This window comes from Domibacillus tundrae (assembly GCF_000970675.1).
Lineage (GTDB): Bacteria > Bacillota > Bacilli > Bacillales > Domibacillaceae > Domibacillus > Domibacillus tundrae.
The window spans coordinates 227,512-283,845 of the sequence record NZ_LAJA01000007.1 but is presented as its reverse complement, the minus strand read 5'-3'; the positions used below and the strand labels follow the sequence as shown (position 1 = coordinate 283,845).

The window sequence follows — 56,334 nt, the reverse complement described above, 5'->3', positions numbered from 1 at the left end:
GCTGGATAATGCTCCAACATTTATACTTCTTATCTTCTAAAAAAGAAGGTTCCCCGGCGGAACCTTCTTTTTTTAATCAATTTAGCAGTTCTTGCCTTCTTTACCAGTTTAAAAAGAATTTTTCATGCCGTTTCCTTTGCGTAAAAAACGGGAATCTTTTAAAATAAAATCAAAGGTCAAAAAAGGTCAAGGAGGTTTTTGATAGTGAATATGGAAAAAATGACATATACGATGCAGGAAGCGCTTGCAGCTGCGCAGCAAAGCGCGGTAGAACGAAACCATTCGGATGTTGATACCGTACACATGATGACAGCGCTTGTGTCGAAAGAAGACGGGCTGTTTTGCCGTATCTTTGAACGAGCAGGACTTTCAAAAGCGGTACTGCTTAAATTTGTCCAAGGAGAAATCCAATCTAAGCCCGCTGTATTAGGCAATGTCCAATACGGCGCTTATTTATCAGGCGGTTTAAACACGTGGTTTCAAAAAGCGGCAGACGTGCAAAAAAAGTGGGAAGATGCTTATTTATCCGTTGAACACATGGCTGCTTCCATCTTTTCAGCCGGCAATAAAATAGTGGAAATGACGAAAAAAGAAAATGTGACAGAAAAAGCAATCTTAGAAGCCATTCATGAAATAAGGGGGAACGAGAAAGTGACAACACAAAACCCGGAATCAGGCTATGAAGCACTGGCAAAATACGGACGTAATTTAGTGGAAGAAGTACGGACGGGCAAAATTGACCCGGTGATTGGACGTGATGATGAAATCCGTCATGTCATTCGTATTTTGTCACGGAAAACAAAAAACAACCCGGTGCTGATCGGCGAGCCAGGCACAGGAAAAACGGCGATTGTTGAAGGACTTGCTTGGCGGATTGTCCGAAAAGACGTCCCAGATGGATTAAAAGACAAAACGATTTTTTCACTTGATATGAGTTCGCTCATCGCCGGCGCAAAATTCCGCGGTGAGTTTGAAGAACGGCTTAAAGCAGTCTTAAACGAAGTGAAAAAAAGTGATGGCCGTATTTTATTATTTATCGATGAAATCCATACAATTGTCGGCGCAGGCAAAACGGAAGGGTCAATGGACGCTGGCAATATGCTGAAGCCGATGCTTGCGCGCGGTGAGCTGCACTGTATCGGGGCAACAACGCTTGACGAACACCGCCAGTACATTGAAAAAGATCCGGCTTTAGAACGCCGCTTTCAGCCGGTGCTCGTATCAGAACCAACGATTGAAGATGCGATTTCGATTTTGCGCGGCTTAAAAGAACGGTTTGAAATTCATCATGGCGTGAACATTCATGACCGGGCGCTGGTTGCGGCAGCGACCCTTTCCAACCGGTATATTACGGACCGGTTTTTGCCGGATAAAGCGATTGATCTTGTTGATGAAGCATGTGCGATGATCCGGACGGAAATTGATTCGATGCCAGCGGAGCTTGATGCGGTGATGCGCCGGGTCATGCAGCTGGAAATTGAAGAAGCGGCACTCCGGAAAGAAAAAGACCGCGAAAGCGCAGCACGTCTCGAACAAATTCAAAAAGAGCTGGCGGATTTAAAAGAGCAGGCTGATGCAATGAAAGCGCAGTGGATGAGCGAAAAAGACGCAATTATGAATGTGAAAGATAAGCGGGAAGAGCTGGATCGCCTTCGCCGCGAACTGGAAGATGCAGAAAGCCGTTACGATTTGAATCGGGCGGCAGAACTGCGCCACGGACAAATTCCAGCAGTTGAAAAAGAGCTGTCGGGACTCGAATCAACTGCTTCGGCTGAAAAAGATGACCGGCTTCTTCGTGAAGAAGTAACAGAAGAAGAAATTGCGTCAATCGTTGCCAGCTGGACTGGTATTCCGGTCACGAAACTCGTAGAAGGTGAGCGCGAAAAGCTGCTCCGGTTGGAAGAAATTTTGCACGAGCGGGTCATCGGGCAGGATGAAGCGGTGTCCCTCGTGAGTGACGCGGTGCTCCGGGCGCGTGCAGGCATTAAAGATCCAAATCGTCCGATCGGTTCATTTTTATTCCTCGGTCCGACCGGTGTCGGGAAAACGGAGCTCGCCAAAACGCTCGCTGACGTGTTGTTTGACAGCGAAGAGCAAATAATCCGTCTTGACATGTCGGAATACATGGAAAAGCATTCGGTTTCACGCCTCGTCGGCGCACCTCCGGGATATGTCGGCTACGAAGAAGGCGGACAGCTGACTGAAGCGATCCGGCGCCGTCCATATTCGGTCGTGCTGCTTGATGAAGTGGAAAAAGCGCATCCGGATGTGTTTAATATTTTGCTTCAAATGCTTGATGACGGACGCATTACCGATTCACAGGGCCGGAGGATTGACTGCAAAAACACCGTTGTCATTATGACATCGAACATCGGATCGTCCTTTTTGCTTGAATCAGGCGGAGAAGGGGAAATCCCGGAAGAAGCGAAAAACAATGTAATGGCACAGCTGCACGGCCATTTCCGGCCGGAATTTTTAAACCGAGTCGATGACATTATCCTCTTTAAGCCGCTGACCCGCGAAAATTTAAAGGGTATCGCAGGAAAAGTGTTAGAAGGCCTGGCGCTTCGCTTGCTTGACCGGGGTGTCACGCTTCACGTTACCGATGCGGCAAAAGAAAAAATCGCTGAAGAAGGATATGATCCGGTCTTTGGCGCCCGACCGCTTAAACGGTTTATTCAGCGGCAAATTGAAACGCCGACTGCCCGTGCGATTATCGCTGGCAGTATTTTACCGGGATCAGAAGCGGTCGTTGGTGTGGAAAATGGAGAGCTGGTTGTTCGATAAGTGGACATAACCGCCTGTTGATGGACATAAAATCGAATAAGTGGACATAAAAATGACGCTTCCTATAAAAGGGAGCGCCATTTTTTCTTATTCGTCCAATAAACTTTCTTTTTTGCCAAGGTTGTATGCTTCTTGCATAACGTTCATAAACAAACCGAAAAATGGCTCAGCCATCGCCGGTGAAAATTCAATACCGGCTTCTTTCATTTTTTCTTGTGCTTCAGGCAAATATTTCATCGCAATTTGCATAAATTCCATGTTTTTTTCCATCATAAAAAACTCCTTCTCAGCTGCAACTGGTTCTTATCTCTATTTTAGTGTATCTGCAAAAATCGTCAAGAAAAAGCAAAACTTTTTTATGCCGGTGTGTTGATAATATGCTAATATTATGGTCAGAGTACATAAAAACAACTAAAGGAGGTTTCCTTGTGCAATATCTTATGACCTTTATCTGGACACTCATTTTATCTGAAATGGTTGTATACGTTGTGTCTTCCATGAACGGGGCAGCATTTCACGCTGAAACAGGCGTTTTGATTTCAATTGTTGCAACTATTTTGTTGTTCGTATTAACAGCGTTAATCCCGAATGATCCAATTGAAAAGCATTAAAATGAAAGCGAGTTCCCACTAAGTGGAATTCGCTTTTTCCTATAAGATCTAAGAAAGTATATGTTTTTGGACATTGTCCGGCTACAGGCGGCCAGTCTCTCAGAGGCCCACACGATGTGGGTCATAAAAGCGTTGCAGCAGGAAGCTGCGTTCTTAGCTTTTGTTCCAATAAGCCGTCACAGTTGTGTGGCAAAGAGCGCCACCCTGCTGTTCCAACTTATGTCTGCCGGGCCTGAACGGCCGCCTTGCGCTTTTCCGATTTAGAAGTTGCATTTAGGGCTGTTTTTCAGTAAAATTAGTACCAAGTCATAATAATTGATATTACAAATGTGTGCGAAGGAAGGTGCGTTTTTTGAACGCTGGAATATGGGGAATGGGACGGTACCTCCCAGATCAGGTCGTAACCAATGCGGATCTGGAAAAAAAGATGGACACATCCGATGAATGGATACGTACCCGCACAGGCATTGAAGAGCGCCGCATTGCTGAAGATGGCATAGGGACCGTTTATATGGCTGCAAGAGCAGCGGAAAAAGCGATTCAAAACGCAGGCATTGGACCGGAAGAAATCGATTTAATTATTACCGCAACGGTCACGCCGGATCACAGCTTCCCATCGGTCTCCTGTGAAATTCAGCATGAAATCGGTGCGGTCAATGCGGCAGCAATGGACGTTAGTGCCGCATGCGCCGGGTTTATGTATGGCATTATTACGGGAAAACAGTTTGTGGAAACAGGCGCGTACAAGCACGTGTTAGTCATAGGAGCAGAAAAGCTGTCCAAAGTGATTGACTGGAATGACCGGAACACAGCCGTTTTATTTGGGGACGGAGCTGGTGCTGCCATTCTCGGACCAGTATCAGACGGACGCGGCATTCTTTCATTTGAACTTGGCGCCGATGGACGCGGCGGCAAGCATTTATATCAAGATGAACATGTAAAAATGAACGGACGTGAAGTATTTAAATTTGCGGTTCGCCAAATGGGTGAATCCTCGATTAATGTGATTGAAAAAGCGGGTTTAAAAAAGGAAGACATTGATTTTCTTATGGCGCATCAGGCGAATATCCGCATTATGGAGTCAGCAAGAGAACGCCTGGGTCTTCCTCCGGAAAAAATGTCAGTGACCGTGAACAAGTTTGGCAATACATCATCCGCATCGATTCCGCTCACGATGGTGGAAGAAATTGAAAATGGGAATGTAAAAGAGGATGATGTGATTGTGATGGTCGGTTTTGGCGGAGGATTAACATGGGGCGCCATTGCGATGAAGTGGGGACGCTAAACGGAAACTAACAAAGAGGTGGAAAACGTGGAAAAGCGAAGAGTAGTGATTACCGGTCTTGGCATTGTTTCACCGGTTGGAAATACAGTAGAAGAAGCATGGAATAGTGTCACAACAGGAAAAAGCGGCATTAAGCCAATGACACGTTTAAATCCGGACGATTACCCGGCTAAAGTAGCGGCCGAAATTCGTGACTTTGACCCAGAGCAATTTGTGGAAAAAAAAGAAGCGCGCAAAATGGATCGCTTTACGCAATATGCGGTAGCGGCAGCGAAAATGGCTGTAGCAGACGCAAAACTTGAGATTACAGAAGAAAATGCACCGCGCGTTGGCGTCTGGGTCGGGTCAGGCATCGGCGGGATGGAAACATTTGAAAGCCAGTACAAAATATTTTTAGAGCGCGGCTATCGTCGTGTCAGCCCGTTTTTTGTTCCAATGATGATTCCGGACATGGCGGCGGGCCAGGTGTCGATTTACCTTGGCGCAAAAGGGGTAAACTCGTGTACAGTAACTGCTTGTGCGACTGGAACCAATTCGATTGGTGACGCGTTCAAAGTGATTCAGCGCGGCGACGCCGATGCGATGATTTCGGGCGGAACAGAAGCGCCGATTACACAAATGTCAGTAGCAGGCTTTTGTGCCAACACAGCGCTGTCTAACAATCCAGATCCGGCAACGGCAAGCCGTCCGTTTGATGCCGGCCGTGACGGTTTTGTCATCGGTGAAGGAGCGGGTATTGTTGTATTGGAAGAATTGGAGCATGCGAAGGCGCGCGGCGCGCATATTTATGCGGAAATTGTCGGCTACGGCTCGACTGGAGATGCTCATCACATTACAGCACCGGCACCGGATGGTGAAGGTGGCGCCCGCGCGATGAAAATGGCCATTGATGATGCGGGACTTGCTCCATCAGATATTGACTATATTAATGCGCACGGAACGAGCACACCATACAATGATAAATTTGAAACAGCAGCGATTAAAACGGTATTTGGCGATCATGCTGGGAAGCTCGCCATCAGTTCGACCAAATCAATGACGGGTCATTTACTTGGCGCGGCAGGCGGCGTTGAGGCGATTTTTACGGCCCTGGCGATTCAAAACGATATTATTCCGCCAACGATTAATCTGCATAATCCTGATCCGGAATGTGACCTGGATTATGTGCCAAACGAAGCGCGTAAAGCGGACATTCGTGCAGCGATGAGCAACTCGCTTGGATTCGGCGGCCATAACGCAACGATTGTACTCAAACAATACAACGATTAAAAAAAACAGGCTGCGGCCTGTTTTTTTTCGCGCTTGTCCGGCATATACATAACGGACAAGCTGCGGGGGCGTGATCGAATGAGATTCATTCTTTTCTTAACCGGCTTTGGCCTGGCAGTGGCGGGTGGAATTAGTTTTATTATCTATGTTAACTTGCTTGCAGCAGGCATGACATGGCCAGATTATTTTTCATTTACGATGCGCCGGCCGGAATGTTATTTATTTTTCATCGGCTGGCTGCTCATGTTTTTCGGTTTTATTGAATAAAGTAACAAAAACGTGTCGATAATGAACCCATAAAACGGTAATCAAGGAGGAATTTGATGCTGTACCTTCATGACGTGTGGGTGAACTGGTTCGAAGGAGAAGAAAATGGCTGCAGTGTGTGCCCGTATCACGAATGGCGAAAAGACGACGGGATGATGCTGCTTGACCAGGTGCCGGTCCTCATTTTGCGTAAAAACGCAATGGATTTTTTTGAACAGACGCTTTGTGAATTGCCAAAAGAGTTGCTGAAAAAAGTAGAAAGCAAAGCTTTTATCCGAAAAGGAAGCAAGCGGGAAATGATGGAGTATTGTTTTATTGCATCAGACGGTGACAGGACGATGGCGGTTGATACGAACGGCTACCGGGTACCGGTGAAAAAAAGCCGAATTATGCCGCAGCATGAGTTAATTGTACGGGAAATGGCCGATTGTCACCCGGCGGAACCATTTTTCTTTCCAGAAATGACTCGAAAAACGCACAGTTTAGCAGAACCAGCGCCAGAATGGCTGGCTGGGTTGACGCGAAAAGAACGCCAATTAAAGCAGCTTCTTCTTCTGGCAGTGGACCAATTGATTGAATCAGATCACGAGCCAGCATTAAAATATTGGCTGACGGAGTGGAAGCCGGCAAAATACGAAGTCATCCGGCAAATGGATTGGGAAACAGCAGTGAAAATGTTTAGTGAAACCGTTATTGTCGGCTGGAGTCCTGCTCATGAACAATTGTGCGCACAAATGATTAAAGGGCGTCCGTTTTTCGAAAAAATGTATGAACAGGAAATGAGCATTGCCACATAAATAATCGTTTAAATGGGGATGTTCAACCTCAGCAAAAAATAATCACATTTCGAGCAGGATATTCACACTTATCCGAAAAAAACCGTTCCGGCATGATCCGGAACGGTTTTTTTATTTGCGCTTGCGGCCGAGGCCCATAGCGTTTTCCATTTTCTTTAATGTTTTGCCTGCCGTGCGACGGGCTTTTTCGGCACCTTCATCTAAAATTCGGTCAAGTTCTTCAGAATCAATCAGCTCATGGTACCGTTCCTGAATAGGGCTAAGATGCTTAACAACCACGTCTGCCACCGCCTGCTTAAAATCCCCATACCCTTTTCCCTCAAATTGCTTTTCAAGATCTGCGATGGAGATACCTTCAAGGGCTGAATAAATGGACAGAAGATTAGAGACGCCCGGCTTGTTTTCCTTGTCGTATTTGACGACACCGTCGGAATCAGTCACCGCACTTTTGATTTTTTTCTCGATTTGTTTCGAATCGTCCAAAAGAGTAATAAAAGCCTTTTGATTTGGATCAGATTTGCTCATTTTTTTCGTTGGTTCCTGCAGCGACATGACACGCGCGCCTTCTTTTGGAATTCGCACTTCCGGAATAGTGAAAATATCGTTGTACTTTTTATTAAATCGTTCGGCTAAATCACGTGTTAATTCAAGATGCTGTTTTTGGTCCTCGCCGACCGGTACAATGTCTGTTCCATATAAAAGAATATCTGCTGCCATTAACGGAGGATACGTCAATAATCCAGCTGAAACAGCTTCTTTGCCGGCTGACTTGTCTTTAAATTGCGTCATGCGTTCCAATTCACCAATGTACGCCACGCATTGAAGCATCCATCCGGCCTGCGCGTGTGCCGGCACTTCAGATTGAATAAATAAGGTCGCTTTTGAAGGATCAAGACCCACCGCTACATAAAGCGCTGCCAGACTGCGGATGTTTTTACGCAGCTCCATCCGGTCCTGCTGAACCGTAATCGCGTGCTCATCGACAATGCAAAAAAAGCAATTGTAGTCTTCTTGAAGCTCTACAAACTGTCTCAAGGCACCGATGTAATTTCCTAATGTTATCGTACCGCTCGGCTGAATGCCGGAAAAAATCGTTTTCACCATAGGTCAAATCACTTCGTTTCGTCTTTTTATGTGTTTGTTTAATTATAAAGAAAACAAAATGAATATTCAAGATGACAGAATGTATGAGAGAAGCAGTGTGAACAAAACGGCTGAGCCGCCTGTTAGAAGCAGCGGCTTCGTCCAGCGTTCAGGCTTGCGGGCAGCATATTCTTCATGCAGCTCGCTGGTTTGATCCAGGTCATCAAACTGCGCAGTATACGCACCTTCATTAGATGATTTGCGAAGTCGTTTAAATCCATAAGCCACACCATTAAAAAAGCCTTTTTCCAATACAAACAAGGCAACACCCGCAACAAGGAATAATAAGCCAATCATAAACAAGGAATCAATCATTGCTCGAACAGAATCGGACTGCAGCAAGCTGAATCCAGCAGAACTAATAAAAAGAAAGGAAAACAATAAAAAAATTTTTTTCTTCATGTGTGTGGTCCGCCTTCCATAAAGGGTAAAATGAGCATAACGAATATCATATGCATTTTTCAACAAAAACTGCTTATTTTATTGGACGTATTATACAACAAACATTATTTTTATAAAGTTGTGTAGTCTGAAATTACTATACATTTTACAATTAAATTTAAAAAAGGAAATTTTAAAAAACCATTAACAAAGGGTTTTTTCTTTTATATGTAGTATTAAAACTATGTAATGATTGTATAGGAAATGAAAATAAGTTATTGCAATAAAGTGAAACAGCATTATATAATGTTAACAAATCTTCTGAATTATTAAGAAGGTCGAAAATAAAATAGAAGGAGGCATAATCAATGCAAAAGAAAAAATTGTCGATTTTCCTTGTTTTGATGCTTACAGTAAGCGCCATTCTCGCAGCGTGCGGCGGCGGTTCATCTAATTCTAGCGATAGTGGTCAGACATCAGACAATGGTGGAGGAGAAAACAACGTCCTTAATTTGACTGAAACGCAGGATATCCCGTCGATGGACTCGTCACTGGCAACAGATGTGGTATCATTTGATACGCTGAATAGCGTAATGGAAGGGCTTTATCGTCTTGGTGAAGATGACGAAGCAGTAGAAGGCATGGCAGAAGGTGAGCCTCAAATCAGTGAAGATGGCAAAACGTGGACAATTAAGCTGCGTGATGCGAACTGGTCAAACGGAGAGCCTGTCACAGCGAACGATTTCGTTTTTGCTTGGCGCAAAACGTTGAACCCGGATACAGCAGCAGAGTATGCGTACATCATGTATGATTTGAAAAATGCAGCCGCTGTAAACGCAGGTGAAATGGCGCCTGAAGAGCTTGGCGTAAAAGCTTTAGATGAGAAAACACTCGAAATTCAATTAGAAAACCCGGTTCCTTATTTCAAAGAGCTTCTCACATTTGCGACATTCTATCCGCAAAACGAAGCGTATGTAACGGAACAAGGCGATCAATTCGGTCTTGAAGCAAACACTGTTTTGTACAACGGACCGTTTACAATGACAGAGTGGAAGCATGAAGATCAATTTGTTTTGCAAAAGAACCCTGAGTATTGGGATGCTGAAAACGTTCAGCTAGAAACCGTTAATACGAAGATCGTGAAAGATACGCAAACAGATGTAAACCTTTATGAAAGCGGCGAATTAGACAGCGTGAAATTGTCTGCGGAATTTGTGGACAAGTATAAAGAAGAAGAAGGCTTCCATACTGTGAAAGAAGCATCCGTATTCTTCCTTCGCTTGAACCAGTCATCAAATGAGGTACTGAAAAATGCAGACGCACGGAAAGCGATCGCAATGGGCTTTGATAAAACAGGTATTACAGATTCGTTGTTAAACAATGGTTCGGTACCAGCGAATTACCTCGTTCCATCTGAATTTGTTCAAGGTCCGGACGGAAAAGACTTCCGTGAAACAGCAGGATCTTACCTGGAAACCGATCAGGCAGTAGCAGCTGAGCACTGGGCAAAAGCGAAAGAAGCACTTGGCCAGGATACAGTGGAGCTTGAGTTGTTAAGCTATGATGACGATGTATCAAAGAAAATAACTGAATATTTAAAAGAACAGCTTGAAACGAACCTTGAAGGCTTAAAGGTTAACATTAAGCTGCAGCCGTTCAAGCAAAAGCTTGACCTAGAATCATCCATGAACTACGAAGCGTCTCTTGCAGGCTGGGGTCCGGATTATCCAGATCCGATGACATTCATCGACATGTTTGTTACAGACGGTGCGCATAACCAATCTGGTTATTCAAACCCGCAAGTAGACAAGCTCGTTCAAGATGCGAAAACAACGCTTCTAACAGATGAGCAGGCTCGTTGGGATGCACTTGTTGAAGCAGAAAAACTCATGCTTGAAGATGCAGCGTTTGCGCCTGTATATCAGCGCGCACGTGCGTATTTGACAAAACCGGCAGTGGAAGGCGTTCTTTATCATAAGTTTGGAGCGAACTTCTCGCTTAAATGGACGTCTGTCACACGCTAAATAAAGCAAAGGAGGGTACGGCCAGCCGGCCTGCTCTCCTTTTCCCTGTTAAAAAAATGACGCAAAGGAGGGACAAGTCATGGTGAAATACACATTAAAAAGACTATTTTATATGGTGCTGACATTGTTCATTATCGCAACCATTACCTTCTTCTTAATGAAACTCCTCCCTGGCTCGCCACTTACGAATCAAGAACGTTTATCTCCGGAACAGCAGGAACTTATCTTGGACAAATATGGACTGAATGATCCTCTTCCTATTCAATATGTAAACTATATGACGAATTTGCTGAAAGGGGACCTGGGCCTGTCGTTTCAATATGACAACCGACCGGTTGCGCAAATGATTGCGGAACGAATCGGACCGTCAGCGGAGCTTGGTTTTCAAGCGATTGTCTTCGGGACAATTGTTGGCATTATTTTAGGTTTGATTGCTGCATTAAAGCACAACACCATTTGGGACTACACGGCGACAACGATAGCGGTACTCGGTATTTCCGTTCCGTCCTTTGTTTTTGCCGGTCTTCTTCAATATTACTTCGGCGTTGAGTGGCAGTGGTTCCCGGTTGCTTCATGGGAAGGGTTTGAATACACAATCCTGCCGACGCTGTCCTTGTCCGTTTTTGTTATTGCGACTGTCGCAAGGTACATGCGCTCGGAGCTTCTTGAAGTATTAAACTCAGACTACATTATGCTTGCGCGGGCAAAAGGTGTCAGTGCACCGGTTATTATGGTCAAGCATGCGCTGCGGAATGCACTCATTCCGATCATTACGCTGCTCGGCCCGCTCGCTGTCAACATTATGACAGGCTCGCTTGTTATCGAACGGATTTTTGCGATTCCAGGAATCGGAGAGCAGTTTGTCCGTTCCATTAACACAAATGATTATACGGTCATTATGGGAATTACTTTGTTTTACAGTGTGTTGTTTATTGCTGTTGTATTTATTGTCGATATTTTATACGGCATTATTGATCCGCGTATTCGTGTAAGTGGAGGTGACCGGAAATGAGCCAAAAGCTTGATCCGAAATTATTTGATATTCAAGGATCGCGTACACATGAAGCAGAGCAAATGGGCCGTCCGAGCTTGAATTTTTGGCATGATGCCTGGATTCGTCTCAGAAGCAACAAAGGCGCGATTGTCGGGTTGATCCTGATCTTGATCATTCTGTTCATGGCGATTTTTGGGCCGTCCATGAGTGACTATACGTACAAAGAACAAAACATTGCCCATGCAAAACTTCCGCCAAAGATTGCCGCTCTTGAAAACATTCACTGGCTGCCGTTTGACGGCCGTGATAAAGACGGCTTCGATCTGTACGAATCAAAAGGGGTAGAGCAATACTACTGGTTTGGGACCGATGACCTTGGACGGGATTTATGGACACGTGCCTGGTATGGAACGCGTATTTCCATTTATATTGGGGTTCTTGCCGCAGCGATTGATTTTATAATCGGAATTGCGTACGGCGGTATTTCCGGATTTTACGGCGGCCGCGTGGATAACGTCATGCAGCGGATTATTGAGATCCTCATGGGTATTCCTCATTTGATTGTCGTGATTTTATTTATTCTTGTGTTTGAACCCGGCATCTTCTCCATTACGATGGCGATGGTGATCACCGGCTGGGTAAGCATGGCCCGCATTGTCCGCGGCCAGTTTCTGAAGCTGAAAAATCAAGAGTTCGTCCTCGCTTCAAGAACACTTGGTGCATCAGGAAGCCGGCTGATTTGGAAGCATTTAATGCCGAACGTCATGGGCCCGATTATTGTCACAACGATGTTTACGATCCCGAGTGCGATTTTTACCGAAGCGTTCTTAAGCTTTATCGGCCTTGGTATTGCGCCGCCGGAAGCTTCACTTGGCTCACTTGTAAACGACGGATTTAAGTCGATGCAGCTGTATCCGCATATGCTGCTTATCCCATCCATTATTATCAGCTTGCTGATTTTAAGCTTTAACCTGCTGGCGGATGGCCTTCGTGACGCGTTAGATCCACAAATGAAAAAGTAACAAGAAAGGAGGACGTTTGAATGGAAAAGGTATTAGATGTAAAAGACTTGCACGTATCGTTTGATTTGCACGCCGGTGAAGTGCAGGCGGTAAGAGGAGTCGATTTTCATTTAGAAAAAGGAGAAACGCTTGCGATTGTCGGGGAATCCGGCTCGGGCAAATCGGTCACAACAAAAGCGCTTATGAGGCTGATTCCAAACCCGCCTGGCCGTATTAAGCAAGGGCAGATTTTGTTTGACGGCCGGGATCTTGCCCATCTGTCTGAAAGGGAAATGGAAAAAATTCGCGGGAAAGAAATGTCGATGATTTTTCAAGATCCGATGACATCCTTGAATCCAACGATGAAAATTGGCAAGCAAATTATGGAGCCGCTTATGAAGCACCAAAAGCTGAGCAAGCAGGAAGCCCACAAGCGGGCAGCTGAACTGTTAGTGCTGGTCGGCCTGCAAAACCCGGAGATGCGCATGAAGCAGTTCCCGCACCAGTTTTCCGGCGGCCAGCGCCAGCGGATCGTGATTGCGATCGCGCTTGCTTGCAACCCGAAAGTGTTGATCGCGGATGAACCGACAACGGCTCTTGATGTCACGATTCAAGCGCAGATTTTAGAATTAATGAAGGAATTGCAAAAAAAGATCGATACAGCGATTATTTTTATTACCCATGACCTTGGGGTGGTCGCAAATGTGGCCGATCGTGTAGCCGTTATGTATGGCGGGCAAATTGTTGAAACAGGCACAGTAGATGAAATCTTCTATGACCCAAGACATCCATATACATGGGGACTGCTTTCCTCCATGCCGAGTCCAGACACCGACCACGAGGCAGAGCTTCGCGCAATTCCCGGAACACCGCCAGACTTGATTAATCCGCCAAAAGGCGACGCGTTTGCCCTCAGAAGCGAATATGCAATGGCCATTGATTTTGAACAGGAGCCGCCCCTATACAAGGTATCGGACACGCATTTTGTAAAATCGTGGCTGCTGCATGAACAGGCACCGCATGTAGAACCACCTGAAATTGTAAAGCTGCAGCGCCGCTCGATGCCGGGGAATTATGAAAAGCCAGTACTGGCCGGGGAGGGAGTAGACAATGGATAAACTTCTCGAAATTAAAGGGTTAAAGCAATATTTTAATGAAGGAAAGCCAAATATGGTCAAAGCAGTTGACGATGTTTCCTTTGATATTTACAAAGGGGAAACGCTTGGTCTTGTCGGGGAATCCGGCTGCGGGAAATCTACCACCGGGCGGACAATGATCCGGTTGTACGACGCAACTGACGGCCAGGTGCTGTTTAACGGAGAAAATGTGCACGGGAAAAAGTCGCGAAAAGAATTAATGCAGTTTAACCGCAAAATGCAAATGATTTTCCAGGATCCTTACGCTTCGCTAAATCCACGCATGAAAGTCGCGGATATTATCGCAGAAGGCATTGATATACACGGATTAGCCAAGTCCAAAGAAGAGCGGATGAAAAAAGTATACGAACTGCTTGAGACAGTTGGTTTAAACCAGGAACACGCAAGCCGGTATCCGCATGAATTCTCCGGTGGACAGCGTCAGCGTCTTGGCATCGCCCGTGCACTAGCGGTGGAGCCAGACTTTATCATCGCCGATGAGCCGATTTCGGCATTGGATGTGTCGATTCAGGCACAGGTCGTTAACCTGATGAAAAAGCTGCAAAAAGAAAAAGGCTTAACGTATTTGTTTATCGCTCATGATTTATCGATGGTTAAATACATTTCCGATCGGATTGGTGTTATGTATTTTGGCAAGCTTGTTGAACTTGCACCGAGTGACGTGTTGTACAAAAATCCGCTTCATCCGTATACGAAGTCGCTTCTGTCGGCGATTCCGCTGCCAGACCCGGATTATGAACGCAGCCGCACACGTAAAGTTTACTCTCCAGATGTGCACGGGTACAGTGCAGACGATGTAGTGGAAATGCGCGAGGTAGCACCAGGACATTACGTTTACTGTTCGGAAAAAGAAATGAAAAAGTACCAGGAAACATATGAAACGGCCCGTTAAACGGCCGTTTTTCTCATAGTGGTTTGTTTAAAGCGTGGAAATATGTTTATACTATATTGAGAAGGACAAAATACAGGAACACGAAGGAGAAATGCATGAGCTGGTATGAAAAATTGAATCAATACTTTCCGATTGAAGAAATGAAATCAAAAGAACAGATGGACGTGTTGCTGAGCGAACGAGGCGACGTATATCATAAAGATGAGGGACCGAATCACGTACTCATTTACGTGGAGTTTAACGGGTTTGTTTTCGTCGACTATCTTTTTGTGTCTAAGGATGCACGCGGGCAAGGTCTTGGCAGAAAATTAGTGGATAAGCTAAAGTCGAAAAACAAACCGGTCATCCTCGAGGTCGAACCGGTACAATATGATGAAACCGATACGGAAAAACGCCTTCGTTTTTACGCACGTGAAGAATTTCAGCATGCATCGAAAATTGGCTATCGCCGCCGTTCGCTGGCAACCGGCCAGGAGACGGTTATGGAAATTCTTTACTGGAGTCCGAACGCGGCGGATGAAGAAGCTATTTATGAAGCAATGGTGCAGACGTACCGTGATATTCATAAGTATAAGGACAAAGAAATTTACGGGGCATCATTTGCGCCAGTAGACGAAGCGCTTTCTTTTAAGGAAGAGAGAAATGAAGACATTCTTGAACCATTTGAAAAAGTTTGAAAAAATGAAGCTTTGACGTTTAGTTGACACATACTCCGGGTACAATGTATTTGTAAGCAAATATATTTCGTATTTATAAATGAAAATGATATTCAATTGGTTGTCATTTCGTGGTATAATACATACGTAGCCGGTTGTTGAGGAGTTTCACTTACACTTGAAATCTCCATGAACGTTCAATTCCTCAAATTGACAGGTATTATACATTTTATTTAAGGAGTGTGAATGAGGAATGGTTACACTATACACATCACCAAGCTGCACATCTTGCCGAAAAGCGAAAGCATGGTTAGAAGAGCACGAAATTCCTTACGTGGAACGCAATATTTTCTCAGAACCATTAAGCATTGATGAAATTAAAGAGATTTTGCGTATGACGGAGGATGGAACGGATGAAATCATTTCAACACGTTCGAAAATTTTCCAAAAATTGAATGTTGATCTTGAAACGCTTCCGCTTCAAGATTTGTTTGAACTGATTCGCCAAAACCCAGGCTTGCTTCGCCGTCCAATTATTATGGATGAAAAGCGTCTGCAAGTTGGATATAATGAAGATGAGATTCGTCGCTTCTTACCGCGGAAAGTCCGCACATTCCAGCTGCTTGAAGCTCAGCGTATGGTTAATTAATTAACAAAGAAAGATTCCTGCTCGATATGCAGGGATTTTTTTTATTTTTTGTTTATTTTGACTTGAAGAATGCAAAAAATTCAGTTAGAATGTGCAGACAACGGAGTCTTTCTATTTTCATTTACATCTTGTTTATCATACAATAGAACAAAGGGATGGGGCATTTGTTTCCGCAACCCTGTGAACCCTCTAAATGGAAGGGAGAGACCGCACAATGGAGATTGAACGCATTAATGATAATACGGTGAAGTTTTTCATATCATACATTGATATAGAAGAACGGGGCTTTGACCGCGAAGAAATCTGGTATAACCGGGAACGCAGCGAAGAACTGTTCTGGGATATGATGGAGGAAGTCCACGACGAAGAAGATTTCACAGTGGATGGACCGCTTTGGATTCAAGTGCATGCACTTGATAAAGGGCTCGAAATTTTAGTGACACAGGCGAATTTGACGAAAGATGGACAGCGCCTGGAGCTGCCTTTCACAAGCGATAAAATGGATGTAAGCGGCCAGATTGAAGACTTGTTGGAAGAGCATTTTGATCGTTCGGAAGAAGACGATTCACCACTTGATTTCGTTCTTGCTTTCCGTGATTTTGAAGACGTGATTGCGCTTAGCAGCCGCGGCGGTCTCGATCACTTAACCACTTCCTTGTATGCGCACGAAAATCGCTATTACTTATTTGTTGAGTTTAACGAAGAGAGCTTTCAGGAAGAAGAGATCGACGATGCGCTCAGCATGCTGCTTGAATATACACACGAATCCCGCATGACGATCCATACACTTCAGGAATACGGCAAATGCGTTATGCCGGAAAATGTGTTCCAGACGGTTCGTCAATACTTTTCATAATCCGCATCCTCTTGATGAGTTATCAAGAGGGTGTTTTTTTATGAAAAAAAGAAGGAACTTGCGGAGTATTGTCGAATCGTACACTAAGAAAGGAGAGGATGTGTATGCTGTCGGCAGTTGATGCACACGGACGATCCGTTGTGCTGGCTGGACCAGAAGCGAAGTCATTAGCGATTCATCTAAAAGAAATTCCCCATTTTTGCCCGCAATGCGGGGGCTCCTTGATTGTCAAAGCAGGTGACGTCAATATTCCCCATTTTGCCCACACGTCTCAATCTTCTTGTGACTCTTTCTCGGAACATGAATCTCCCCGGCATCTTGCCGGAAAAGCAGACTTATTTCAATGGATCACGACAACAGCGGATGCCAAAATGGAAGCGCGCCTTCCTGATGGCTCGCAGCGTCCCGATATTTTATCCGGGAAAATCGCTGTCGAATTTCAATGTTCAACGATTTCTGCTGCGCTGTTTAAAGAACGGACAGATAAATACACGACGCGCGGCATGACTCCGTTTTGGATTTATGGCGGCAAGCCGGTAGAGAGAAAAGGGAGTTATATTAAGTTGACACCTTTTCAGCGGCTTTTTTTGCGCTATCATCCACAGCTTGGCTTTTACTTCATTTCTTACTGTCCTGATAGGAAAGGTTTTACGGTTTACGGACGGATTATTCCGGTAACGCCGTCGCTTTGTGCAGCAGAACGGCGTTTTATTAAAATGAAAGACATGTCTTTTCCGCCGTCTGCCGAGGTTAAAGGAAAGCATGCTTTTTCCTTAAAAGCGTTTTTTGATGAAAAGCGGAAATGGATGGACCGGGCGCTTTACTTTCAAAATGCCCGCCGTCACCCATTTTTTAAAGCAGTGTACGCAGAAGGGCGTAATCCATATTTGCTTCCGGAACAAATCGGATTGCCGGTTCGGAGTGGCAGGGCAATCCGTAATCACCCGGCTGAATGGCAGTTTTATATTTTGATGGATTGGAAGAAGCGGCCGGCAGAAGAAACAGTACGGCAACGGATTGAACTTGGTCACTTAAAAGAGCAGCTATTGCCGCTCGCAGATGGAATGACAGCAGAGACGGCGGCGAAAGAATATACAGCACTGCTTTATTTGTTGGGGGAAGAGAATTTAACGGACAGCACGTCAATGGGGGCAAAGCTGCAAAATGAAAAAGCATTTATGAATACGTTCAGTGCAACTGTTATCAGTAAGCTAATTTTTTGAGGTGAAAAAGAAAGGAATATATAATAAGGAAGGAGAATGGTTATACAGAAAGGGAGGTTTTTTGAATGGCAGACAATCAAGTGAAACAGCTTCCGGCTCGCTCTGAAGTAGCAGAAGAGCTAAAATGGCGTCTTGAAGACATTTTTGAAACGGATGAGTTGTGGGAAGAAGAGTTTAAAGTAATTCAGATGCTCGCCGGAGAAGCTGCGTCATATAATGGAACGCTCGGTGACAGCGCGGAACAGATGCATTCTTTTTTCGCCTGGCAGGATGCATTGCTTGAACGAATGGGCAAGCTGTACACTTACGCGCATATGCGTTACGACGAAGATACACAAAATGCGCATTATCAAGGAATGAATGACCGGGCAAAAATGCTCTACACACAAATTGCTGGTGCGCTTTCGTTTGCGGATCCGGAAATTTTGTTGATCGATGAAGAAAAAGTGAATGGCTTTGTTGCGTCCTATGAGCCGCTTCGGCTGTATAAAAAAGTGCTCAATGATTTAAACAAACAGCGGCCGCACATATTGTCCGCTGCTGAAGAAAATTTGCTGGCACAGGCATCGGACGTACTCGGTTCATCTAGTACAACGTTTGGTATGCTGAATAACGCCGACCTTGAGTTTCCGGTTATTCAAGATGAAAACGGGGAAAACGTGCAAATTACACATGGCAACTATGTGCGTTTTTTGGAATCATCTGATCGCCGTGTGCGTGAAGAAGCCTTTAAAGCCGTTTATGCGACATACGAGAAATTTAAAAATACATTTGCGTCGACGCTGTCGGGTCAAATTAAAAAAGATAATTTTTCGGCAAAAGTCCGTAACTACGGAAGTGCACGTGAGGCTGCACTATCGCGCAACCACATTCCGGAAGCGGTATACGACAATTTAGTCAGCACAATTAATAAAAACCTGCCGCTCCTGCACCGATATGTGGCGCTGCGCAAAAAAGTGCTCGGCCTAGACAAGCTGCACATGTACGATTTGTACACACCATTGGTGGCAGAAGGCAAATTTGACGTCACGTATGACGAAGCGAAAGACTTGCTTCAAAAAGGCTTGCAGCCGCTCGGGAAAGAGTACAATGATATTTTAACAAAAGGTCTCCAAAGCCGCTGGGTAGACGTCGTTGAAAATAAAGGAAAACGAAGCGGGGCGTATTCATCAGGCGCATATGGCACGAATCCATACGTGTTAATGAACTGGCAGGATAACGTGAACAATTTGTTTACGCTGGCGCATGAATTTGGCCATAGCATTCACAGCTACTACACACGTGGAAATCAGCCATACATTTATGGGGATTATTCGATTTTTGTTGCAGAAGTGGCGTCAACATGCAATGAATCGATTTTAAACGACTACTTGCTGAAAACAACCGAAGATGAGAAAAAACGCATCTACTTGCTGAATCATTTTCTTGAAACATTCCGCGGCACTGTATTCCGCCAGACGATGTTCGCTGAATTTGAGCATTTAGTGCATGAAAAAGCACAAAACGGTGAAGCACTGACAGCGGATGGGTTAAGCGCAGCCTATTACGAACTGAATAAAAAGTATTTCGGCGACGATATGGTCATTGATGAAGAAATTGCACTGGAATGGGCGCGCATTCCGCATTTTTACTACAATTATTATGTGTATCAATATGCAACCGGGTTAAGCGCCGCTATTGCATTGTCTTCCCAAATTTTAAAAGATGGGGAGCCGGCGGCAGAGCGCTATATTAATGAATTTCTAAAAGCAGGCAGCGCGTCAGATCCGATTGAGGTATTGAAACGGGCTGGCGTTGATATGACAGAAGCTGAGGCCATTGAAGCGGCTTGCCTTGTATTTGAAGAATCGTTAGAAGAAATGGAAAATCTTCTGGGTTAATTTGTTAGTTAACGCTGTCAAATCCATTATTTTGACAAAATTGTGAACAGGAGAGGCATCTCTTGCAAAAAATGTGCCATACATGGTACGATGATGTCGTGAAGTTGATCACAAACAAACATATACCCCTTTGTTTGACCGTGAAAAATTTCTCCCATCCCCTTTGTTCGTAGGGAAAAGCTCCGCTTCGGCGGGGCTTTTTCTGTTGCAGAAAGAAAGATGAGCTAAATTGGATTTGGGCACGAAATATAAGAATTGGCCACGAAATGAAGCAAATAGCCATGAACCAAACAATATTGGTCACGAAACCCACCGTTCCTCAAAATGAAGGCAGTAAAAAACGCCAGCATCCGCGCTGGCGTTTTTCATTTTACGTATTCCCAAAAAGTGCCGTGTTTCGTATTGATTTTGCGGACTTTTCGCTGCAAGAGCAATTTTTTCATTTCGCACTCTGTTTGTGCATCTGTCCAATCATAGACACCGCTTATTTCATTGGTTGCGGCAATTCGAAAATACTGCATAAATTCTTCAAGAGAAGGCGGATCAAGCGGTTCCGGTATTTCCTCCAGCATTTCCTGCAAAATCTGCACGTAAATGTCATATGAATACAGGCCGGCAATTTTAATGCCTTCATCTTCAATCCGTTCATTAAAGAAAACAATCGTCGGTGCTTCATCTACATCCATTTCACATGTAATCGTTAAATCGCATTGAAACGCTTTTGTGGCACCGGCTGAATAAATATCGTTTAAAAACTCACCTTTATCAAGACCTGCTTCTTCAGCACAGCGGCTTAATACCGCCAAGTCCGCTATATTTTCTTTATCTAAAAAAAGCTGTTCCTGAAGCTTCCGCAAAAATTTACTGCCGGCCCGCTTTCCTTGCAGCTCAGCCGCTTTAATCGCAATCGATGCGAGAAAAGGGGATTCGACTGCCTCCTCTATCCAGACGGACTCCTCACAGGCAAGTCCGCTTCGTTCAACAGCGAGAGGGCGCCTTGCCACATTTAATGCTGTCAGTTTGCCGGTTAACACTTGCTTTAATTTAAAGTAATGGCCGTATTCAACCTGCAGTTTCCGAATGAGCGGATCAAGTGCCCAGCATTCCGGGCAAAGCGGATCGACAAATACATATAATTCGAGCGGCTTTTGCCGGGCAGAACAAATCCGATCAGGCAATTGCATTGAATTCACAGAACATCACCCTCATCATCCGGCCGGTTTACCATATGAAAGGCCGTTTGTTTAAGTCGTTGAAAAAAGAAAGCACGCAATTCACCGGTTACATGCACATCGTCCATTGCTGCTTCCATACACGAAAGCCAGGCAGCTGCGCGTACTGGCGTGATCGGAAAAGGCATATGGCGTGCCCGGAGCATCGGGTGCCCGTGTTCATCTGTATATAGAGAAGGTCCACCTAAAAATTGTGTTAAAAACTGCTTTTGCTTTCGGGCAGTTTCGGTTAAATCATCGGGAAAAATCGGCGCAAGATCCGGATGCTGCGAAACGCGGCTGTAAAAAACGTCAACTAGTTCTGAAAGCTGTTTCCCGCCAATGATGTCGTATGGAACATTGGATTGCTCGGCCATAAATATGACTCCTTTTCCCTCGTAATATATCTTCATTTTAACAAGGCTTCCGTCATAAAACAAATGATAGGATTGAAGGCACGTCTACCAAGCATTCTTTTACTTATAAAGGAAAACCGGCTCTACGCATTGTAGGAGCCGGTTACTTTTTTCACATAATTTTGTGTTTCGCTAAATGGCGGGATGCCATCGTATTTTTTTACGTTGCCGGGTCCTGCATTATATGCGGCGAGTGCGAGTGAAATGTCTTCATTAAACATATCGAGCATTTGGCGTAAATATTTTGTCCCGCCAAAAACATTTTGCTCCGGATCTGTCGAATCGTTTACACCAAGATAGCTGGCTGTGCCCGGCATCAATTGCATAAGCCCGGTGGCGCCGACGTAGCTGACCGCGTTTGGATTAAAGTTTGATTCTTGTTTAATGACGGACTGGATTAGTTTTTTCGGGACGTTGTACTGCTCAGCAGCCCGAGTGATAATATCATCGTAATCCGTTTTCGGCGCTGATAAAAGATCAGCACCTGCTTTTGTATAAAGCGCCGGCTGCGCAGCAGAGGCTGCTTCTGACTGAACAATTTCCAGTCCCTGCATGAGCGCCTGCTGTAAAATCGAGCCAAACACACTGTTTGTATTTGTATTTGGAGAAAAGACAGAAGAAGTTATTCCGGTTCCGGCGGCTTTGGCAACAGTTGTGTTAATCATCGTGTTGAAAAAGTTTGTATCCACGTCAGTTTCCTCCATGTTGTGTAAGTGTACGATAAAAACGACGAATTTTATTCTCAGCCGGTATATAATCGATGCCATATTTCGTTAAAAGCTGATGAAAGACTGCTTCACCAGACACGTCTTTTGCTTCATACTCAATTTCATAATCTTCTTGTTCGAGATACGTACTATGGTCAAATACGAGCAATCCGTCTCCGTACGTCATTTCCGCGCGTGTGGTCGAAAGCGTGCCGAAATGAACAAAGTTTGCAGCACCTGCCCGTTTTGACGCCCGTTTTATCACATCATTGTCCGGCAGTGTCCCGTTTAATGCGGATTCAACCTCATCCTTAGATAGCAAAACGGTTGACTCGAGCAATCCAGTATCCGCGGGCTCTTTTAACGTCATTTCTGCTTTGCTGTTTTTTTCACGAATACGCAGAGCAGCACCTGCGTCTTTTAATAAAAAATCTGGCGTATCAAAGTAGTGATTGTGCTGATTCTGAAACGGTCCCGGCTCGAAAGCCGCCACGAGTTCATCAAATTGTGTTTTTGTGACGACGCATTTAAATTCGATTTCAATTTCCTCGTTCATTTTTCCGCCTCTTTTTCCCAATATTGATCTTCTCTCATTGTATCCTGTTCGATCCGTGTTTGAAAGAACAAAATGTGATAAAATGTTTACGAAGTTTTAAATGAACGGATGTTGTAAAGGAGAAGTGAATTAATGAGAACGAAATGGCATTTTACGAAAACAGAATGGGTAGATAACACGCTTCGCCTATTATCAGAAGAAGAAGTCGAGGTTACGCACCTGCACCCGGTGAATCAGGTGATTACTGATTCAGACGAGGCGGCTTTTGTTTATTTGGCGGAAGCGGAGCCGGGCTATGTCTACTTATATTTGCATGAAAGCACGTGGGAAGATGTGAAAAAAGCGCTTGATGACGAACATTCGATTGAAGCAGTCGGGACAGACGGCACATTTGCGCTTGTGTCATTTCATGAAGAAATGAACGACTTGATCGTCAATATTGAAGGGAACAGCAACTACGGCGAGGAAATGGTGGAGAAAGTCGAACGTGTTTTTTTCGCCGAACAGCGCTAATGGGGGACGCGATGGACAACTGGGATGAGTTTTTAGCGCCTTACAAGCAGGCAGTAGAGGAATTAAAAGTGAAATTAAGGGGCATCCGCAAGCAGTTTGCAATTGAGGATGACCGCTCGCCAATCGAGTTTGTGACAGGGCGTGTCAAGCCAGTCCCGAGCATTCTGGATAAAATGGAAACGAAAAAAATTCCAATGGACCGCATTCAACGGGACATGCAGGACATTGCCGGACTGCGCATGATGTGCCAGTTTGTCGATGATATTAAAAATGTCGTGACGATTTTGCGAAAGCGGAACGATTTTAAGATTATCGAAGAAAAAGACTACATTTCTTATAAAAAGCCAAGTGGCTATCGGTCGTATCACGTTGTAATCGAATATCCGGTGCAAACGATTCACGGCGAAAAAAAGCTGCTTGCGGAAATTCAAATCCGGACGCTGGCGATGAACTTTTGGGCGACGATTGAGCATTCGTTGAATTATAAATATAATGGCGATTTTCCGAAAGAAATTCAGACGCGGCTTCAGCGCGCAGCAGAAGCGGCTTTTCGGCTGGATGAAGAAATGTCGTTAATACGCGAAGAAATTCAGGAAGCGCAGCTGTTTTTCACGAAGAAAAAAGAATAACCAGAGTTTAGAAAAAATTATAAAGCAGGCTGATTGAAAACGCTTATCTCCCAGGGAACGCCGCCGTTTGGGAAACGGAGTGACCTTTTGTGGGTCATGAGCATTCACACACGGCAAGTGACGCCGAAAGAGAGCAGTTGTCAACAGTCTGAAGTAACCATTAATCGGCAGGAGTGAGGTTGAATGAAATTTGCGATTACATCAAAAGGAGACGCCAAGTCTAACGCATTGATGCACAAAATTCGCAACTATTTGACGGATTTTAAGCTGACATACGATGAAAGCGAGCCGGATATCGTTATTTCCGTCGGCGGAGACGGAACGCTTTTGTATGCATTTCACCGCTACAGCGGACGTCTTGATAAAACAGCATTTGTCGGGGTGCATACGGGGCATCTTGGCTTTTACGCGGACTGGACACCGGATGAAATTGAAAAACTGGTCATCGCGATCGCGCGGACACCGTACCAAATCATTGAATATCCGCTTCTCGAAGCGATTATCCGTTATCAGGACGGAGGCAAAGAGACCCGTTATTTAGCGCTGAACGAATCAACAGTGAAAAGCGTGGAAGGCACACTTGTGATGGATGTGGAAATTCGCGGCGAGCATTTTGAGCGCTTCCGTGGGGATGGTCTTTGTGTTTCGACACCATCCGGCAGTACCGCCTATAATAAAGCGCTTGGCGGGGCGATTTTGCATCCGTCGATCCGCGCGCTCCAGCTGGCAGAAATGGCGTCAATCAACAACCGCGTGTTCCGGACAGTCGGTTCGCCGCTTATTTTGCCAGCCCACCATACGTGTATGCTGAAGCCGGTCAACCGGCCAGACTTTTTAGTAACGATCGACCATTTAACGATTTTACATAAAGACGTCAAATCGATTCAATACCGGGTTGCTTCCGAAAAAATTCGCTTTGCCCGCTTTCGGCCGTTCCCATTTTGGAAAAGGGTACATGATTCCTTTGTCAGCAGCTAAGGGAAAGCCATTCCAATTGCGCTGGATGGCAGGTCAAGACGGTGTCCTGCTGCGGACATTTTTACAGGAAAAAGCGATTTCAAAGCGTGCGTTAACCGACATTAAATTTAACGGCGGGCTTATAGAAGTGAACGGTCGTGAAGTGAATGTGCGGCACGTGCTGTCTGCTGGTGATGCTATCCGTATTGTGTTTCCGCCGGAAGTGCCCTCAGATGGCATAAAAGCCGTGCAGCTGGATTTGCCGGTGCTGTATGAAGATGACACGCTCATCGCTGTTGCCAAACCGGCTGGCATGAATACGATTCCGTCGCGTGAACATCCGGCCGGCTCACTTGCATCCGGTCTGCTTTCACTGTACGCGGAGCGAGGAATTCAAGCAACTGCTCATATCGTTACCCGGCTGGACCGTGACACATCCGGCATCGTTCTTGCGGCGAAAAATCGCTACGTTCACCATTTAATGTCTGAGATGCAAAAACAAAAAATGGTTTTTCGGCAATATGAAGCGTTAGCGGAAGGCGTTTTCACACAAACAGACGGTGTCGTTGAAGCACCTATTGGACGCCGGGACGATAGCATTATTGAACGAATCGTACGCGCGGACGGTAAATACGCGCGGACTGGTTATCAAGTTATACAGCAATACGATGCGTTTGCGCACGTATCGGTGAAGCCGGAAACGGGACGGACGCATCAAATCCGGGTTCATCTCGCTTACATCGGCCATCCACTCGCCGGTGATGACTTGTACGGGGGCAGCACGAAGCGAATTACGCGGCAGGCGCTTCATTGCGGATCACTTGCGTTTCGCCATCCTTTAACAGAAAAACAAATTGACGTCTCCATGCCGATGCCAATGGATATGAATAACATGACCTTCTAAAATACCCCAGCTTCCTTATTGGAAGCCGAGGTATTTTTTTATAAGATCTTATGTTCAGTCAAATGAGCGAAATTTCTCCTTGACGAGCGGCTGTTTTGATTCAACGGATACCGTTTCACGCTCCGGCCAGCGCAAGCCAGTCAGTCTGCCGCCGAAGACGCAGCCGGTGTCGATATTGATCGTTTCGCCAACTTTACGCGGCTCTTCAACAGGCGTATGTCCATATACAATATAAGCATCGCCTGTATATTTTTTCGCCCAGTCGTGCCGGACAGGAGAGCCATCGGCGTGTTTTTCGCCGGTAATGTCTCCATAGAGCACGAATGTTTTCACGCGGGAGTCAAGACGGCCGATGTAATCGGCGCGGATGCCGGCATGGGCGATTACAAGTTTATTGTGATCAAGAACTTGATAAAACGGCGACTCTTCATACATGGATAAAAATCGTTTTCTGAGCAGACGGTATTCATCGGCAGGCATGGAATCGAGCTCCGCAACGGTCGTTTCTAAGCCGTGCGTTTCCTGAACATTGTTTCCAAGAAAATACCGGTACAGCTTGTTGCAGTGATTGCCGGGCACATAAAGCGCACCGTGCTCTTCAAACAGTCGGCAGACGATATCCATTACACGGACAGAATCCGGTCCCCGGTCCGTTAAATCGCCGACAAACGCAAGTGTCCGGCCGTCCGGGTGAACAGGCATGCCTTCGTCCCACATATATCCAAGCGTACGCGTCAGCGTGCGAAACTCATCGAAACAGCCATGTACATCTCCGATAATATCCAGCTTCATTCAATCGCTCCTTATTCATTTTGTTTACTGCATTAGTATAAGCCGTTTGGAGAAAATTTAAAAGTAAGGCAAAAGCCGGCACCATACCCGTTGATTTTTTTTCTATTCATGATAAAATTAACACTAGGTACTAATAACTTGTATAAATGGGGGGAACGGATATATGTCATTTTCACTTGAAGGAAAAACGTTTGTCGTAATGGGTGTCGCTAATAAGCGCAGCATCGCTTGGGGAATTGCCCGTTCACTTGACGCGGCAGGAGCACGCCTTATTTTCACATATGCAGGCGAGCGGTTAGAGAAAAATGTACGCGACTTGGCGGCAACGCTTGAAAATCAAAACGATCCGTTCATTTTATCATGCGACGTAGCAGATGACGCAGCAATTGAAGCATGCTTTAATTCCATTAAAGCAGAAACAGGCGTTATTCATGGTCTTGCGCATTGCATCGCGTTTGCGAACAAAGAAGATTTGGATGGCGATTTTGTTGACACGTCCCGTGACGGATTTATGCTTGCCCACAACATTAGCGCATATTCATTAACAGCGGTCGCAAAATACGCGAAACCATTGATGACAGAAGGTGGCAGCATCGTGACGCTGACATACTTAGGCGGCGAGCGCGTCATTACAAATTACAACGTGATGGGTGTGGCAAAAGCGTCTCTTGATGCGAGCGTTCGTTATTTGGCAGCGGATCTTGGCAAAGACGGCATCCGTGTCAACTCGATTTCAGCAGGCCCAATCCGTACACTGGCAGCGAAAGGCATTAGCGATTTCAATGATATGCTGACACAGATTGAAGAGCGCGCGCCGCTTCGCCGGACAACAACACAAGAAGAAGTCGGTGACGCAGCGGTCTTCCTATTTGGTAATATGTCCCGTGGTATTACGGGTGAAAACATCCACGTTGACTCCGGCTATCATATTACAGGCAACTAATTTTAAAAAACCGTCCATAATGGGCGGTTTTTTGCATATACTGGACGAAAAGCGGAGGTGCATGCATGATGAAAAAACCATCCGGACCATTGCTTTATATCGGGCAGCCGCATTTGCAGCCAGTGCAGCCTGTTATGCAGGAAGTCGTGAAAGCGGGCGCAGTCGAACCAGCCAAAACAGCGAAACCGGATGTGGAAAAGACGGGTCCTGGTTCTGCATCCGGCATCTTGAAGCCTTTTCGGGAAATGGACACGACAGAAAAGGTCCTCTATTTAGCGAAACGGCGCATTCCAGTCCCCTGCCGCTTTGAATGGTCTGACAGTTCTGTACGTGGAACGATTGAAAAATTCGATGAGGTACATGTGTGGATATTAGATGAAGAAAGTCACGAAATTGTTCCGGTGCCGATTGCAGAGATTCTTCATATTCGTCTTGCCGGCACATAATAAAAAAAACGCCTCATTTATTGATGAGGCGGTTCTATTTAAGGGCACACGTCAAGGTCAACATCTTTGATACATTGCACGGCAATAAACTCGTTTAAGTCGACCGTGATGCAGCTGCGTGTTTTTCTGAAATTTTCCACTTTGCATACTTGTTTTAAGCTAATGCCTTCGTCAGAAGCAAGGTTCACTGGCTCTCGTTCGTCATCAAGCGGCGCGAGCACACGCAAGCGCGCGCAGCAGCTGTCAAAAACATCTTCCACACGGAAGTAGATGGAGACACAGCCGGAATCGCAATAATCCATTTCATCCGGGCTGAAGAAAGCAAAAAACGGCTTTCCTTTTTTCGATGTTAGTGTAAATACGCGTGTGTCGGCATTGCGGCGGCGCGGTCCATCCAAATCGCCAAGCGGCTCGGCAAAGCAGTCTTTGCAATCGTGGCACTCTTCATCCTGTCTGGCATCCTGAATATCACGAATCGCACGGACGACTTCACAAACACAGCTTTCAGAAGAAAAACGGCTATCATCTAAATCGTCGCGATGCTTTTGGCATCCCATTGGGCACTCCTCCTTTAATATCGGTACATTATTACAATATGAATTTCGTTCAAAACGGCATGGACAATTGCCGTGATGAATGGAATTTTTTTTTTGTTTTCGCGCATACTGACCGAAAACGGAGGTGCAGGTCATGAACAAAATGGCGGGAATTATTCTGGTCTTTTTACTGGCGGGATGCGGGGAGGAGCACGACGGAACCGCAATGATTGAAACGGCTGATCCCGATGCGGTACAGCTGGATGGACACCGTGACAGCTTGGCGGCTGATATAAAAAAAGAAGCGGATTCATTTAAAGAAATATATGATACGGCAGTCGTAAAAGGAACGGATCAGCTGCTCGTTGCTTACAAAGTACGCCACCTTGACCGGTTTCAAATGAAAAAAATTGAAAAAGAACTAGATGATCATATTGAAAAAATGGCAGAGAAGGAAGAATCAGAAATTGTCGTCTCGAGTGATTATAAAATCTTCCTTGAAGCAGTCCGGCTGAAAGAAGACATGGAAGCCGGGCATTTAACTGAAAAAGAAGCGGATAAGCGGCTCTCGGAAATTATTAAATTAAAAGAAGAAACGGCATAAAGAAAGGAAGAGATACATGATTGCAATGTTTTTTTGGGCATTTGTCATTGGCGGACTTATTTGTGTCATTGGCCAGCTTATGATGGATGTTGGCAAATTGACACCGGGCCACACGCTTTCGATTCTTGTTTCAGTAGGAGCGATACTCGGAGGCTTTGGTTTGTATGACCGGCTCGTGGATTTTGCCGGGGCAGGGGCGACAATGCCGATTACGAGCTTTGGCAACTCGCTAGTCGCCGGTGCGATGCAGGAAGCTGAAAAGCATGGAGTCGTCGGCGTATTAACGGGCATGTTTGAAGTGACAAGCTCCGGTATTTCTGCCGCGATTGTTTTTGGCTTTATTGGCGCCCTTTTTTTTAAGCCAAAAGGGTGAGCGGGCCCATCCCTTTTTGTCACTCCTTCATATGATAAGGAGAGAACAGCGAAAGGGGGAGGCATTATGGGTATGTATGGATACGGCGGCTACGGCGGCTCAAGCACATTTGTGTTGATTGTTGTTTTGTTCATTTTGCTCATTATCGTCGGTGCAAGCTTTTATTGAGTTGAAATGAGGGGGAGCAAGCCATGAATGACAAGTTTTTCAGCAATATCGAGAAAAAAACCGGCGTGCGTATGAGTGACGTGTTTGCGCTCGTCGATTCACTTCAGTACGCTGATTTTAAAGATGAACGCACCATTCGGGCTGTGGTCGCGCAAACCGCAGCGCTTGCCGGAAAAAAAGTGCCAAAACAGGTAGAAGACGAAATTGTCAACACGATTTTAAAAGACGGCAAAAAGCTCGACATGGACGCGATTACAAAAATGATCAAATAAGACTATGTGAAGAGCAGCGGAAACGCTGCCTTTTTTCCTATCTATATAGGTAAAACGGTTCTTTTTAAAATTAAACGGTTTACATAAGAAATAAAACGGGGAAAGAGTGAATACATATTATATAGTCGTCATTTTTCTAAAGAAAGGAGCGAGAGAAATGGGTTACATAATGCCGATTCCGCAATATCAGTACAACGATTATAGAGAGCGGGTTTTAAATGAAACAAGCATGGGCTATTCATCTGTCGATCCGGCTGCAAAAGTAACGTTTGATAAAGTATTACGAGACCGCTCTGAACCACAAATGAGTTTAGAAGAGCAAAGAAAAAAACGCCAAAGTGAACATGAGGCATTCCGCGTACATATGGCACAAGTTAGCGGTAAAGGATTTGAAATCGACAAATTGGCATAATGAAAGAAGGATGGCATATCGAGACAATCCCATAGAAAAAGCGTATTCCTCGTTTTGAAGAATACGCTTTTTTGCTGTTAGAGCGGTTTCGTCATCGTTTTATGCAAAATGCCGGCATCTAAAAATTCACCAGATACAATCTCGTAGCCGCGTTTTTCATAAAAAGGAATGGCCTGCAGCTGGGCATCAAGCTTTAGTGTTGTCAAGCCGTCGACGGTTTTCGCATACCCTTCAATCATATCCATAATGAGATTGCCGGCGCCGTGACCCCGGGCTTCTTTTAAGACGCAAATACGCTCGACTTTGCCGAATTCCCCGACTGTACGAAAACGGCCAGCACCGCATGGCTCGTGCTGCTCATCATACAAAACGAAATGTACGGCTTCCTCTTCAAGTTCATCAATTTCAAGTGCAGGGGGCACATTCTGCTCACCCACAAAAACGGTAGTGCGCACGGCATAAGCGTCTTCACGCTGCTTCAAATCTGTTGTTTTTACGACATTCAAAATACTATGCATCCTTTCCTAGTAAAAATGTTTCATATACCGTCCAGGAGCCGTTTTCAAGCTGATACAGCAAATGAAAGCGGTCCGCGATTTCCGTTAAGTCAATCGATTCCATTTGGAGCGATCCGTATACATCCGAATGCTCATCATTGGACAGCTGTTGGCCGATCGTAATGTGGGGAACAAATCCATACGGCTCTTCACCCGGAAACTCATCCGTATGCAGCATCTCATATAAAGAATCAAGCGTTTTGTTCAGGTCAACTTTAAAATAAATCACATTGTTGACCGGCTCGAACGACTTTACTTTGCTGACATGATACGAAAATGGCTGATGAACAGCGGCGATGCGGCGCAGCTTTTCCGCGATCTGACTAACGTCCTGCTCATCCGCATCAAACGGGCTTTTCAGCGTAATATGCGGCGTAATAAGCGCATAATGCGGATCGTACCGCTTCCGGTAACCGTTTACTTTATCCTGCAAAGATTTTGATGGAAAAATGACAACACCGTATTTCATGTTCATTCACTCCCTTTAAATTAACGTCTCCTCTATTAGTATACCAAACGTTTTCGAAAATGCGGAATGAGAGCCGAAGCTCATTCAAACATTTTTATCAGTGCCGGCTTCATATCTTTCTGCCAATATGTCCACGTGTGGCCACCTGCAAACTCGTCATAAAAATAGTCTGTTGTTTTGTCGGCTAAAAGAGAGTAGAGCGTCCGGTTCGGCGTTAAAAAATCAGCTCTTTCGCCGTTTGTCATAAGCACGTCCGTTTCCTCTGTGCCAATCATGTGATAAAGAGAGGGAAGTGTTTTCGCTTGTTCTGCCTTATGTATGACCGTGCTGTCCACAAACGGAGAATGCATCAATACGCGTCCAAACAAATCCGGATATTCCAGTGCTGCCATGAATGATACCGTACCAGCTAATGAATCGCCCGCAAGCGCCCGGCCAAACCGGTCACCGTGTCCCGGGAACTGCTCATCTAAATACGGCACGAGCTCATGTGCCAAAAAGCGAATATAGGCTTTTTGCTTTGCACCTTCCGGGTGGTATTTGTCACGCCGGTCATATTTATCGTTGTACGGAATGCCGACGATAATAAGCGGCTCAATTTCTTCTTCTCGAAGCAGTTCATCTGCTACGCGCGGCAGACGGCCCATTTGAAAATAATCCTTTCCGTCCTGGCAAATTAAAAACGTATACGAAAACATTGGCGAAAAATCCGCCGGAACATAAACGAGAAAGGAAATGTCTTCGTTTAATTCGTTTGAATGTATAAGATGATCTTGAATCGTTCCGCGTTTCATCCGAAAACCTCCCCAAAAATGTTGTCAGCTCATTTTACCATGACCAGAAGCGAACGAAAGTTCTTTTTTGAGCGAGAAGAGAAGCGGATATGATATGATGGAAAAAAAGATGGAAACGGAGAAGGTGACGACGTGGTGAAAATCGGAACGCTTCGGCGCGCGCCAGAAATTGTGGCGGTGTTCGCGAAGCACGGCTTTGCTGGATACATAAAAGACCTTGGCCTGGCGGAAAAAATTCCATTTACACGCTGGGGCGCGAAAGAACAAAACGTAAAAGGCGAGCAGCTGCGGCGGGCACTTGAAGAACTTGGACCGACATTTATGAAGCTCGGCCAGTTTTTATCAACGAGAACAGACTTATTGCCACCGTCATGGACGGATCCGCTCGCTAAGCTGCAAAACAGCGCGCCGGCGATGCCATATGAGGCCATAAAAAAAATCGTCGAGTCGGAAGCGGGGCAGCCGCTGGAAGACTGGCTTATTTACATGGAAGAAATACCCCTCGGTGCCGCTTCCATCGGGCAAGTGCATCGTGCCGCACTAAAAGACGGGACTGAAGTGGCCATTAAAATCCGCCGGCCAGGAATTGAGCCGGTGATCCGAAACGACGTCTCGATTTTGCGCCAGCTTGCTAATTTAGCCGAACGAAATTCCGAGCTTGCCAGGCAGATCAGCTTAAAAGCGATCATTGACGACTTTGCCGCAGCGCTTGGTCGGGAAATGAACTATCGGATGGAAGCGATGGAAGCAGTCAGTGTACGCGATTTAATGAAAGAAAAACGCATTTACGTGCCGCGCATTTTCCCGGAATGGACGACTGAGCGGATGCTTGTAATGGAATTTGTGAGCGGTAAATCGCTGCGGGGAGATGTCATCGCAGCGATTGAAGTGGAAGAACGGCGGGAGCTCGCCCGTGCATTATCGGAAACCGTGCTTCGTCAAGTGTTTATCGACGGTATTTTTCATGCCGACCCGCATCCTGGCAACCTGCTGCTCTTAAAAGACGGCCGCCTTGGACTCATTGACTTTGGCAATACCGGAAGGCTTTCTGACGACATGAAGCATTTACTCTCAGACTGCTTGTTTGCGCTCGCTGACCGGGATGCCGCGTCGCTGTCGATGTTAGTACTTGAAATGGGCGCAAGAAAACCAATTGAGCGGCGGCTGCTCCAGCGCGACATTAGCCGCTGGATGGCCGGCTATATGGACATTGAGCTTGTGGACGTACAAATGGGGGCGATGCTGCAGGAGCTGTTCATGGTCGCCGGCAGCCATCATATTACAATCCCAAAAGATTTTGTCCAGGTCGGCCAGGCTTTTTTAAAAGTCGAACAAACTGTTATTGCGCTCGACCCCGGTTCAAGTTTATCCGGCATGGTCCGCGACATGGCGCATGAAGTGCTGATGGGGCGGGTCCATCCGAAAGAAATGATGCGTGAATCCCGTTCATTCCTGCGGCTGTTTAAAATGGCCGCTGTGAAGCTGCCCGGTATTTTAAATGAAACGCTGAACGAATGGGAGGGCGGCCAGCCGAAACTGAAAATGCACCTGACCGCCGACGACAACATGATGAGGCGCATCGAGCGGATGGCCTCGCTCATTGTTCTAAGTGTCATCATGCTCGCCTTCAGCATCATTATGGCCGGCATCTTTGTCTCGATGGGCAACCAGTCACCGATATCCGACTCAAACACGTACCACATCGCGCTCATTACCGCTCTTATCATGACGATTTTATTTATGACCGTGCTGTATTTAATGTGGCGGAGAATAAAATAGAAGAAAATACGCCCTTTGCCCTTACCATTCAACGGCAAAGGGCATGTTTTCGTGACCAAATTCAGATGTTCGTGACCAAATCTAAGTTTTGCAGTATACGGCATATTATCATGCCAACAAGTTTATCGAGATTAAGTAGTTTAAATAAAAATACAAAAAAACGTTGACAATACCAGCTTAATTGAATAAAATATAAATTGTCAGTAAAACGATTCCTTAGCTCAGCTGGGAGAGCGCTACCTTGACAGGGTAGAGGTCGCTGGTTCGAACCCAGTAGGAATCATTGGGTGTCAAAACCCTTCGAGAGAGCGTCAGGAACACGGTTTCTCTACGAAAAGATCACTTCTTCGGAAGTGGTCTTTTTTTGTGTTTAAAGGCACTGTGGGCGAAGTGGCGACGAATTTGGCGAAAGTGGCTGTCTTTATTTATGTTCAAGGTCATCCAAATAAAGTTTTATTTAATTTTTCCGCTGCTTCTTTTTACATGTTAAGCAGTGGCTGTTCTTGCTCCGTGGTGGGTAATGCCCAACATCGACATTTCAGGAAGGCTGTCTGTCAGTGGATACGCTTTTACGGTTTGACCCTGGTCCTCGTTTGTTAAATAGCCTTGCAGGTCTTTCGCTTATCTCGGAAACTCATTTAAGCTTTTCCTGACATCATCCGTAAGGGCCAAGCGGGTATCTGCGGAACCTCCAGGCGAGCTGCCGATTCCTAAATCAATCCGTTTTGGAAATAAAGCTTCCAGTACTTTGAAATTCTCAGCAATTTTATACGGTCTATACTGGGGGAGAAGAACCCCTCCTGATCCTGCACGTATCGAGTTTATACTCGAAGCAATATGGGAAATGAGCACTTCCGGCGAGGGATCCGCCATTCCGTTTGTGTTATGATGTTCCGCTGTCCAAAAGCGGGTGTATCCCATTCCTTCCGTTAACTAGGCCAGCTTCAGCGTATTTTTTAATGCAGCAGTTCAGTTCCGCCATTTGTAACAACGGATTGATCAAGAACACTTAGCTTCATTTAATCACAATCTTCTCAATAGTAAGGCTTCTGGCTTTTTCACCAAAAGATAGGCTGTCAGGCGTGATATATAAAGAAAAAGGCTTAAAAAGAATGTGTCGTTGTTCTCGCTTCACACAGCTTTGATTCATCACTTTTCTGTTTTCGCCAGGAACAAAAGAGATATTTTTCTGAATTTCTGTTTGAGTAATTTTGGAGTATGGGGTAATAAGGAATAAGAATAGGAATAAGAATAAGGGTAAGAAAAGAGAGGAGAATCGGGATCATGACAATGAGAATTATTGGTGGTATCTTTCAAGAACATGAAGCGGTGATTAAAGCCATTGAAGCATTGAAGCTGAAAGGGTACAGCATTGATGACATTTCCGTTTTTGCGAAAAGCAGCAAGGACGTCCGTGACATTGAGCATGAAACGAATGCAGACATTATTACGGACAGCAGTGAACGCATGGAACATGCCGAGAAAGGGGCAGGCATCGGGGCTCTTTCCGGCGGTCTTCTCGGGGGTTCACTTGGGGCGATACTTGGAGCCGGCTTGATTGCGATTCCGGGAATTGGACCGATTGTGGCAGCTGGACCGATTCTTGCTGGACTGACTGGAGCAGGTATGGGTCTCGGGAGCGGTGGAATTATCGGAGCGCTGGCAGGAGCCGGTATTCCGGAAGAAAAAGCAAAAGAGTATGAGCGGTATTTGAAGGAAGGAAACATCGTTGTGCTTGTTGATGCGAAAGAAAATCATGAGGCAGAAATCGATCGAATCTTCCAGGCTTACAACACGTCAACAAGAGCGGTCTATCGGAGAGAGAAATAAACGTTCCTTGCCGGGAAAACCTCAGAGAACGGAAGAAACACCTTATTTATCGTTCTGTGATCGTAAAATAAGATAAAATCTGTGTATCAGTCCATCTTGCGAAAATAGCAGGATGGACTTTTTTTATGCTATTCCCAATAAGGCGATCCATCCCAGAGATATGTTTTGATTATATCTGTATTTACTTCCACACCAATGCCTATTCCATCTGGAATCAATACATGGCCATTGGATGGCTTCAGGGGGATAAGCTCAGAAAAAGGATTTTCCATCACATCCCATTCTACCGGTTCAATTTTTTCTTCCTCCATTTTGCTCCAATCAGATAAACTTGCTTGGGCAAATAAGGCATATAATCTTGAAAGTGCTCCATCGTAGCTATGAGGGGAAACTCGTATTCCAAAATGGCGGGCAAGCTGTAACGTGTCCCGAAAGTCCTCTATTCCATTCCCATGCAATATATCCGGCTGGATAATATCAAAGGCATTCTGACAAAGCAGCGGCAAAAATTGTTTAGCACTTTTCATATTTTCTCCCCCTGCAATGGACACTGAAAGGCTTGCACGCAGCAATTTATATTCAGACAGATTGTTTATTGGCATTGGTTCTTCGAGCCATAATAAATTCTGCCAGTTTGAAAAATAACGTTCCCACATACGGGCTGCTGCCATATCGTAGCTCTGGTTGGCATCAAGAATTAACCGTAATCGTTCCTCTGTCATTTTCTGCAGTAAGGTAATATGAGATACGTCTTCCTGGAATCTCCGACCGCCAATTTTCACCTTTATGCTGCTAAACCCTTTTGCAGCGGTCTGTTCAATCAGCTGTAGGGAGTGATTGATCCAATCTTTGCTGTCCGTATAGGATTGAAATGAGGCGTATACAGGTATGCTGTCTCTCCATTTCCCTCCCCATAGATCACATACGGAGAGATTGGCATGTTTGGCTGCAATTTCTGATAAAGCCATGCTTACAGCCGCCGCAGCCCGCTGATGCCATTTTTTAATCGTGGCCACTAACTGCAGCCGGTCAGATGCGGGTTTTCCAATTAGGTAAGGAATGATTCGTTCGTTAAATCCCACCTGTAATGTAGGAAGCCAGTCCACACATTCCCCCCAGCCGTCTATACCAGATTTTGTTATAATGCGTACCAGATAGCAGGATCTATATTTCTTATAACCATTTGCATCCCCGTAAGGAGCAGAAAGTTTATGAACCAATGGAAACGTTTCTATCTTTTCAATTTGCATTCTTTACCCGCTTTCTAAAATTCTGAATGATTTGGTTTAAATTGATGATCACTTTTACACGACGGTTATATGTTGCTCTTTCACTTTAAATTTATTCTCAATTTCCGTCCGTTTTTCTTCTGGATAAGGGGAGATGGCTCATTTCTATTTAACCCTCTGCAACAAAGCTCTTTCATGAAGGAAAAAAATGATCAATACTAAAATGAACAAGGGGGCTAATCTCATCAAAAAGCCTTTTTTGAAAAAAAGGCTACTTTTTTCCTATCATCTAATATATTTCTATATATAAACAGTTTAATTGGTTAATAGGCCTATATTTTATTCCTTTTTCTTTATATGAATAGTCCTTGGGTTTTGAAAGTGAGTAAGTCATTTGGAGTACAGGCTTCCAAGGTCTTTTACCGCCCAAGTCATTTTTACATTCCCTTAACATTCACTTCATATTGAACCTCTATAGTAAAGCACGAATCCAATACATACTACCGGAGGTTATATGAAATGAAAAAGCAGTGGCGAAAAAAATGGATCCCGATCTGTGCAGTGTCAGTGATGGCAATAACAGGCGCAGCAAGCGGGTTTTCTTATACAGATGCGGAAGCTGCCGGATCTAAAAAACAGGATAACGCTAAAATAAAAAACGTCATTTTTATGATCGGGGATGGCATGGGCACGTCGTATACATCCGCTTACCGTTATTTAAAGGATGACCCGTCTACGCCGGTTGTCGAGCAGACGGCCTTTGATCCGTATTTGGTCGGCCAGCAGATGACATATCCGGAAGACCCTCAACAAAACATCACAGATTCCGCTTCTGCGGCAACAGCAATGTCAGCCGGCATTAAAACATACAATGCGGCGATTGGGGTAGACAACGATAAGTCAGAAGTGAAAACGGTATTGGAAGCAGCGAAAGAAAATGGCAAAGCTACGGGACTTGTGGCGACGTCTGAAATTACACACGCGACGCCGGCTTCATTCGGTGCACACGATGAAAACCGGAAAAACATGAATGCTATTGCGGATGATTATTATGATGAGCTTGTTAACGGCGGCCATAAAATTGATGTCCTTCTTGGCGGCGGTGAATCAAATTTTGTCCGGGCAGACCGCGATTTAACAGCTGAATTCCAAAAAGACGGCTACAGCTACGTTACAAGCAAGGAAGCAATGCTCGATAATGACAACCAAAAAGTACTCGGCCTGTTCGCAGAAGGCGGGCTGCCGAAAATGATTGACCGGAACGAAGAAACACCGTCTCTTGAGGACATGACGTCTTCAGCGATCGATCGTTTGAAAAAGGACAAAGAAGGTTTCTTCCTGATGGTAGAAGGCAGCCAGATCGACTGGGCCGGGCATGATAATGATATTGTCAGCGCGATGAGTGAGATGGAGGACTTTGAAAAGTCGGTTGAAGCAGCGATCGAATTTGCGAAAAAAGACAAGCACACACTTGTAGTTGTGACGGCTGACCATTCCACAGGCGGTTACTCAATCGGAGCAGATGGCATTTACAACTGGTTTGGGGAGCCGATTAAAGCGGCAAAACGCACACCGGACTTTATGGCTGCTGAAATTATGAAAGGCGGCAATGTAAAAGAGATTTTGACTACGTACATTGATCAAAATATGCTTGCGCTGACAGATGAAGAAATCCAATCCGTTGAAGAAGCGGCAGCGGACGGCAAGCAGGCAAATATTGATAATGCGATTGAAGAAATTTTTAATAAACGTTCTCATACAGGCTGGACAACAGGCGGCCATACTGGTGAAGATGTGCCGGTTTACGCATATGGACCGTACAAAGAACGATTTGCCGGCCAAATTGACAACACAAAAAATGCGGAAATCATTTTTGGCTTGTTAGGAAGCAAGAAAAAATAAGTGGAAAATGCTCCTGCTGCCGATCGGGCAGCGGGCGTTTTTTTCAAAAAGAACAGGAGCTATGTGATGAAACGATTAAGCTGGATGATGGCGGCGATGCTGCTGGCAGCGGGCTGCAGCAATAACAGCCAATCATTAGAATCACCAAATGAAGCTGAGCCTGCCGTTGCAGTAGAGACAGCAGCGGCTGAAACGAAAGAAGCGGCTGAATATGTGCCAAATCCGCAAGTGACCGATGACCAAACGCTTTTGAAGGAAAAGCAAGCTGTTTCAGATGGAAAAGGGGAATTGATGCTTTTACGTTATCAATCAGCAGATGAGCAGGTGCAGGTCGGACCTGTGCAGGTGACATTGAACGAAGCGAAGGTCATGCATTTTACGCCGGATTACAGCATGATCGATTTTTTTCATATGTACACACATGAGGAGCAATTTGATTTCGTGAAGATCAGCGTAACATTTGAAAATACTTCAGATGAACCCGTCCAATTCAATCCGGCTGCCCACTTGAAAACGAGCACCGGTGAGCTGAAAACATGGGAAGATGATTTTTACTTAGAAGAATTAGCTAGTACACTTAAGCCGAGTGAAATCAAATCCGGCAGCATGGGCTTTATTGTAGAGAAAGGCGAAACGATTGAATGGATCGACCTTTTGACAAGTGATGCGGTTAATGGCGAGAATGCGATTATGGAGCAAGGAAAGAACGTGCGCCTAACCTTTTAATATTTGCAAAAGAAGATGATCAGCCGGGAGCAGCCGCTTCCGGTTTTTGATTGTGGATGTATGGTAAAAGATCTGCTTTTAAATTTATACATACATCATCTGTTTAAGTGAGAAATCTTTTGCAGAAAAAAATTCCTGGAAAGAAACCACGGGTTCGAATTCAGTAGGAATCATATACTACGTCGGAGCATTGTAAATTGACGTCTCTGACCCTTTTATTTTGCGGTCTCAATAATGGAGTTAGCGATAGCCGTTAACAGGTCGAGGTTGATTGCACCGGATGTATGTTTACTTGTATTGATCATATACTGCCATCCATCTTTTTCAAAGGCTAACGTATTAAATCGATTCCCAAAAAGGTAGACCGCTTCCGTTCCGTGTTTGAGCTGAATGGAATGGTCGATCTCATCTTCTTTAAATTCCACTTGTTGTCCAATAGGTTTAACACGAATGATCAAATGATTTTCAAGCTGGTTTTGATTTATATAGTCCATTGCAAATTCACCGTTTATTTCGCCATTCATGTAATTCAGCCTTCCTGAATTATGGGTAAAGAGAACAGGTGAATCTTGGACTGAAAGCCCAATGCCGCGGTTAAAAGGGTGGCTGCTTTTATAAAACGCTTCGGATAAAGACGAGTAACCTGCATCCATGTAACTTGTTTGCAGGCCGATCTTGTCTTCCTCTAAAGCTGCACTTGGGAAACCGGCTAATGTCAATATAATCAAACTAATGGCATGACCTTTTAAAAAAAACATAAGCGTCACTCCTGCTCATTCCTTAAAATGAAGAAAGTTAAGTATGTATAGCTCATTTAAGCGGGAATATATTGTCATTTCCATGTACAGGCATGACAATTGGGGGAAATAAGTGTGAAGTTTTAAACACTGGATTTTAGAAAAGAATCAAATGTCGTATAAAAGGACTTGGTGGGATTTTAACCCACAAGATACACAATAGTTTATCCCATTGGCTGCTCTAATCATTGAGCTACAAGTCCATGTCTTTATTATTGACTATTTGAAAAATGATATACAAAAAATTCGGGGACCTGAAGGTTTGTGCTGGATGGGTCTTTCGGAAAGTACAGGTATATGAGGGCAATCACTAATTTCAATAAGCGTGACCGGCTGACTTACGGCAATATACTCAAGGATGCTGTATTGAACGGGTGTAAGGTTGTCTGATTTAGCATCTTTCGTTACTTCATTTCTCACACGGTGAACGGCGGCTGTGAAGGCTACGAAGTTATAAAATAAATTATTTTTGTTTAAAGTAGGAATCAAAAAAGTCAGATTTTTTGAATTTGGCGGCATGGAAAGCGAAAAAGGGAAGCAAGCGGAAAAATCGACTAAAATTTATCGTTATTTTAAGCAAATCGACCGGTGAAATGAAAGGCAAAGAAGAAGATGCTCTCAAATATGAAGAGCATCTTCTTCTTATATGTTCTGATTTATATAGAAAGTTTTATTGTTCCCCGACGTTTGCACCGTTCACAATATTTTTCCCGTAAAAGATTTCATCCATTTCCTGATGCAGCTTTTGGGTAATTTTGTTGATTTCATCGTCATCCAAGTCGTTTTTCGTATGGCCAAACAAGTAATTGTCCAAGTCAAACTCACGCAGCTTACATTTTGTGTGGAAAATATTTTCCTGGTAAATGTTCACGTCGATCATGTGATACAGCTCTTTGATGTTTTCCGGGATATAGTTTTGGATGGAATTGATGTCGTGATCGATAAAGAGCTTATTTCCGTCAATGTCCCGTGTAAAACCGCGGACGCGATAGTCCATTGTCATAATATCCGTGTCAAAGGAATGAATGAGGTAATTCAACGCTTTTAACGGTGAAATCTCACCGCATGTAGACACGTCAATATCGGCTCTAAATGTACTGATGCCTTCATTCGGGTGATATTCGGGATACGTATGAACCGTAATATGGCTTTTATCCAGTGCCATGACGACTGTATCAGGAAGGGGACCGGGTGATTCTTCAAGGGATTCTTCCCGTGACCCGGGGTTGACGGGCCCTTCCGAAATAAGCATCGTGACACTCGCGCCCTGCGGAATGTAATCCTGCTTGGCAATGTTCAACACATGAGCGCCGATAATATCGGTTACGTTTTTCAAAATCTCCGTCAGCCGGTCCGCGTTATACTGTTCATCGATATATTCAATGTACGCTTTCCGTTCCTCTTTCGTTTTTGTCCAGCAAATATCATACATATTAAAACTGAGCGATTTTGTCAGATTGTTAAAATCGTGCAGTTGAATTCCTTGACTTTGTTTGATGACCATTATGTGCACTCCTTTATTTCTATATCGATATGTTTATGTTACCCGTCCTGAGTATGAAAAAACAATCTTTCTTTTTAAAGAGAATGTTCATGGAGGTGGTCAGCCGGGATGATTTCGATCATTTTGGCGATCATATCCGCCGAAAATATCAAAGTCATATTCGTTTATTTGAGCTGCGTCACGCGGATTTGTAATGTCGAGCTTAAATACATCTATCTTAAAGCCTTGTTTTTGGCTTCTTCAAGTAAGGCCGTTTTCTGAGCGGTGATTTCAGTTGTGGCAATAACGCGGTGACCGGCTTTCGCGAGACCAAGCGCTGCACCACATCCAAGACCTGTCCCTGCTCCTGTGATAAAGATCGTTTTGCTCATGTATATTCCTCCTGTCAAAATGACGTGTCAGTTTTGACGTTCCCTTTAGGAAAAAAAGTAAACGTTAGGATGCCTGTCCTGCTTATGTGTTTTATTTATTTGGTACCGGGTAGAGGATAAAGAAAAAAAAGGAGATGATGAGGATGGAGCAGGAAAAGAAAATATATTATGTGGATCTTAATAGTGAGAGTATTTTGCCTGAACCGATTGACAGCCCAAGTTTTGTGATTCATGCAACGGAGAAGGAAGTAGGGGTTTTGCAGGCTGTAATGGAGGATAAGTACGAAGCTGATTTAGAAACATACGTCCGTTCACATATCCCGTATTTGGAATATCACCATGATCCTGAAAATGATCATTATGATGCGTCGCAAAAAGTACTGTATTCAATTCTTTACCTTCTAGGGGATGAAGCAGCCAAGCAGCATATTAAACAGATGGGGATTTTGACAGACCGAAAATCAGATGACCCGGAAGAAATTCAGCGTTTTAGATAACAAAAAGGTGCGTGAGCCAACGCACCTTTTTTGCATTTAGACGGCTTGACTTTTCTTTTTTTCGTATTCCAATTCAAACAGCGCCCGCGTAATAAAATCAGCCGTTTTATTAGCCATTTTGTATACGAGGGCGAGGCGTGTGCCCTGCAAAACTTGAAGTGGAAGGAAACCGCCGATATTAACGATGCCGGAAATGTGATAGTCGCCAATGGGCGGCAGCTCTTTTTGAACGCCGGAGCCGGGCTTCATCGGACCTTGATCTAAAACGACCGTCCCGATGTTTTGAGAAGCGCCGAGGCAGGCGTCGACTGCGATGACGACCGGATTGATGTGCTGCGCTTCAATTGTTTGAACGGTTTCGGCCAGGTTTTTCGCATGGACAGGGTGATCGAGGCAGCCATAAACGGATACATGTGTATATTTGCGGAGAAAAAAGGTTTGTTTCAACTTGGAGCCGACAAAGGGGCCATAGCTGTCACCGGATGAGCGGTCCGTGCCGATACAGACAAATACAACTTCCTGCCGGCCGGATAAAATAGGCTTTAATTCATTTTTTAAGTGATGAACGAAAAATGTGTCTTCTATACATTGTCTCATGGTTAATAAGCCTCCTTTTGTTCTTTATAAAGAACTTATTAAAAGTATATCGTTCTTTTTAAAGAATGTCATCTGTGATGTTGTAAAATAATTTTCAGCGAAAAGAGTCGCATTTAGAACTTTTCTGGATGGGACGATGCGATGAAGAAAAAAGCCCTTCTCTTATTTAGTGTATCTTTTGTCGTTTTAATGACATCGGTGTATCTATTGAAGCTGGTAAATGTAGACAACTCCAGTTGACGGAAGCGCTTGGCAGAGTGGCAGTCAGTGCGCTTCCGCTTTTACTCTTACATTTTAGGAAGAGTCCCTTTAATATGCCCATTTTTCTCAGCTATTATATGGACCGTTTTGCATATTTTTTTAGGGTGCATTTTGCATTTTTATGATCGTTTTTGGTGGTGGGATACGACTCTTTATTTTTTAGCAGCAGGGGCAGGAGGTTTTTTTACGGCTGTGTATCTTGGTTTCCAAGAAGAGAAGGAAATCACAAAACAAGCGTGGCGATAGAAAAATAGACAATGGAAGGATCTTGAGGAAAAAGATCCTTCCAAAATAGTCTCGTATCCTTAAAGGACTGAAAGCCATCGGCTCACACTGATGATTTGACCTATTATTTTTTAAGACTGGCCTCAAACATATCAATGATCTGTAAAAATCTTTCGGCTTCACGAAAAACGTGGTCAGCGAGTAGAGGATGAATGTTGCTTTTAATTTTACAATCCTTAATTAACTCTTTGGCGGATTTCTTAAAATTTCGCAAAGAAACGACGGAAACCCGATTCCTATCAAGAAACTGGTTTAAAATGGGTGTCGTTTCAGACTGTGGGCGCATTGAATCGAGATCCATCGCCTGAAAAAGCAATTGATCGAAGTCATGACTGAAATCTCGGGCTTGATCGACTAGTTTTCTCTCGGATGGATCAAGTAAGTGACCAATAAATTTCGCGTGTTCAGCCATAACTTTAAGGAAAAATACATTTTCCTTAATAATTGCTTCAAGCAAAAGTTTTGGCTTCCCTTCATTCAGCTCTTTTAAGCGTTTCGCAAAATAGGCCGCCTCCCGACTTGTATGGTCCACTAAAAGTGCGTAATTATTTGATCGGATTTTACAGCGTAAAATCAACCCTAACACTTTTTAAAGCTATGCAGAAATCTTCTTGAATATGTGCTGCATTCCAATTAGTAAACACTTTTGACGTCCCGCTGTTTTTCATCTCACTCCACTTTTTTCAGCAATTTTCCTGTTTTCCACATGCTCAGCAGCATATGCTTATTGATAAGAAATACGCCAATTAAAATGCTTGCTGCACCCACAGCTGTAACCGCTGAAAGCGTTTCGTCCAGCAGGAAGGCCCCCAATGATACAGCGATGACAGGCGAAACATACAGCCAAGTGGATGGAAAAACAGGGTTGGTTTTATGAACAAGCGAGTAAAACAACCCGTGTCCAGCAATCGAACCGATGACGATTAAATAAAGCAGCGACACTTGAACATCCGGCAAGATGAGGCTGCTGAGCGAGGGCCGTTCAAAAACAATCGACAAGATGAGCAAAAACAATCCGCCTATCATCATTTGAACACCGTTAATGAAAAATGGAGAAGCAGATGGGTTCTCTTTTAAGAACGATTTTGAGTGAACGGCGCCGATGCTGTAAAAGAATTGCCCGAAAACAACCGCGACAGCTGCCAGAAACCAGCGAACCGATAGCTCGTGTTGAAGTCCGGGAAACGAAATAAGCAGGACACCGAGTATGCCTAAAAGCAGCCCGATTCCCTGGCTGATGCTTATGTTTGTTTTCGTTGTTTTAGTATGAAGGAGAAAAACCATAATCGGGCCAAATGCGGAAAGAACTGATGCCAATCCGGACGTGATATACTGTTCCGCCCAGTATAATGTCGCAAATGTCATCGTCGTTAAGCAAAATCCGATGAGCAAAACCGATTTTGACCAAAAAAAAGAAAAAACGAACTGTTTCCGAATGGCAAAGTAGACCACGACGAGCAGTCCGGCGATGAAAAAGCGCAATCCGGCAGATAAAAGAGGATCGACGCCAGCGTCAACGCCCACTTTGATCGCTAAAAAGGTCGTGCCAAAGATTAAACAAATTAGTACGTAATGAAATAAAATCATGATGATGCCTCCTTTTTACAGCATCATACGGGCTTTCCTGTATAACAGTAAAACATCTTTTATAACAGTTGCCAAAGATGCCTGGGCGTTTTCCTTTATACTGAGAGTGAGGTGATCCATATGAAGCTGTTTCTTTCTCGAACATCACATGAGTCCTTAACGGATCAAATTTTTTATCAGTTGGCGGGCCGCATTCAAACGAATATGATAAGCGGCGGTGAGAAGCTGCCATCGGTCCGTCAATTGTCAGCGGATTCGGGCGTTAGTTTTTTAACGATTCATAAAGCATATAAAAAGCTGGAGCAGGCGGGAATGGTGAAAAGTATTCAAGGCAAAGGGGTCTTTGTGGAGCGTCCTGTTCGGAAGGAAACGTTTGTCAGTGCATTCGACTGGCAGCTCGCGATTCCGGGATATTTAACGCGAAGCAGCTTTCATTCCCGGCCGAAGACGACATATGCATTTGATTATTCGGCGATGAATCCCGGGCTGCTGCCGACGATGTACTTGGCGGATCAGTTAAAGGATATGCTCAAGGCAGAACCAGCTATTTTAGGGACATACGGAGAGGTGCAGGGAGATGCGCAGACACGAGAAGCGTTTGCGGCGTATTTGACGACACAGCTTGGCCTTTCTGCGTCAGCGGATGAGTTGATTATGACGACTGGGCTTCATCAAGGCATCGAATTGATCGCAAAAGCGCTCATTGGTCCGGGGGATGTCGTCGTAACAGAAGCGCCAACTTACCCTGGCGTGCTGGATATTTTCATGAACCGGGGAGCGAAAGTGATTCCGATTGCGATGGATGAAGAAGGCATGCGGGCTGATTTGCTGGCGCACGTCGCGAAAACATATCATCCGAAAGCGATGTATGTGAACCCAACGTTTCAAAATCCTACGGGCCGTTCAATGAGCGCCCGGCGCCGGAAAGAAGTGCTGCACCAAGCTCAGCTGCACGGTTTATTTATTATAGAAGATGATTCATGGAGCGAGCTGTACTTTGATGAGAAACCGCCGCCGAAGCCGATCAAATCGTTGGATGATGACGGGCGGGTTTTATTTTTGAAAGGCTTCAGTAAAGCACTTGCACCTGGCATTCGAGTGGGGACGATTTTTGCGGAAGGCCCGTTTAAGCAAATGCTGCTAACAGCGAAAGCTTCTTCCGATTTGGGGACGCCGCTTTTAACACAGCGTGCGGTGCTGCCGTTTTTAACGTCAGACCGGATGCGCCAGCATTTTGAAAAGCTGCGTGTCGCACTCGAGCTGCGCCGTGATAAAACGATCGCGATTTTAGCGGATTCTTTTCCTTCCTCTGTATCGTGGACAATACCTGAAGGCGGGCTGAACATTTGGCTGACATTCCCGGATAACGTCTCGACGATGGCCTTATATGAGTATTGCTTGCAGAGAGATCTTTCGTTTTTACCAGGACATGTCTGTTTTCCGTATGAGCCGCCGGATCATCATATGAGGCTGACGTATTCACTGATGAGTGAGCATGATTTAACCGAGGGGCTTCAGCTATTTGCTGCGTTGACGAATGCCTTTTTAAAGGAAAAACGATAAAAAGCCTCGAAAGCAAAGGGCTCCCAAAGACCTGCACGAAGCAGGTCACGAATGCTTGCAGCAGGACGCCGCGTTCTTGGGCCTGCACGAAGCAGGTCACAAATGCGTTGTGACAGGACGTCGCGTTCTTGGGCCTGCACAAAGCAGGTCACAAATGCGTTGCGACAGGACGTCGCGTTCTTAGCATTTGATCCTTACAAATTAATATTTGAATTTTTTCGAAAAAAGCGCGATCCATGTATCCGTGTGACCGCGTTTTTTGTCGTGATTTGATGAACGATTTTTACAGGAAATATCTCTTATTCTATCGAAATTATAGAAAAAGGGAGGATGGTCATTATGAAAACAAGCAACCTTACATATTTACAATCTATTAGATATCGTGTGGTGGATCGGCTGGCCAAGTCTAAATGCGCTTTGTGCAAAACGAAAGGTGAACCGCTATTTCAAGTGAATCAAAAAAATCGAAAGAGAAGCGTTTGTTCTAAATGTGCGGTGTATGCGGAAGCAAGGGCATTCAGGAAAAACGCCTGATTGACTGCTGTTTATTTCCATGCGAAGGTCTTTTATGACCGCCGACGTGTCCAGCCCGCAGCAAATACGTGCCGCTTTTCATTAAGCTGTAAGCGCGGAAGATGGCATTTGTGCCATAGCACGCCCGCTACAGCTCGATGAAAAGCCCGGAGAATCCCGGGTGCATGGGACACGACTTGCCGCGGTGTGGTGCAGCCGGGCGGAAAATTTCTTTTAAAACGATTGTTATTTCCACTGCACGATCGTAATCTCAAAGAAATAAATTTATTCCAATTCAGTATAAAAACAAATGTTACTTCCAATAAATATACATTTTGTTAGAAAAGTTATTTTTCCATTTTGCCCGTTACCTTTTGTTTGTTGTTTTTTGCAGCTCTCGTAAAAAACCCATGGAAGCAGCGAAGGCAGCGGCTTTTGGCGGCACACCTTGCTTCATTAATTCATCTGCCGTTTCTTGAATACGCTGTCCTGTATTTTGCACCTTCTCCATCATCAAACACCTCCATTTCCGTATAAGTAGCGTGTGGAAAAACATGATTTTCATGCAGGAGGAATCATGGTTACAAGCGCTTTTTTTAACAGATTGTTCATTAACGATAATGCTTATAATTTTTTAGCAATATAATTTTTTCTCTTCCTCTTTACAAATCGTCAAAACGGGCGTATAGTACGTGTTTATCAGGCGATTACGCCAATATTTATTTTCAAGCAATGGAGGGAACAGCCAGGTATGTTGAATAAGTTAATGAGTGAGGTCAAAGGTCGTATTGGCTCACTGCATATCGATTTGTTGCTGGATAAAAACGAATTTTTTCCCGGTGAAAAAGTGACGGGTTCTTTTATTATAAAAGGCGGGCTGTTTGAGCAAAAATTAAGCCGCCTCGAATGCGATTTGGTGACGGAAAGTGCTGCAGCGCAGTCACCGGCCGCAGATGCAATTATGATTTTTATGTCAGAACAAATTCCGCCAAATACATCGAAACGTATCCCATTTTCATTTCAGCTTCCGGCTCAAATGGAGGGAAGCCGTTATTATTTTGAAACGAAGCTTTGTTTTGGTGATGGAAAGAAATGTGTCGGGCAAGATGCGATTCATGTTACACAGCCATCATTTTTATGAAAAATGAGTATCGGTCCCGCATCTGGGTATAACAAACTGTTACGTTAAACAAAAAGGAGCGGGTACGAATGAATTCGAACATTTCTTCTTTTCAGTTTAAAGATGATGGTGAGATTCCCAATAACGCGAAGCTGCCGGTGGTTGTTTATGCCGGGGTATTTGCGGACAATCCCAATGATATTGAACCGGTGTTTAACCGGAATGGCTGGACAAACAGCTGGGTAAACGGTGTATTTGACTATCATCATTATCATACGAACACGCATGAAGTGCTCGGAATAAACTCAGGGACTGCGGTCGTGCTGATTGGCGGCGAACAGGGCGAGCAGCTGGAATTAAAGACGGGCGACGTCATTGTGCTGCCAGCTGGGACAGGTCATAAACGGCTCAAACAAAGCCCGGACTTTTCGGTTGTCGGCGCATATCCGGACGGGAAAAGTCCAAACTTGAAAAAACGGGATCCGGATGTACGGGCCGAGTCGCTCAGTGAAATCGCGAATGTCTCGGTTCCAGATACCGATCCGGTTTTCGGGAGTGACGGACCACTGCTCCATCAATGGAAGGCAGCTGCGAACTAGCAGCGGCCTTTTTTTATGGACATAAATCTGTTTTATAGAAAAAATAAAAAATTTCAAATATTATTGTAAACGGTAACAAATTAGTGTAATATCCTTTTTAACAACATCCAAAACGTTTCGGATTGAGTTTGTAACATAATGGAGTGAGGGAAATGACCACAATTAAAGATATCGCAAAACACGTTGGTGTTTCTGTTACGACGGTTTCCCGCGCTCTGAACGGCTATGGAGATGTCAATGAGCAAACACGCCAGCGCATTATTCGGGCATCAAAAGAATTAAACTATTCACCAAATTCGATTGCGCGAAGCCTTGTGATGAATCAGTCAAAGACGATTGGCCTGCTTGTTTCCGGATTCACACGGGAAAGTGTAAAAGACAATTTCTTTGCGGAAGTGATGACCGGTATTAATGAGTATGTTGCGTCTACTGATTATGATCTGATTTTGTTTAATACAACCTCATCCAAGCAGCGGGAAAAAACGTATCGGGAACTTTGTATGGAGAGGCGCGTAGATGGCGTTATTGTGCAGGGGATCCGGACAGATGATCCGTACTTGCAGGAAGTGGTTGACAGCAATATTCCGTGTGTATTCATTGATATACCGGTGACAAGTGAGCATGTGGGTTCTGTTTCGATTGATAACCGAAAAGGAGCCGAAGAAGCCGTCAGTTATTTGATTTCGCTCGGACATCGGCATATTGGATTTGTAAACGGCCATGAATTCGCGTTTGTCAGCAGGCATCGGCTGGAAGGGTATCAGTCGGCGTTGCAAAAAGCGGGCATTCCTTTCTGTCTGGAATATACAGGAAACGGTAAATTCGAAGAAGGAGCAGGAGGCAGAGCAGCTCTCAAACTGCTGGAGCAAAATCCGGAAATCACTGCTTTGTTTTGCGCCAGTGATTTGATGGCAATCGGCGCAATCAAAGAGATACATGCTTCCGGAAGACAAATTCCAAATGATGTGTCGCTGATCGGGTTTGATGATATTTTGTTATCATCATACGTACAGCCGGAATTGACGACAATCGCCCAAAATATGTACGGATTAGGGCAGGAAGCGGCCAAGCAGCTCATTTCTATATTGAAAAACGAAAGCGTGGCAAAACACATTATTATGGAACACACGCTGCAAGAGCGGCAGTCATGCAAAAAAGTAAAGGAAAAACGTTCGCATAAGTAGCGGACATTCTTTTTTATCAAAATCCGAAACGTTTCGGGTTATTGTGTCAGAGGAGAGTGGGAAAATTGACTTATCGGGTTTTAAAAGAAAATGATTTATTTTTGCTGACGGATGAAAAAGGAGATATTACTTCTAACCATCCGTACGAACTGGGGCTTTATACGAAAGACACGCGGATGCTTAGCCAGCTTGAACTAAAAATTAATGGAGAAGAACCCATTGCGCTTCATTCAAGCGGAGCAGAAAATGTGCGATCGGTTATATTATTGACAAATCCGCACCAGGAGCAAAACGGCGACCTGATTTTATGGAGAGAATCGATTGAACTGAAAAGAGAGCGCTTTATCGCAAATGGCGTACTGTATGAAATGATTACGGCTGCCAGCTTTTTTCCGAAAGAAGTGTCATTTGAAATCAGCCTGCATCTTGACGCTGATTTTACAGATATGTTTATCGCCCGCGGTTTTCAGTACGGAGAAATCGGTTCGGCCCGGCCGGCTGAATTGACAGATGAGGCGCTTGAATTTCATTATGACGGAGCAGATAACATAAAACGCCGCACACGTGTTCAATGGAATGAAGCGCCGTCGAAAGCAACGAAGGATAGTTTGCATTATGATATTACGCTTGAACACGGGCATTCCCGCACCATTACATTGATGATTCAGCCGCTCATTGGGGAAGAAAACTTTGCGCCGGTCGATCGTCAGACAGCATGGAACGAATTGAAAGCTTCTCATGAATCATGGAATAAAGCGCTGCCAAAATTTGAGACCGGCATGCCCGCTTTCAATGAACTCATTCAAAGAGGAACGGCGGATTTGCGAGTCTTAATGACGGACGTCGGCTTTGGCCGTTTTCCTGTCGCGGGGCTGCCATGGTTTGGTGTTCCGTTTGGCCGTGACAGTATCATTGCCGCCTTGCAGCTGCTGCCATTTGCATCGGATGTGGCAAAAGGAACACTTCGGACGATGGCCCATTACCAAGGAACGAAAAATGATCCATGGCGTGATGAGCAGCCGGGCAAAATTATGCACGAAATCCGTTACGGTGAACTGGCGAATACAAACCAGGTTCCATTCACGCCGTATTATGGCACCGTTGACGCGACACCGCTCTTTTTGATGCTGCTGGTGGAATATGTGAAATGGACCGGCGACCAGGCGCTATTCAAAGAATTGTCTCCCAATGTGGAAGCGGCACTTCAGTGGATCGATCAATACGGAGACCGGGACGGCGATGGCTTCGTTGAATATCACCAGGAGTCAGAAAAAGGCATCGCGAATCAAGGATGGAAAGATTCAGGCGACTCAATTGTACACCGCAACGGTGATTATGCGGCTTCACCAATTGCTCTCAGTGAAGTACAAGGATATATATACCAGGCCAAAACAGGATTAGCTGAATTGTTTGAACAAAACAGAGAAACTGAAAAAGCGAAGCAGCTCCGGGAACAAGCACAACAGTTAAAAGAAGCATATAATGAAGCATTTTGGATGGATGATGCCGGTTATTATGCGATCGCATTAGACGCTGACAAAAAACAAGTGGGTACCATCACATCGAACCCTGGACATACGCTCTGGTCGGGGCTTGTGGAAGGAGACCGGCTCGATCAAGTTTCGAAAACGCTTACTTCATCGCTGTTGTTTTCTGGGTACGGCATTCGGACGATGGCGGAAGGAGAAGCGGGATACAATCCGATGAGCTATCACGATGGCAGTGTCTGGCCGCATGATAACAGCATGATTTTATTTGGTCTCAGCAAAATGCGTCAGCCGGAAGCAATAACAAAAGTGATCGGCGGATTGATTGAGGCTTCCAAGCATTTTGAGTACAGCCGTCTGCCTGAACTATTTTGCGGGTATTCAAAAGAAATTGGCCCGGCTGTTAAATACCCGGTTGCCTGCTCGCCACAAGCATGGGCGGCCGGCACGCCGCTTGTCTTTATCCAGTCACTTTTAGGACTGTTTCCGGACGTACCAAATAAGCAGATTTCACTGCACCCTCTTTTACTGCCTGGCATGGACTATTTACATGTGAATGACATGCAAATTGGCGAAGGAAAGCTGTCTGTTTCCATCTACCGAAAAAACGGCGTCATCAAAGTTAAGATTCAAGAAAATACAACCGGTTGTGAAGTCATGATGACAGAAGAAGCAATGCGTATTTCATCCAACTAAAAATCTATTTAACCATTAGGGGAGGAACCACACATGAAAAAGAAATGGTTTGCTGGTTTAACAATGTCGACACTTTTAGCAGGAAGCGTATTGGCGGGATGCAGCGGCGATAACGGGGAATCATCTGATCAAGGATCATCAGGCGGAGATGGAGAAAAAGTGACGGTCACATTAGCTGGCTGGGGCGGCAATCCGCAGGAGCAGGAGCTTTTGCAGCAAACATTGGATGACTTTGAAGCGAAAAATCCTGATATTGATGTAAAGCATGAAGTCATTGCGGATCAATACATGGATGTCATGAAAACCCGCCTGATCGGCGGAGAAGGTCCGGATGTCTTTTATCTGGATGCCTTTGAAGCGCCTGCCCTCATTGAAACAGGCGTCCTCGAACCACTTGATGAGTATGTGACGGATGAATTTGATACGGCGGATTTTGAAAAGCCGTTGTTAGAAGCTTTCCAAAAAGATGGCGCCACGTATGGATTCCCGAAAGACTTTTCGACACTTGCGTTATTTTACAATAAACAAATGCTTGCCGATGCCGGCGTAGAAGTGCCGCAAACGTGGGAAGAATTTCGCGCGGCTGCGAAAAAGCTGACGAAAGATGGCGTATACGGTTATGGAGTAGCTCCTGAACTAGCGCGTCAGTATTTCCTCGCGGAATCATCGGGCGGCAGCATCGTGACAGATGACCGTGCTAGCTTTGCTGATTCGAAAGTAGTGGAAGCCATTCAGCCGGTTATTGATATGCATAATGTGGATAAATCCGCTGCGGAACCGAAAGAAGTCGGTGCATCGTGGGGTGCCGAAATGTTTGGTCAAGGAAAAGCAGCGATGGTGATTGAAGGAAACTGGGCGATTCCGTTTATGGAAGAAACATTCCCGGACATTGAGTACGGCACAGCCGAAGTACCGGCCATTAAAGGGGAAAAAGCGACGATGGCCTACACTGTATCGTATGTCATGAATAAAGAATCCCAGCAAAAAGAAGCATCGTGGAAGCTGATTGGGTACTTGACTGGAAAAGAAGGAATGGAGACGTGGACAAGCAAAGGATTCGCTCTTCCAACACGTAAGTCTGTCGCAGAAAAACTTGGCTATGACCAGGATGAATTGCGCGGACCGATCGTGACCGGCGCAAGCTATGCAACGGTATGGGCAAACGGAACAAATCTACCAATTATTACAAATAACTTTAACAATCAATTTGTCAGTGCGTTTTTAGGAGACCAGCCGCTTGATGAGGCGCTAAAAGCAGCGGAAGATCAGGCGAACAGCGAAATTGACGCGAATCAATAAGATTGAGCGGACTGCCTTGGCGGTCCGCTTGATCCTTAAGGAGATGACTCACATTGAAACGGACGATATCGGCGAAGAAATGGCGTGAAATCGGACAAGGTTATTTTTTTATGAGCCCAACGATTTTTGTATTGCTCTTGTTCATTTTAGGACCGATTCTTTACGCGATTTTTTTATCTTTTCATAAAGTAGAGCTGCTTGGCGGAACAAGCTATCAATTTGTTGGGCTCGATAACTATTCACGCGTCTTCGACGATGAACGTGCGAAAATTGCGGTGTGGAACACATTTAAATACGTGATCATCGTCGTACCCACTCAGACATTCCTTGCAATTGTGCTTGCTGCTACGTTAAACGCGGGTTTAAAAGGCGAAAAGTTTTTCCGCATTGTCTACTTTCTTCCGACCTTGACATCCTCCGCTGTGCTCACACTTATTTTCATGTGGATGTACAACAAGGAAGGGCTTGTTAACTTTATGCTCGATACACTTGGTCTTCCGACGTACAATTTTCTCGGTGATCCGCAAGTTGCGCTTGCTGCGATTATGGTCATGAATATTTGGTCGACTGCTCCATTTTTCATGGTCATTTATTTAGCTGCACTTCAAGGTATCCCGGATTCGCTTTATGAGGCGGCAGAGCTTGACGGAGCAGGGCCGATTAAAAAGTTCTGGTACATTACCGTACCGCAGCTTCGGCCGATCACCTCTTTCGTCTTTATTATGGGGTTAATTGGCACCTTTCAGCTGTTTGACCAGTCGTATATTTTCTCGGCAGGTTCCGGTGGGCCGGATAATTCTACACTAACTGTTGTTCTATTAATTTATCAATATGCATTTAAGAGCATGGGAACGATGGGCTATGCAGCGGCACTGGCCTTTTTGCTGGCCATTGTCATTTTAATTGCTACACTGCTGCAGCGGAAATTTTCAAAAGAAGAATCCCTTTATTAAGGAGGAGAGATAAAAATGAAAAAATCGATGTCGATCGGCAAAATGATCCTATATGCGATATTGATTCTATACGCTGTTGTCACGCTCATTCCTTTTTTATGGGCGCTCTCTTCCTCTTTTAAAACATTAGGAGAGATCGTGAACGGGGGCATCAGCTTTATCCCGAAAGAATTTACATTTGACAACTATAAACAGATTTTCATTCGGGAAGAACTGTTTACACGCTGGCTGTTTAACAGCGCCTTCATTGCCGTCGTTGGCACAGCATTGAATCTGATTTTTAATTCAATGGCGGGTTATGCGCTTGCACGGCTGTCCTTTCCGGGGAAAAAGCCGCTGTTCATCATCATTTTGGCTGTTCTCATGATTCCGATGCAAGTCACGCTCGTGCCTAATTACTTGATCTTGAAAGAATTTGGCTGGCTGAACAGCTATCAGGGTATTATTGTGCCGGGCATGATTAATGCGACCTTTATTTTTATGATGCGCCAGTTCTTTATTAACTTCCCGAAAGAAGTGGAGGAAGCAGCGGAAATCGACGGCTTGACCAGAATCGGCTTGTTTTTCCGGATCGTGCTGCCATTGGCGGTTCCAGCGCTGTCCGCTCAAGCGATTTTCGTCTTTATGGGCTTCTGGAATGACTTTATGCGCCCACTTATCATCATGACCAATGCAGAGATGTTTACGCTTCCGGTCGGATTGAATACGTTTAAAGGGCAGTACATCAGCTATTGGAATTACATTATGGCCGCTTCGATGGTCTTTACATTGCCGGTCCTGATTCTCTACGGATTCTTTAACCGCTATTTCATTAAAGGTATTTCTTTTACCGGCGGAAAATAAAGGGATAAGCTGTCTCATTATGAGGCGGCTTTTTTTGTGGTGCGAGTGGACATAAATCCGGCGGGCTTTTTTTATGAGCACGCCGGATTTATGGGTTAAAGAAGGTTTAATTGCCAGGAAACACCGAACCAGTCATTGAACCAGGCGAATTTTTGGCTGAACGGATAGGCGTTAATCGGCATAAGTACGGCCCCGCCAATTGACAGCGCCCCATACAGGCGGTCAATCTCTTCCTCTGTGTCACAAGTAATATACAAAGAAAGAGCAGGAGTAAAGGTGAAATCGTGCTTTATCGGGCTGTCAATGCACATGAATGTCTGACCGTTCAGAGTGAAAATAGCCTGCTGTACTGATCCTTCTTTTCCCACTTCATTTGCGCCGTACCGTGTAATATGCGAAATAGAAGCTCCTTCAAAAATAGACAGATAAAAATTCATTGCTTCTTCCGCGTTGCCTTCAAACATGAAAAAAGGGGTAATGGGCTGCATTGAAAAGGCTCCTTTCGTGATGAAATTCATTTTTTCTATTATAACTGAAATCGGCAATTGACAGGGGTTCGGTCCGGCGATAATCTAAATGGG

At 44.9% G+C, this 56,334-nt stretch carries 60 protein-coding genes, 1 tRNA gene and 4 pseudogenes; 42 read left to right on the top strand and 23 right to left on the bottom strand.

The window, feature by feature from the left end; all coding sequences use genetic code 11:
• The first annotated feature begins 204 nt into the window (after window positions 1–204).
• A complete protein-coding gene (gene clpB, locus VQ00_RS09475; RefSeq protein WP_046179887.1) occupies window positions 205–2,787 on the top strand; it encodes an ATP-dependent chaperone ClpB in 2,583 nt (860 codons plus the stop codon).
• Window positions 2,788–2,874: 87 nt separating this feature from the next.
• Here the strand turns inward: clpB and VQ00_RS09470 are convergent, their stop codons facing one another.
• A complete protein-coding gene (locus VQ00_RS09470; RefSeq protein WP_046179886.1) occupies window positions 2,875–3,060 on the bottom strand; it encodes a ComZ family protein in 186 nt (61 codons plus the stop codon).
• Between the two features lie 155 nt (window positions 3,061–3,215).
• Here VQ00_RS09470 and VQ00_RS09465 point away from each other — a divergent pair, with 155 nt between their 5' ends.
• The 5 genes from VQ00_RS09465 to VQ00_RS09445 all read left to right on the top strand — a co-directional run bounded on the left by VQ00_RS09465 (window position 3,216) and on the right by VQ00_RS09445 (window position 7,016).
• The gene (locus VQ00_RS09465; RefSeq protein WP_046179885.1) at window positions 3,216–3,398 is read left to right on the top strand and encodes a YjzD family protein; all 183 of its coding nucleotides are present in this window, start codon (window positions 3,216–3,218) and stop codon (window positions 3,396–3,398) included.
• A gap of 352 nt (window positions 3,399–3,750) precedes the next feature.
• Window positions 3,751–4,683, top strand: a complete 933-nt coding sequence (locus VQ00_RS09460) for a beta-ketoacyl-ACP synthase III (RefSeq protein ID WP_046179884.1) — start codon at window positions 3,751–3,753, stop codon at window positions 4,681–4,683.
• 27 nt (window positions 4,684–4,710) lie between these two features.
• The gene (gene fabF / locus VQ00_RS09455; RefSeq protein WP_046179883.1) at window positions 4,711–5,952 is read left to right on the top strand and encodes a beta-ketoacyl-ACP synthase II; all 1,242 of its coding nucleotides are present in this window, start codon (window positions 4,711–4,713) and stop codon (window positions 5,950–5,952) included.
• A 78-nt stretch (window positions 5,953–6,030) separates the two neighbouring features.
• Complete coding sequence (locus VQ00_RS09450; RefSeq protein WP_046179882.1) at window positions 6,031–6,219, top strand: YuzI family membrane protein; 189 nt, start codon at window positions 6,031–6,033, stop codon at window positions 6,217–6,219.
• Between the two features lie 56 nt (window positions 6,220–6,275).
• Window positions 6,276–7,016: a DUF3603 family protein gene (locus tag VQ00_RS09445; RefSeq protein WP_046179881.1), complete on the top strand. Its 741-nt coding sequence runs from the start codon at window positions 6,276–6,278 to the stop codon at window positions 7,014–7,016.
• A gap of 111 nt (window positions 7,017–7,127) precedes the next feature.
• On the opposite strand, the gene trpS is transcribed toward VQ00_RS09445, so the two are convergent.
• Both trpS and VQ00_RS09435 read right to left on the bottom strand, forming a co-directional pair.
• The gene (gene trpS / locus VQ00_RS09440; protein ID WP_156154032.1) at window positions 7,128–8,120 is read right to left on the bottom strand and encodes a tryptophan--tRNA ligase; all 993 of its coding nucleotides are present in this window, start codon (window positions 8,118–8,120) and stop codon (window positions 7,128–7,130) included.
• 66 nt (window positions 8,121–8,186) lie between these two features.
• Window positions 8,187–8,561, bottom strand: a complete 375-nt coding sequence (locus tag VQ00_RS09435) for a DUF3899 domain-containing protein (protein ID WP_052728450.1) — start codon at window positions 8,559–8,561, stop codon at window positions 8,187–8,189.
• Between the two features lie 347 nt (window positions 8,562–8,908).
• On the opposite strand from VQ00_RS09435, the gene VQ00_RS09430 reads away from it, so the two are divergent.
• The 10 genes from VQ00_RS09430 (at window position 8,909) to pepF (ending at window position 19,872) form a co-directional block, all read left to right on the top strand.
• Window positions 8,909–10,564, top strand: coding sequence for a peptide ABC transporter substrate-binding protein (locus VQ00_RS09430; protein WP_046179880.1), 1,656 nt, complete (start codon window positions 8,909–8,911; stop codon window positions 10,562–10,564).
• Window positions 10,565–10,643: 79 nt separating this feature from the next.
• Complete coding sequence (opp3b, locus tag VQ00_RS09425) at window positions 10,644–11,576, top strand: oligopeptide ABC transporter permease (protein WP_046179879.1); 933 nt, start codon at window positions 10,644–10,646, stop codon at window positions 11,574–11,576.
• Complete coding sequence (gene opp3C, locus VQ00_RS09420; protein ID WP_046179878.1) at window positions 11,573–12,580, top strand: oligopeptide ABC transporter permease; 1,008 nt, start codon at window positions 11,573–11,575, stop codon at window positions 12,578–12,580. The genes opp3b and opp3C overlap by 4 nt, the downstream gene beginning before the upstream one ends.
• 20 nt (window positions 12,581–12,600) lie before the next feature.
• Window positions 12,601–13,677 (top strand): ABC transporter ATP-binding protein, encoded by a 1,077-nt coding sequence (locus VQ00_RS09415; RefSeq protein WP_046179877.1) that lies wholly within the window; start codon window positions 12,601–12,603, stop codon window positions 13,675–13,677.
• Window positions 13,670–14,608 (top strand): ABC transporter ATP-binding protein, encoded by a 939-nt coding sequence (locus tag VQ00_RS09410; RefSeq protein WP_046179876.1) that lies wholly within the window; start codon window positions 13,670–13,672, stop codon window positions 14,606–14,608. Before VQ00_RS09415 ends, VQ00_RS09410 begins: the two co-directional genes overlap by 8 nt.
• 95 nt (window positions 14,609–14,703) lie before the next feature.
• Window positions 14,704–15,285, top strand: coding sequence for a GNAT family N-acetyltransferase (locus VQ00_RS09405; protein ID WP_046179875.1), 582 nt, complete (start codon window positions 14,704–14,706; stop codon window positions 15,283–15,285).
• 232 nt (window positions 15,286–15,517) lie between these two features.
• A complete protein-coding gene (gene spxA, locus VQ00_RS09400; RefSeq protein ID WP_045850634.1) occupies window positions 15,518–15,913 on the top strand; it encodes a transcriptional regulator SpxA in 396 nt (131 codons plus the stop codon).
• A gap of 214 nt (window positions 15,914–16,127) precedes the next feature.
• Window positions 16,128–16,769: an adaptor protein MecA gene (gene mecA, locus VQ00_RS09395; protein WP_046179874.1), complete on the top strand. Its 642-nt coding sequence runs from the start codon at window positions 16,128–16,130 to the stop codon at window positions 16,767–16,769.
• Window positions 16,770–16,873: 104 nt separating this feature from the next.
• On the top strand, window positions 16,874–17,992 hold the full coding sequence (locus VQ00_RS17730; protein ID WP_052728449.1) for a competence protein CoiA: 1,119 nt from the start codon (window positions 16,874–16,876) through the stop codon (window positions 17,990–17,992).
• A 65-nt stretch (window positions 17,993–18,057) separates the two neighbouring features.
• Window positions 18,058–19,872 (top strand): oligoendopeptidase F, encoded by a 1,815-nt coding sequence (gene pepF, locus VQ00_RS09385; protein ID WP_046179873.1) that lies wholly within the window; start codon window positions 18,058–18,060, stop codon window positions 19,870–19,872.
• 365 nt (window positions 19,873–20,237) lie between these two features.
• Here the strand turns inward: pepF and VQ00_RS09380 are convergent, their stop codons facing one another.
• From VQ00_RS09380 to VQ00_RS09365, 4 genes are all read right to left on the bottom strand, one after another.
• Window positions 20,238–21,056, bottom strand: coding sequence for a ClpXP adapter SpxH family protein (locus tag VQ00_RS09380; RefSeq protein ID WP_046179951.1), 819 nt, complete (start codon window positions 21,054–21,056; stop codon window positions 20,238–20,240).
• A 5-nt stretch (window positions 21,057–21,061) separates the two neighbouring features.
• On the bottom strand, window positions 21,062–21,460 hold the full coding sequence (locus VQ00_RS09375; protein WP_046179872.1) for a globin domain-containing protein: 399 nt from the start codon (window positions 21,458–21,460) through the stop codon (window positions 21,062–21,064).
• A gap of 122 nt (window positions 21,461–21,582) precedes the next feature.
• Window positions 21,583–22,188: a lytic transglycosylase domain-containing protein gene (locus VQ00_RS09370; RefSeq protein WP_046179871.1), complete on the bottom strand. Its 606-nt coding sequence runs from the start codon at window positions 22,186–22,188 to the stop codon at window positions 21,583–21,585.
• Between the two features lies 1 nt (window position 22,189).
• Window positions 22,190–22,762, bottom strand: a complete 573-nt coding sequence (locus VQ00_RS09365) for a CYTH domain-containing protein (RefSeq protein WP_046179870.1) — start codon at window positions 22,760–22,762, stop codon at window positions 22,190–22,192.
• A 132-nt stretch (window positions 22,763–22,894) separates the two neighbouring features.
• On the opposite strand from VQ00_RS09365, the gene VQ00_RS09360 reads away from it, so the two are divergent.
• The 4 genes from VQ00_RS09360 (at window position 22,895) to VQ00_RS09345 (ending at window position 25,765) form a co-directional block, all read left to right on the top strand.
• Complete coding sequence (locus VQ00_RS09360; protein WP_046179869.1) at window positions 22,895–23,275, top strand: UPF0738 family protein; 381 nt, start codon at window positions 22,895–22,897, stop codon at window positions 23,273–23,275.
• Window positions 23,276–23,286: 11 nt separating this feature from the next.
• On the top strand, window positions 23,287–23,904 hold the full coding sequence (gene yjbM, locus VQ00_RS09355; RefSeq protein WP_046179950.1) for a GTP diphosphokinase: 618 nt from the start codon (window positions 23,287–23,289) through the stop codon (window positions 23,902–23,904).
• Window positions 23,905–24,087: 183 nt separating this feature from the next.
• Entirely contained in the window at window positions 24,088–24,882 is a 795-nt protein-coding gene (locus VQ00_RS09350) for an NAD kinase (protein WP_046179868.1), read from the top strand.
• Window positions 24,860–25,765 carry an RluA family pseudouridine synthase gene (locus VQ00_RS09345; RefSeq protein WP_046179867.1) on the top strand — a complete coding sequence of 302 codons (906 nt, stop codon included), beginning with the start codon at window positions 24,860–24,862 and terminating at the stop codon, window positions 25,763–25,765. Before VQ00_RS09350 ends, VQ00_RS09345 begins: the two co-directional genes overlap by 23 nt.
• Before the next feature lie 54 nt (window positions 25,766–25,819).
• Here VQ00_RS09345 and prpE read toward each other — a convergent pair whose 3' ends face one another.
• Window positions 25,820–26,557 (bottom strand): bis(5'-nucleosyl)-tetraphosphatase PrpE, encoded by a 738-nt coding sequence (gene prpE, locus VQ00_RS09340; protein ID WP_046179866.1) that lies wholly within the window; start codon window positions 26,555–26,557, stop codon window positions 25,820–25,822.
• 163 nt (window positions 26,558–26,720) lie between these two features.
• Here prpE and fabI point away from each other — a divergent pair, with 163 nt between their 5' ends.
• Together fabI and VQ00_RS09330 are read left to right on the top strand one after the other, a co-directional pair.
• Entirely contained in the window at window positions 26,721–27,500 is a 780-nt protein-coding gene (fabI, locus tag VQ00_RS09335; RefSeq protein ID WP_046179865.1) for an enoyl-ACP reductase FabI, read from the top strand.
• A gap of 65 nt (window positions 27,501–27,565) precedes the next feature.
• Window positions 27,566–27,946 (top strand): hypothetical protein, encoded by a 381-nt coding sequence (locus VQ00_RS09330; RefSeq protein WP_046179864.1) that lies wholly within the window; start codon window positions 27,566–27,568, stop codon window positions 27,944–27,946.
• A 38-nt stretch (window positions 27,947–27,984) separates the two neighbouring features.
• Here VQ00_RS09330 and VQ00_RS09325 read toward each other — a convergent pair whose 3' ends face one another.
• Entirely contained in the window at window positions 27,985–28,503 is a 519-nt protein-coding gene (locus tag VQ00_RS09325) for a CotY/CotZ family spore coat protein (protein WP_046179863.1), read from the bottom strand.
• A gap of 133 nt (window positions 28,504–28,636) precedes the next feature.
• On the opposite strand from VQ00_RS09325, the gene VQ00_RS09320 reads away from it, so the two are divergent.
• The 5 genes from VQ00_RS09320 (at window position 28,637) to VQ00_RS09300 (ending at window position 30,311) form a co-directional block, all read left to right on the top strand.
• A complete protein-coding gene (locus tag VQ00_RS09320) occupies window positions 28,637–29,086 on the top strand; it encodes a YhcN/YlaJ family sporulation lipoprotein (protein ID WP_046179862.1) in 450 nt (149 codons plus the stop codon).
• A gap of 16 nt (window positions 29,087–29,102) precedes the next feature.
• The gene (gene spoVAE, locus VQ00_RS09315; RefSeq protein WP_046179861.1) at window positions 29,103–29,459 is read left to right on the top strand and encodes a stage V sporulation protein AE; all 357 of its coding nucleotides are present in this window, start codon (window positions 29,103–29,105) and stop codon (window positions 29,457–29,459) included.
• Window positions 29,460–29,531: 72 nt separating this feature from the next.
• On the top strand, window positions 29,532–29,627 hold the full coding sequence (locus VQ00_RS18115) for a YjcZ family sporulation protein (protein WP_156154037.1): 96 nt from the start codon (window positions 29,532–29,534) through the stop codon (window positions 29,625–29,627).
• 23 nt (window positions 29,628–29,650) lie between these two features.
• Window positions 29,651–29,899 (top strand): stage VI sporulation protein F, encoded by a 249-nt coding sequence (locus VQ00_RS09305; protein ID WP_046179859.1) that lies wholly within the window; start codon window positions 29,651–29,653, stop codon window positions 29,897–29,899.
• 157 nt (window positions 29,900–30,056) lie between these two features.
• Window positions 30,057–30,311 (top strand): hypothetical protein, encoded by a 255-nt coding sequence (locus VQ00_RS09300; RefSeq protein WP_046179858.1) that lies wholly within the window; start codon window positions 30,057–30,059, stop codon window positions 30,309–30,311.
• Window positions 30,312–30,388: 77 nt separating this feature from the next.
• Here VQ00_RS09300 and VQ00_RS09295 read toward each other — a convergent pair whose 3' ends face one another.
• From VQ00_RS09295 to VQ00_RS09285, 3 genes are all read right to left on the bottom strand, one after another.
• Window positions 30,389–30,817 carry a GNAT family N-acetyltransferase gene (locus tag VQ00_RS09295; RefSeq protein ID WP_245618092.1) on the bottom strand — a complete coding sequence of 143 codons (429 nt, stop codon included), beginning with the start codon at window positions 30,815–30,817 and terminating at the stop codon, window positions 30,389–30,391.
• Between the two features lie 4 nt (window positions 30,818–30,821).
• Complete coding sequence (locus tag VQ00_RS09290; RefSeq protein WP_046179856.1) at window positions 30,822–31,337, bottom strand: YjcG family protein; 516 nt, start codon at window positions 31,335–31,337, stop codon at window positions 30,822–30,824.
• 80 nt (window positions 31,338–31,417) lie between these two features.
• Window positions 31,418–32,131 (bottom strand): alpha/beta hydrolase, encoded by a 714-nt coding sequence (locus tag VQ00_RS09285; RefSeq protein ID WP_046179855.1) that lies wholly within the window; start codon window positions 32,129–32,131, stop codon window positions 31,418–31,420.
• Between the two features lie 132 nt (window positions 32,132–32,263).
• On the opposite strand from VQ00_RS09285, the gene VQ00_RS09280 reads away from it, so the two are divergent.
• Both VQ00_RS09280 and VQ00_RS09275 read left to right on the top strand, forming a co-directional pair.
• On the top strand, window positions 32,264–33,910 hold the full coding sequence (locus VQ00_RS09280) for an ABC1 kinase family protein (protein ID WP_046179854.1): 1,647 nt from the start codon (window positions 32,264–32,266) through the stop codon (window positions 33,908–33,910).
• A 210-nt stretch (window positions 33,911–34,120) separates the two neighbouring features.
• Window positions 34,121–34,193 (top strand) — tRNA-Val (locus VQ00_RS09275).
• Window positions 34,194–34,531: 338 nt separating this feature from the next.
• Here VQ00_RS09275 and VQ00_RS19140 read toward each other — a convergent pair.
• Entirely contained in the window at window positions 34,532–34,783 is a 252-nt protein-coding gene (locus VQ00_RS19140) for an LLM class flavin-dependent oxidoreductase (RefSeq protein WP_245618095.1), read from the bottom strand.
• 411 nt (window positions 34,784–35,194) lie between these two features.
• On the opposite strand from VQ00_RS19140, the gene VQ00_RS09260 reads away from it, so the two are divergent.
• Window positions 35,195–35,740: a general stress protein gene (locus tag VQ00_RS09260; RefSeq protein ID WP_046179852.1), complete on the top strand. Its 546-nt coding sequence runs from the start codon at window positions 35,195–35,197 to the stop codon at window positions 35,738–35,740.
• A 128-nt stretch (window positions 35,741–35,868) separates the two neighbouring features.
• Here VQ00_RS09260 and VQ00_RS09255 read toward each other — a convergent pair whose 3' ends face one another.
• A complete protein-coding gene (locus VQ00_RS09255) occupies window positions 35,869–36,990 on the bottom strand; it encodes a mandelate racemase/muconate lactonizing enzyme family protein (RefSeq protein ID WP_046179851.1) in 1,122 nt (373 codons plus the stop codon).
• 498 nt (window positions 36,991–37,488) lie between these two features.
• Here VQ00_RS09255 and VQ00_RS09250 point away from each other — a divergent pair, with 498 nt between their 5' ends.
• Entirely contained in the window at window positions 37,489–38,871 is a 1,383-nt protein-coding gene (locus VQ00_RS09250; RefSeq protein WP_046179850.1) for an alkaline phosphatase, read from the top strand.
• Window positions 38,872–38,937: 66 nt separating this feature from the next.
• Window positions 38,938–39,597, top strand: a complete 660-nt coding sequence (locus VQ00_RS09245) for a DUF4352 domain-containing protein (RefSeq protein ID WP_046179949.1) — start codon at window positions 38,938–38,940, stop codon at window positions 39,595–39,597.
• 215 nt (window positions 39,598–39,812) lie between these two features.
• Here the strand turns inward: VQ00_RS09245 and VQ00_RS09240 are convergent, their stop codons facing one another.
• Window positions 39,813–40,355: a hypothetical protein gene (locus tag VQ00_RS09240; protein WP_052728446.1), complete on the bottom strand. Its 543-nt coding sequence runs from the start codon at window positions 40,353–40,355 to the stop codon at window positions 39,813–39,815.
• A 163-nt stretch (window positions 40,356–40,518) separates the two neighbouring features.
• A pseudogene (locus VQ00_RS18600) lies at window positions 40,519–40,597 on the bottom strand.
• A 257-nt stretch (window positions 40,598–40,854) separates the two neighbouring features.
• Here VQ00_RS18600 and VQ00_RS19130 point away from each other — a divergent pair.
• Window positions 40,855–40,986, top strand: a pseudogene (locus tag VQ00_RS19130) (NAD(P)H-dependent oxidoreductase); the annotation flags it as partial.
• A gap of 78 nt (window positions 40,987–41,064) precedes the next feature.
• Here the strand turns inward: VQ00_RS19130 and speD are convergent.
• The gene (gene speD, locus VQ00_RS09235) at window positions 41,065–41,898 is read right to left on the bottom strand and encodes an adenosylmethionine decarboxylase (RefSeq protein ID WP_046179849.1); all 834 of its coding nucleotides are present in this window, start codon (window positions 41,896–41,898) and stop codon (window positions 41,065–41,067) included.
• A gap of 141 nt (window positions 41,899–42,039) precedes the next feature.
• A pseudogene (locus tag VQ00_RS18105) lies at window positions 42,040–42,269 on the bottom strand (SDR family NAD(P)-dependent oxidoreductase); the annotation flags it as partial.
• 143 nt (window positions 42,270–42,412) lie between these two features.
• Here VQ00_RS18105 and VQ00_RS09230 point away from each other — a divergent pair.
• The gene (locus tag VQ00_RS09230) at window positions 42,413–42,766 is read left to right on the top strand and encodes a hypothetical protein (RefSeq protein ID WP_046179848.1); all 354 of its coding nucleotides are present in this window, start codon (window positions 42,413–42,415) and stop codon (window positions 42,764–42,766) included.
• A gap of 36 nt (window positions 42,767–42,802) precedes the next feature.
• Here VQ00_RS09230 and yyaC read toward each other — a convergent pair whose 3' ends face one another.
• From yyaC to VQ00_RS09215, 3 genes and pseudogenes are all read right to left on the bottom strand, one after another.
• Window positions 42,803–43,363 (bottom strand): spore protease YyaC, encoded by a 561-nt coding sequence (gene yyaC, locus VQ00_RS09225; RefSeq protein ID WP_046179847.1) that lies wholly within the window; start codon window positions 43,361–43,363, stop codon window positions 42,803–42,805.
• Window positions 43,364–43,973: 610 nt separating this feature from the next.
• Window positions 43,974–44,498, bottom strand: a pseudogene (locus VQ00_RS09220) (DUF2935 domain-containing protein); the annotation flags it as partial.
• An 80-nt stretch (window positions 44,499–44,578) separates the two neighbouring features.
• Window positions 44,579–45,496 carry a DMT family transporter gene (locus tag VQ00_RS09215; RefSeq protein WP_046179846.1) on the bottom strand — a complete coding sequence of 306 codons (918 nt, stop codon included), beginning with the start codon at window positions 45,494–45,496 and terminating at the stop codon, window positions 44,579–44,581.
• Window positions 45,497–45,616: 120 nt separating this feature from the next.
• On the opposite strand from VQ00_RS09215, the gene VQ00_RS09210 reads away from it, so the two are divergent.
• Window positions 45,617–47,059, top strand: a complete 1,443-nt coding sequence (locus tag VQ00_RS09210) for an aminotransferase-like domain-containing protein (protein ID WP_046179845.1) — start codon at window positions 45,617–45,619, stop codon at window positions 47,057–47,059.
• Between the two features lie 880 nt (window positions 47,060–47,939).
• Here the strand turns inward: VQ00_RS09210 and VQ00_RS18825 are convergent.
• Window positions 47,940–48,086: a hypothetical protein gene (locus tag VQ00_RS18825; RefSeq protein WP_172645560.1), complete on the bottom strand. Its 147-nt coding sequence runs from the start codon at window positions 48,084–48,086 to the stop codon at window positions 47,940–47,942.
• Between the two features lie 237 nt (window positions 48,087–48,323).
• Here VQ00_RS18825 and VQ00_RS09195 point away from each other — a divergent pair, with 237 nt between their 5' ends.
• The 7 genes from VQ00_RS09195 to VQ00_RS09165 all read left to right on the top strand — a co-directional run bounded on the left by VQ00_RS09195 (window position 48,324) and on the right by VQ00_RS09165 (window position 55,753).
• The gene (locus tag VQ00_RS09195; RefSeq protein ID WP_052728443.1) at window positions 48,324–48,713 is read left to right on the top strand and encodes a sporulation protein; all 390 of its coding nucleotides are present in this window, start codon (window positions 48,324–48,326) and stop codon (window positions 48,711–48,713) included.
• Between the two features lie 68 nt (window positions 48,714–48,781).
• Window positions 48,782–49,291 carry a cupin domain-containing protein gene (locus VQ00_RS09190; protein WP_046179842.1) on the top strand — a complete coding sequence of 170 codons (510 nt, stop codon included), beginning with the start codon at window positions 48,782–48,784 and terminating at the stop codon, window positions 49,289–49,291.
• Between the two features lie 152 nt (window positions 49,292–49,443).
• The gene (locus VQ00_RS09185; RefSeq protein WP_046179841.1) at window positions 49,444–50,475 is read left to right on the top strand and encodes a LacI family DNA-binding transcriptional regulator; all 1,032 of its coding nucleotides are present in this window, start codon (window positions 49,444–49,446) and stop codon (window positions 50,473–50,475) included.
• A gap of 65 nt (window positions 50,476–50,540) precedes the next feature.
• The gene (locus tag VQ00_RS09180; RefSeq protein WP_046179840.1) at window positions 50,541–52,658 is read left to right on the top strand and encodes an amylo-alpha-1,6-glucosidase; all 2,118 of its coding nucleotides are present in this window, start codon (window positions 50,541–50,543) and stop codon (window positions 52,656–52,658) included.
• 33 nt (window positions 52,659–52,691) lie between these two features.
• Window positions 52,692–53,957: an ABC transporter substrate-binding protein gene (locus VQ00_RS09175; RefSeq protein ID WP_046179839.1), complete on the top strand. Its 1,266-nt coding sequence runs from the start codon at window positions 52,692–52,694 to the stop codon at window positions 53,955–53,957.
• A gap of 110 nt (window positions 53,958–54,067) precedes the next feature.
• A complete protein-coding gene (locus tag VQ00_RS09170) occupies window positions 54,068–54,910 on the top strand; it encodes a carbohydrate ABC transporter permease (protein ID WP_172645566.1) in 843 nt (280 codons plus the stop codon).
• Window positions 54,911–54,925: 15 nt separating this feature from the next.
• A complete protein-coding gene (locus VQ00_RS09165) occupies window positions 54,926–55,753 on the top strand; it encodes a carbohydrate ABC transporter permease (RefSeq protein ID WP_046179837.1) in 828 nt (275 codons plus the stop codon).
• 95 nt (window positions 55,754–55,848) lie between these two features.
• On the opposite strand, the gene VQ00_RS09160 is transcribed toward VQ00_RS09165, so the two are convergent.
• Window positions 55,849–56,241 (bottom strand): VOC family protein, encoded by a 393-nt coding sequence (locus VQ00_RS09160; protein ID WP_046179836.1) that lies wholly within the window; start codon window positions 56,239–56,241, stop codon window positions 55,849–55,851.
• Window positions 56,242–56,334: the final 93 nt, after the last annotated feature.

Bases quoted from the DNA above. Each gene is read 5' to 3' on its own strand.
- VQ00_RS09470 (WP_046179886.1), bottom strand. From the start codon at position 3,060: ATGATGGAAAAAAACATGGAATTTATGCAAATTGCGATGAAATATTTG.
- VQ00_RS09450 (WP_046179882.1), top strand. From the start codon at position 6,031: ATGAGATTCATTCTTTTCTTAACCGGCTTTGGCCTGGCAGTGGCGGGT.
- VQ00_RS09445 (WP_046179881.1), top strand. From the start codon at position 6,276: ATGCTGTACCTTCATGACGTGTGGGTGAACTGGTTCGAAGGAGAAGAA.
- trpS (WP_156154032.1), bottom strand. From the start codon at position 8,120: ATGGTGAAAACGATTTTTTCCGGCATTCAGCCGAGCGGTACGATAACA.
- VQ00_RS09435 (WP_052728450.1), bottom strand. From the start codon at position 8,561: ATGAAGAAAAAAATTTTTTTATTGTTTTCCTTTCTTTTTATTAGTTCT.
- VQ00_RS09430 (WP_046179880.1), top strand. From the start codon at position 8,909: ATGCAAAAGAAAAAATTGTCGATTTTCCTTGTTTTGATGCTTACAGTA.
- opp3b (WP_046179879.1), top strand. From the start codon at position 10,644: ATGGTGAAATACACATTAAAAAGACTATTTTATATGGTGCTGACATTG.
- opp3C (WP_046179878.1), top strand. From the start codon at position 11,573: ATGAGCCAAAAGCTTGATCCGAAATTATTTGATATTCAAGGATCGCGT.
- VQ00_RS09415 (WP_046179877.1), top strand. From the start codon at position 12,601: ATGGAAAAGGTATTAGATGTAAAAGACTTGCACGTATCGTTTGATTTG.
- VQ00_RS09410 (WP_046179876.1), top strand. From the start codon at position 13,670: ATGGATAAACTTCTCGAAATTAAAGGGTTAAAGCAATATTTTAATGAA.
- VQ00_RS09405 (WP_046179875.1), top strand. From the start codon at position 14,704: ATGAGCTGGTATGAAAAATTGAATCAATACTTTCCGATTGAAGAAATG.
- spxA (WP_045850634.1), top strand. From the start codon at position 15,518: ATGGTTACACTATACACATCACCAAGCTGCACATCTTGCCGAAAAGCG.
- mecA (WP_046179874.1), top strand. From the start codon at position 16,128: ATGGAGATTGAACGCATTAATGATAATACGGTGAAGTTTTTCATATCA.
- VQ00_RS17730 (WP_052728449.1), top strand. From the start codon at position 16,874: ATGCTGTCGGCAGTTGATGCACACGGACGATCCGTTGTGCTGGCTGGA.
- pepF (WP_046179873.1), top strand. From the start codon at position 18,058: ATGGCAGACAATCAAGTGAAACAGCTTCCGGCTCGCTCTGAAGTAGCA.
- VQ00_RS09380 (WP_046179951.1), bottom strand. From the start codon at position 21,056: ATGCAATTGCCTGATCGGATTTGTTCTGCCCGGCAAAAGCCGCTCGAA.
- VQ00_RS09375 (WP_046179872.1), bottom strand. From the start codon at position 21,460: ATGGCCGAGCAATCCAATGTTCCATACGACATCATTGGCGGGAAACAG.
- VQ00_RS09365 (WP_046179870.1), bottom strand. From the start codon at position 22,762: ATGAACGAGGAAATTGAAATCGAATTTAAATGCGTCGTCACAAAAACA.
- VQ00_RS09360 (WP_046179869.1), top strand. From the start codon at position 22,895: ATGAGAACGAAATGGCATTTTACGAAAACAGAATGGGTAGATAACACG.
- yjbM (WP_046179950.1), top strand. From the start codon at position 23,287: ATGGACAACTGGGATGAGTTTTTAGCGCCTTACAAGCAGGCAGTAGAG.
- VQ00_RS09350 (WP_046179868.1), top strand. From the start codon at position 24,088: ATGAAATTTGCGATTACATCAAAAGGAGACGCCAAGTCTAACGCATTG.
- VQ00_RS09345 (WP_046179867.1), top strand. From the start codon at position 24,860: ATGATTCCTTTGTCAGCAGCTAAGGGAAAGCCATTCCAATTGCGCTGG.
- prpE (WP_046179866.1), bottom strand. From the start codon at position 26,557: ATGAAGCTGGATATTATCGGAGATGTACATGGCTGTTTCGATGAGTTT.
- fabI (WP_046179865.1), top strand. From the start codon at position 26,721: ATGTCATTTTCACTTGAAGGAAAAACGTTTGTCGTAATGGGTGTCGCT.
- VQ00_RS09330 (WP_046179864.1), top strand. From the start codon at position 27,566: ATGATGAAAAAACCATCCGGACCATTGCTTTATATCGGGCAGCCGCAT.
- VQ00_RS09325 (WP_046179863.1), bottom strand. From the start codon at position 28,503: ATGGGATGCCAAAAGCATCGCGACGATTTAGATGATAGCCGTTTTTCT.
- VQ00_RS09320 (WP_046179862.1), top strand. From the start codon at position 28,637: ATGAACAAAATGGCGGGAATTATTCTGGTCTTTTTACTGGCGGGATGC.
- spoVAE (WP_046179861.1), top strand. From the start codon at position 29,103: ATGATTGCAATGTTTTTTTGGGCATTTGTCATTGGCGGACTTATTTGT.
- VQ00_RS18115 (WP_156154037.1), top strand. From the start codon at position 29,532: ATGTATGGATACGGCGGCTACGGCGGCTCAAGCACATTTGTGTTGATT.
- VQ00_RS09305 (WP_046179859.1), top strand. From the start codon at position 29,651: ATGAATGACAAGTTTTTCAGCAATATCGAGAAAAAAACCGGCGTGCGT.
- VQ00_RS09300 (WP_046179858.1), top strand. From the start codon at position 30,057: ATGGGTTACATAATGCCGATTCCGCAATATCAGTACAACGATTATAGA.
- VQ00_RS09290 (WP_046179856.1), bottom strand. From the start codon at position 31,337: ATGAAATACGGTGTTGTCATTTTTCCATCAAAATCTTTGCAGGATAAA.
- VQ00_RS09285 (WP_046179855.1), bottom strand. From the start codon at position 32,131: ATGAAACGCGGAACGATTCAAGATCATCTTATACATTCAAACGAATTA.
- VQ00_RS19140 (WP_245618095.1), bottom strand. From the start codon at position 34,783: ATGGCGGATCCCTCGCCGGAAGTGCTCATTTCCCATATTGCTTCGAGT.
- VQ00_RS09260 (WP_046179852.1), top strand. From the start codon at position 35,195: ATGACAATGAGAATTATTGGTGGTATCTTTCAAGAACATGAAGCGGTG.
- VQ00_RS09255 (WP_046179851.1), bottom strand. From the start codon at position 36,990: ATGCAAATTGAAAAGATAGAAACGTTTCCATTGGTTCATAAACTTTCT.
- VQ00_RS09250 (WP_046179850.1), top strand. From the start codon at position 37,489: ATGAAAAAGCAGTGGCGAAAAAAATGGATCCCGATCTGTGCAGTGTCA.
- VQ00_RS09245 (WP_046179949.1), top strand. From the start codon at position 38,938: ATGAAACGATTAAGCTGGATGATGGCGGCGATGCTGCTGGCAGCGGGC.
- VQ00_RS09240 (WP_052728446.1), bottom strand. From the start codon at position 40,355: ATGTTTTTTTTAAAAGGTCATGCCATTAGTTTGATTATATTGACATTA.
- speD (WP_046179849.1), bottom strand. From the start codon at position 41,898: ATGGTCATCAAACAAAGTCAAGGAATTCAACTGCACGATTTTAACAAT.
- VQ00_RS09230 (WP_046179848.1), top strand. From the start codon at position 42,413: ATGGAGCAGGAAAAGAAAATATATTATGTGGATCTTAATAGTGAGAGT.
- yyaC (WP_046179847.1), bottom strand. From the start codon at position 43,363: ATGAGACAATGTATAGAAGACACATTTTTCGTTCATCACTTAAAAAAT.
- VQ00_RS09215 (WP_046179846.1), bottom strand. From the start codon at position 45,496: ATGATTTTATTTCATTACGTACTAATTTGTTTAATCTTTGGCACGACC.
- VQ00_RS09210 (WP_046179845.1), top strand. From the start codon at position 45,617: ATGAAGCTGTTTCTTTCTCGAACATCACATGAGTCCTTAACGGATCAA.
- VQ00_RS18825 (WP_172645560.1), bottom strand. From the start codon at position 48,086: ATGATGGAGAAGGTGCAAAATACAGGACAGCGTATTCAAGAAACGGCA.
- VQ00_RS09195 (WP_052728443.1), top strand. From the start codon at position 48,324: ATGTTGAATAAGTTAATGAGTGAGGTCAAAGGTCGTATTGGCTCACTG.
- VQ00_RS09190 (WP_046179842.1), top strand. From the start codon at position 48,782: ATGAATTCGAACATTTCTTCTTTTCAGTTTAAAGATGATGGTGAGATT.
- VQ00_RS09185 (WP_046179841.1), top strand. From the start codon at position 49,444: ATGACCACAATTAAAGATATCGCAAAACACGTTGGTGTTTCTGTTACG.
- VQ00_RS09175 (WP_046179839.1), top strand. From the start codon at position 52,692: ATGAAAAAGAAATGGTTTGCTGGTTTAACAATGTCGACACTTTTAGCA.
- VQ00_RS09170 (WP_172645566.1), top strand. From the start codon at position 54,068: ATGAGCCCAACGATTTTTGTATTGCTCTTGTTCATTTTAGGACCGATT.
- VQ00_RS09165 (WP_046179837.1), top strand. From the start codon at position 54,926: ATGAAAAAATCGATGTCGATCGGCAAAATGATCCTATATGCGATATTG.
- VQ00_RS09160 (WP_046179836.1), bottom strand. From the start codon at position 56,241: ATGCAGCCCATTACCCCTTTTTTCATGTTTGAAGGCAACGCGGAAGAA.